Consider the following 56930-nt stretch of genomic DNA (forward strand, 5'->3'; position numbering starts at 1 on the left):
TCAGGTAGGCGAGGCGTTTTGCCCCAAACCGGCTGAGCCGACGGGGATTTACTCCGTGGGATACAGACCGTGCACATTGAGGCTTAGACGCATTTTCGATACACTACACTCCATCCAAACCGATAAATCGGGAGTTCTCTGGAGCGTGCACGTATCGACCGATACGGACGTGCCGGAGTGCCCCCATCACTCAGCGAATCGAGGAATCATGTCTGAAAACCCCAACAACCCCCAGCCCCAGTTCAACCAGGACCCCCAGTTCAGCCAGCAGGCACCCCAGTTCAATCAGCAGGCTCCTTACGGTGTGCCCGTTCAGACCCCTGAGCAGCTGGCTCAGGCGAAGAAGGCAAAGACCCTGTCGATTGTCTCTCTGGTGAGCGGTATTGTGAGCTTCTTTGTCCTCGGTTTCATCCTTGGTGCTGTAGCTATTGTGACCGGCCGCCTGGCTATGAATAACCCCGAGCTGAAGAACCGCGGTATGGCTATTGCCGGTACTGTTCTGGGTGTCGTCAGTATTATTTTGCTGGTCGCTCTGAAGATTTTTGTAAAGCAGTAAGATTGAAGCTATCTGCAGTAGCCTCATGATTTGAGGAAGCCCGCGAGCGCCCCGTGCGCACGTGGGCTTTTGCATGCTTGAGGGGGCATTGCCGGGATAAGCGTGGTGTACGCAGCCGAAGCGTGAATATAGCTGCCGCTTCGGTGATAGGCTAGGAACAACACGGGCCAACGCCGACCAACCACAAAGGTGAGATGCCATGTCTCAGAATCCGCAGGGTTCAAACCCTGAAGACTCCGACCCCGAATACAACCAGCTGAACGAACAGCTCGCTGAGCCGTCTGCGCAAGAGGTCCAGGACTCGTCCGGCCAGCCTGCGATGCTGCCCGAGGATACCGTGCAGAAGATCATCGGGCGGGTTGAGGGTGAGCGGGCCGCTCAGACTTCCCTGGTGCTCGGTCTTGTCAGCCTGGTTTGCCTGGGTTTTATTGCCGGCGTGCCTTCTTTCATCATGGGCTATATCGGTATGTCTAAAGCGAAGGAAGCGGAGCGCCTGGGCGTTTCGGCTGTAGCGGGTCGTCGGATGAGTCAGATAGGCGCCTTTATAGCTTTCCTCATTTTCTTCTGCACGTGTGTCTTCACGCTGATGGGGATTATCGGTTCCCAGAGGGTTGCTAGCTATTCCCCCTATTAAACTTCCGGGTTGGTCGGTATCTTAGCCCCGGGCGGGCACCATGAAGGTGCCTAATCCTCGCCGCCGAAAACAGACCATAGATATCGGGGTGTCCCCCTAAATACCTATCGCGTATATAAATACTGAAAGATCGTGGTTATGATGTCTCAGAATCCCCAGCCTCAAGAGCCGGACCCGTTCGACTACAATCCCGCGTACAACCAGCTCTACGAGGGCCGCGATGCCGGGCAGAGCGCGGGCGGCGGAGCGCGGAATGTTCCGGCTACCTACAAGCCTGCCGGGGCGTACACTCCGCCTCCTGCCTACCCGGAAAGCGTCCCGGGAAATATCGTCACGTCCCCCGGCTTTCTGGAGGAGGGCCAGAAAGCGGCACAGCGTTCGTTGACGTTTGGCATTATCAGCGTGGTGCTCATTCTCCTCATGTATTGGATTCCCTACTCCACCCTCGGATCAATTATTCTGGGCGCCCTGGGAATTTCGGCCGCGCGAGACGCGGAACGCCACGGTGTGCCGGCAAAGGCGGGGCGCATCCTCAGCTGGATTGGCGTGGTCCTGCCCATCGCCCTGACGGTCTTTGCGATTATTGCCCTCCTATCGCTCCTTTTCACCCTGAAGGGATAGCCGAGTTAGCGGTTCGGCTGGCCGAGACTTCTGGAACCGAGCCCACCATCTTTTGTCTGCAACATGTAGAAGCCCCGTTTCTCGAATTGAGGCGCGGGGCTTTACGCATATTCGCGGAATCCCGAACTAACGCTCGAGGTGTCTTGCGCGGGTCAGAATGACGGGTGTAGTTGCCCCCGTTCCGTTGATAGGCTAGGGTGAATATTGTTTAACACACACCTGCCGCACGAAAGTGAAACGCCATGTCTCGGAATCCGTGGGGTTCTGACTCCTACGATTACAACCCGGACTACAACCACCTGAACGAGCAGTACGATCAGAACAGCCAGTATGGCCAGTATGAGCAGGGTTCGTACGGTCGGTACGGGCAGAGCTCTTACGATCAGTATCCCTATGACCCGTACGGCCAAGACCTATATGGTCAGAATCAGTACGACCCGTACGGTTACCAGTATGACCAGCCCATGATGGCCCCAGCCGGCTTTCTGCAGAAGACCCCCGAGCAGTTTTTTGGTGAGAAGGCTGCCCAGACCTCCACTGTGCTCGGCGTTATCGGCTTGATCTGTATCGCGACTCTCAATTGGTGGCTGTTCGGTCTGCCCTCCCTAATTCTGGGTGTTATCGGTATTTTCAAGGCGAACGAGGCGGAACGCTACGGTGCCGTTGCTTCGGCAGGCCGCATCTTGAACTGGATTAACGTAGCTGTTGGTGGCATATTCCTGGTGCTTTTCGGCGGAGCTCTTCTGCTGGCGCTCATGCTGGCTCTTTCGGATTCTGCCGCTAATTCAGAGTTGGTTGATGCCGCGAAGATGCTGGCACTTCTCTAAAAACTTTGCCCTTCTCGAAAAGAAAAAGCCCCGCTCCTCACAGTGAGGAGCGGGGCTCTGCTGTGTATATGCCGTATGTTTGGTGAAATCGGCTCGACATGCTTGTTCCCTCTGATGGGAAGGTCTAGGGTGAAGGTAACACCCGGTATTGAAAGGTTGTGAATGCGATGTCGCAGCTACCCCAAAACAACGAATCCTTCGATTACAACCCCGAGTACGCCAATCTTTACCGGCAAAATGGTAACGGGCAACCCATCGTTGGTTCCGCAGGGGGCCCACTGCAACCCGCGAGTGGGTTCCCGAGTCAGGAAACCGGGAGGAGCGCCGAGAACCTCTCCTTGCTCTTCGGTATCCTCAGCTTAGTGTGCATCCCGGGTATTCGATGGACGCTGTACGCTATCCCCTTCTCACTGATACTGAGTGTTTTAGGTATCTGGCAGGCGCGAGTGGCACGACGGCACGGTGCGCGCGCTACCGCGGGCATGATTCTCAGCGCGGTGGGTATAGTCGTTGTCCTTCTTCTCGTTGCCCTCATCATATTGATTCTGAACGCTTTGTCGGGCATCCACTAATCACAGCGGCTCGATGTCGAGCCTAAATGCTCTCTCAACCCGATAGGCACTTAACACCCGGTATTGAAAGGTCATGGATGCGATGTCGCAGCTACCCCAAAACAACGAAGCCTTCGATTACAACCCCGAGTACGCCAAGCTTTACCAGGAAGATGACAGCGTACAGTCCGACGCTGATGATATGGACGACAGGCTGCTACGTGCAAGCGAGCCCCCTTCCAATGTGCGGAGGGCGCAAGCCGGTGAAAGAGCAGCGAACTTCTCCCTGCTTTTCGGTGCCCTCGGCCTGCTATCTTTCTTCATAGGGTTTTGGTGGTCTGCCTATGGCATTGAAATCGGTATACTCATGGTCATCGTCGCACCATTCCTGAGTATCTTAGGTCTCCGGCAGGCATTCGTGGCACGACGGCACGGTAAGCACGCCATCGGGGGCATGATTCTCAGCGCGATGGGTATAGTCGTTGTCCTTGCTATCCTCGCCCTCATCATAATGATTCTGAGCGCCTTGTCCGGATTAAATGATGCAGGCCCGTCGAGGATCCTGAACGCTCTTATGCTGTACTGGAACTAGCCTCGAGATAAATGCAGAAAAGTCCTGCCCCTCATTGTGAGGAGCAGGACTTTTCTGTGTATATGCCGTATGTTTCGGCAGGTGGAGCCTGACATGCTTGTTCCCTCTGATGGAAAGGTCTAGGGTGAAGGTAACACCCGGTATTGAAAGGTTGTGGATGCGATGTCGCAGCTACCTCAAAACAATGAAGCCTTCGATTACAACCCCGAGTACGCCAAGCTTTACCAGGAAGATGACAGCGAACAGTCTAGCCCGGATGCTTCTGACGAACAGCTACTATCCGCAAACGAGTCCCCGGATGACTCTCCGGATGGTTCTCCGGATGAGCCCGCAGATCAAGCGGTCGGTAAGGGAATGGCGAGCTTCTCCATACTCTTTGGCTTCCTCGGTCCCCTGTCTTTCTTCCTAGGGGGTTGGCTAATTGTCCAAGGTTTTGGAGAAAATGGTACGCAGGCAGTTATCTTTTCACCGTTGCTGAGCATCCTGGGTCTCTGCCTGGGGATCTCGGCAAGACGGCACGGTGCTCGTGCCACCGGTGGTCTGGTTCTTAACGGTCTGGGGATATGCTTTTTCCTCTGTATTGCCTTCCTCATCATGATAATTGCGAACGCGTTGTCGGGTATTAACTAACGGCGCCCCCGGTAACTCGGAACGGCGTATGCAAAGAGCCCCGCTCCTCGAATTGAGGAACGGGGCTTTTACCCTCCGCCCGTGAGGCGGGGGAGATGCATGAACGCGGATGGTAAGGGATTTGAACCCTTGAGACGGGGTTACCGCCTACTGGTTTTCAAGACCAGCTCCTTCGGCCGCTCGGACAACCATCCTTGCGCTCCAGAGACCGGCATTTTATCTCAACGCCGTGCCGCAGGGCACTACGAGATTATCTCATGCGATAAGCTTTCTGTAAATCGAGTGCCGATGAGGGCACATCCGCTCAGGAGGAGGGCTCATGCGAGCAATTATTGAGGAAAACCACGGCGGTCCCGAGGTGCTTCGGGTCAGCGAGATTCCCGCCCCCGTTCCCCGTTCGCGTGAGGTGCTCATCCGCGTTCGCGCCGCCGGCATCAACCGTGCGGATGCCCTGCAGCGCCGCGGATTCTACCCGCCCCCTCCTGGATCAAGCTCCATCTACGGCCTGGAAGTGGCCGGGGAAATCGAGGCCGTTGGCGAGGGGGCATCCGTCGAGAACTGCGGTCGTCCCGTGATGGCTCTGCTCCCCGGAGGTGGGTACGCCGACTACGTGACGGTTCCGGTGGACCTGCTGCTGCCGAAGCCCGAGAACCTGAGCTTTGAAGAGGCCGCGGCGCTACCCGAGGTGGCCGCCACGGTCTACTCCAACCTGGTACTGACCTGCGGCATGAGCATGGATCCCGCCGAGAACCTGCGCGAGGACGGGCAGAGCGCCACGGTGCTGGTGCACGGCGGCACCGGGGGCATCGGGGTGCACGCCATTCAGGTGGCACTGGCCGCGGGAACCCGCGTATTCGCCACGGTTGGGACCGAAGAGAAAGCGGAGTACGTACGCTCGCTGGGTGCTGAACCCATCGTGTATCGGGAACATTCGTTCCGGGATGTCGTTCTGTCGGAGACCGGCGGGCGCGGCGCGGACTACATCCTGGACGTCGTGGGCGGGCGGTACTTTGAGGATAACCTGCACACCCTCGCCGACGGTGGGCACCTGTGCATCATCGGGTTGCAGGGCGGACGAAAGGCCGAGCTGGACCTCGCGTACGCACTCACGCACCGGCTCTCGGTGCACGCCACGAGCCTGCGCAGCCGCCCCGAGGCCCAGAAAGCCGAAATTCTGCGCGGCGTGCGCGAGCAGATCCTCCCGCTGGTCGAGTCGGGTCGCATCGGCGTGGGTCTTGACCGGGTATTCCCCCTGGAGGCCGCGGCCGAGGCGCACGAGTACTTTGATTCCGGTCTGCACCGCGGCAAGGTGGTGCTGCGGGTCGATTAGAAAGGTTTCCGCGGGGTGCGGAGAAAACCTTGTTGCCGTGCTCCGCGAAACGTGACATAAATGCTCATATTTCCCTGACGAACCGTCACCAAAAGAAGATTTAGGGTAACCTAAGTATAGATGGGTTTGTGGCTCGCCGCGGAAGGTGATGCACGCATCCGACGCTCACCGGCCGCGAGCGACTCCCACCCGATAACCGTTCACGGCACACACCTAACGTAGAGGAGGACTCATGGGACTCAAAAGCTACCTGCAATCGCGCCGAGACGACGCCGAGCTCGGCAAGGGCATCTGGCGGCGCTCCCACGACCGCTTTATTCGCGGCATCGACCGATTCCACCAGGTGCTCGAGCGTCTGGCGGGCACCGAGTCCTCCGCCTCCATGATTGAACTCATCGTGCCGGACGCCAACGAGCTTGCCGACCTCATCCCCCGGGTGCGTGCCGTGGCCATGGAGGCCCACCGCCTCGCCCCCAGCGACGGCGATATCCCCGCCTCGCAATTCGGCACCTACTCCGACCTCAACCGCGCCCTCTCCAAGGCCGGCAACGCCGTGGCCCTCTGCGCCGAGGCCCTGGCCATGGCCCGCTGCTTCGGCGAGTGCACCACCGGATGCGACCGCCAGGTGAGCGTGCACCGCCGCGTTGAGACCGTGGTGCAGCACGTGCAAGAGGCCGAACGTCTGATTCGCCGCGCCCAAAAGGAAGCGGCCGGCGAGCTGACCTTCGACGACGGAATCCCCGTGGGACGGACCGAACTCGTCGAGGCCTAGTGGTACGTCAGTTTGATGCTCCACCGGGCACACGATACGCTTAAAAGAGAGGTGCATGACACCCCGCAAGCGGTTCAGTCACAATGGAGGTGACGATGGTACGCAATCGAGAATCGCAGCTCGGTCCAGGCCCTCTACGGCATAACCAATGCATTAACGATTGACGGAAGAAGTCACACACCATGTTTGAATTCCATAGGAACGAGCGCGCGCGCCAGCTGCGCCCCAGCCTCTCCCGCTCCTGGTTGCTCGTTCGCGCCAACGCCAGCGAAGACGTTTTTGAGCAGGCCTTCGAATCCGAGGCCGATTCCATCATTATTGACCTCGAGGACGGTTGCCCGCCCGAAGAGAAGGACGCCGCCCGCGAACAGGTCGTCCGCATGCTGAACTCCGGCGTGGTTGCCTGGGTTCGTATCAACGCCATCACCACCGAGCACTGGTGGAAAGACGTCAAGGCCCTCAAGAGCGTGAAGGGTTTGCGAGGCGTCATGCTCGCCACCGCCGAGCACGCCACCGACATCGACCGTACCTCAGCTGAGCTGCCCGCCGGTACCCCCATCATCGCGCTGATTGAATCGGCCCTGGGTGTGCACCACTCGGTCGAGATTGCTCGCGCCATCGGCACCTTCCGCCTGGCCTTCGGCGCGGGCGACTACCGCCGCGACACCGGTTCCTCCGCAACCCCCATGGCCCTGGCCTACGTGCGTTCGCAGTTGGTCATCGCCTCCACCCTGGGTGGCCTGCCCGGCCCCATCGACGGCCCGACCCTCGGCGCCTACGGCGGGGACCTCTCCAAGGCCTGCGGCTTCGCGAGCGACCACGGCATGACCGGCAAGATCACCCTGGATATCCGCCAGGCAGAGACCATCAACGCGGCCTTCTCGCCCAGCGAGGTTGAGATTGAAGAGGCCCACCAGATGCTCGACGTGCCCATCGACGGCCCCCGCGACGGCTCCTACCTGCCGCGCTACCTGCGCGCCAAGAAGGTCAAGGAACTCGCCAAGGTCTACGGCCTGTGGGGCAAGACCGACAGCGACATCCAGCGCGCATCCAAGTAACGCGCCGGCCCTATAGCGAAGGCCGCGCATCCGACCCCTCGGAGGGATTCGGACGCGCGGCCTTTGGTTTAACGCTCCGGCCACCGACCGGCGGACGGGCTTGGCGACTAGTTACGCGGGGAACGGCCGCCCGTAAGGGCGTGCGCGGCAACGTAGGACGTCGCCAGGGAAATCACGATGGGCACCAGGAACGAGGTGTCGTCCTCATAGACGGCGCGGTAGAAGAACCAAACCGCCAGCGAAATCACGAGCGCCAGCACGTAGACGATGGCGAAGCGCACGGTGGGGGTGAACGGGGCGCGCTGCGAGGAGCCCTTGCGGGCGGAGGTGCGGGACGAAGACATGAGGCCTCCCGGGATAGAGCGAGCTGTCGGACGCCTCGGAACGGGGCCGGGGCCTCGCATGCCGAAGACGATACTAAAAACCGCCGCAACACACCGGAAACCGGCCTTGTTACGGCGGATGTGGAGCCCCCAGTGGGATTCGAACCCACGACCTTTTCTTTACGAGGGAAATGCTCTACCCCTGAGCTATAGAGGCACATACGCTACCTGCCGCGTTAAGACGGGCTTTCCGCGGAACAGTGCATACCCCGCAATAGTACCAAAAAGGCGGGGGAGAGGCGAATCATCGCGTTGCTACGGCGGCTCCGCGCAAGAGCCCCGCGCGGACGCGTCATGCACCCGCCGCGTCGGCGGGATAAGATGAACCTAAGCGTTATCCGTGCGCCCCGGCACCGATTCTTAGGAGGAATACCATGACCTCACCCTTTACCCGCCGCGCCCTGCTCATCGGCGCGCTTCCCGCCGCCGCACTGGGCCTGAGCGCCTGCGGCTCATCCCAGGCCTCCTCTACCGCCTCCGCGAGCGGCTCGGCAGGCGGCTCAGCGAGCGCCACCTCGGAGAGCACCGCCGCGGCATCGGCGAGCGCATCCGCAAGCGCGTCCGCTACTCCCTTGAGCTCGGCTTCGGAGACCGCTTCCGCATCGGCTACCGCGGATGACGGCTACGTCGGCTTCCGCCTCAACCGCGAAGTACCCGGCGCGGGCACCGCAACCCTGTACACCGACTTCCAGTGCCCCTACTGCGCCAAGGCAGAGCCGAAGTTCGAGGAGGCCGCCAAGAAGCTCGACGGCGTGCTGAACGTGACCGCCCGCCACATGCCCCTGAGCATGCACGCCAACGCCGTGCCGGCCGCCCTGGCCGTGCAGGCCGCAGAAGCGCAGGGTAAGCACCTCGAAATGGCCGATAAGCTCTTCGCCACCCAGAACGACTGGAAGAACATCAAAGAACGCGACAAGCTGCGCACCCTCTTCAACGACTACGCCAAGGAACTGGGCCTGAACGTCGAAGAATTCGACAAGGTCCTACTCGCCTCCGACACCGTCAAGCCCATCCAGCGCGACTACGAGCACGCCGTCAAGATTGGCGTGAAGGGAACCCCCACCTTCGCCGTGAACGATAAGGTCATCGAGGGCCTGGATTCTTCCTCCTCGGTGGACGACCTGGTCAGCACCTTCAAGCGTGAAGCTGGCGTGAAGTAGTGGCACACATTCAGCTCTCCGGCGGGCAGCGCGCCGAAATTCACCCCGACGGGTTCAGCGACCACGGCCACGTCCTCGAAATCGGTGGCGCCGAGCAGTCCCACGTGGATACCGCGGATCCCTCCTACGTGTTCTACGAGTACCTGCGCCGCATCGCGAACGCGGTGGATGCGCTCGCCCCTGCTGGCGAGCCCATTACCGCCGCGCACCTGGGCGCCGGTGCGCTCACCCTTGTGCGCTATATTCAGGCGACCCGCCCCGGCTCACGCCAGGTTGCCGTGGATATTGAACCCGAGCTCATGGGCTTCGTGACCGACCGGCTGCCGCTACCCGCCGGTACCGACTGCCGGCTCGTGGTGGGCGATGCCCGCGAGCAGCTGGCCCACCTGCCCGAACTGCTGGGCGTGACCGGCTTCGACGCGATTATCCTCGATATTTTCACCGGCATGGATGCACCCGCACACCTGGCGAACCGCGACTTCTACCGCGAACTCAAGGACGCCCTGAGCGAGCGCGGCATGGTCGCGGTCAATGTGGGTGACGATGCGGGCTTGCCCTTCTTCCGCCTGCAGGCGGTAGACATGCTCGAGGTTTTTGACCACGTGTGGTGCCTGTGCGAAAGTTCGATGCTCAGCGGCGAGAACGAGGGAAACCTCGTACTGATCGGTACCTCCCGCGAGCTGGACGAGGACACCCAGGACCTACTGTACGCAATGGGACCGCATCCGGCGGAGGTGCTTACCACCGACGAGCTGCGCGACCTGCTGGACAGCCTGGAGGCTTAGGCGCGAGATTTAGACCGTTGAGGCGGGTACCGACCGGGTACCCGCCTCAACGGTTTTCTATATGCCGTGCACCGGCGACCCCGGGCCGTCGCCCGCGGGCGGGGCCTATTCGGGCAGCGGCATGGGAACGGGCTCCTCGCCCTCATCCTGCTGCTTGGAAGAGCCGCTCTGCGCGGTGGTCAGCGTAATGCCCACGCTCGCCGTCATGAGCAGGCAGATCGCCACCCAACGAATCGGGCCCGTCTCCTGGTTTAGCAGCGCCCAGCCGGCAATCGCCGCGATGGCGGGCTCCATGCTCATCAACACGCTAAACACCTGCTGCGGCAGGTTGCGCAGGGCCATCAGCTCCGCGCTGTAGGGAATCACCGAGGCGAACATCGCGGTACCGAAAATCATGAGGAGTAGCACCGGGTCCTGAGCCGCATTCCACAGCGGCTGGGATGCCGGAACAACCGCCGCCACCGGGGCAATAAACGCAGCACCAATAAGCATCGCCACCGCCAGGCCGCTCGCACCCGGAACCAGGGCACCCACCTTCGCGCTAGAGCGAATATACAACGCCCAGAACACGCCGGCAATCAACGCGAACGTCAGACCCAGGTAGTCGGTATCCGTGCCGACCGCCGCCTCGTAGCCGAGCACCAGCATGCCCGCCAGGGCGCAGAGGACCCACACCGCGTCGCGCATCCTGCGGGTCAGTAGGGACGCCAGCGCGAGCGGGCCCAAAAACTCCACCGCCACCGCCAGGCCGATGGGGATACGGTCAATCGCGCAGTAGAAGAAGCCGTTCATCATGCCGAACGTTAAACCGAAAATCACCACGGCACGCCACTGCTCCTTCGACCAGGACAGCGGGCCCGGAGGCATCGTATCGCCGCGGCGGGCACGCCAACGAGCAGCCAGCCACACGGTGCTACCCACCACAATGGAAGCAATCGCCAGACGGCTCACGCTCACGGCAAGCGCGCCGAACAGCGGGAAGAGCGTCACCGCGAAGGCCGCGCCGAACTGTAGCGACGAGCAGGACATCAAAACAAACATGATGCCTAGGGCAGGGCGTTGGTGCGCGGTATGCTGCATGGCTCTCCTCGGGGTACCTCGTAAATCGGCGGTGCTTGTGCGGGTTCTCGAATGGGGGGCAGGGTACGAGCTTAAACAGTGCACCCCCGGGCACGAGATACTATCCTACGTGCTACCCGGGGGTGCGAGAAAGAAGAGACATGCTCTCCAGCGCAATATTCAGCTGGGCTCTCTACGGCTACCTAGAGGCCCTTCGCCTCACGGTCGGCCCTAATCTGCTCGGCCGATGGAAGCGTAATGGAACTGGTCGCCATCTGTGCGATGTCCACCGCGTGCGCGTCCACCGCGCCGGGGAGGTAGCGATCCATCTCCTCGCTATCACCGCGTTCCTGGGCCCGTTTTTGGGCGCGGGCGTGCGAAATGGAGATGCCGATACTCGCCAGCACCAGCAGCGAGATGGCCAGCCAGCGAACCGCATCCGTCGGCTCGGCCAGCATAATGACGCCCACCAGCGCGGCAATCGCCGGTTCCAGCGAAAGCACCACGCTGTAGATGTGCGCCGGCAGCAGGCGCAGGGAAGAGACCTCGCCCAGGGCCGGGATGGCCGAAGCCAGCAGGCCCATCAGGCAGCCAATAGCCAGCAGGTTCACATCCTGGGTGACCTTCAGCAGGTTGTTGCCGCTAATAAGGAACGGGAACGGCAGAACCAGCAGGGTAGAGACAACGTTACCCATGACCATGCCGCCCATACCCGGGATGAGCGCGCCCACCTTCTCCGTCGCCAGGATGTAGGCGGCACGCGAAATCGCCGTCAGTACCGCGAAAAACACGCCCACCAGGGCAAAGTCCTCAGGCTTGGCCTGTGATTCGGCCGTCAGAATCGCCATGCCGCTAAAGGACAGGGCAATCCACACCAGGTCCAGCTTGCGGCGGGACATAACGGTCGCCAACACCAGCGGGCCCATAAACTCGATCGCCACGGCAATCGCCAGCGGAACCTGCTCAATCGCCACGTAGAAGAAGGCGTTCGCGCCGGTAAGGGCCACGCCCAGCACGATGACCGCGGTCCACTGCGCGCGCGTCCACGCGAGAATATTCGGGCGGAAGAACACGTACAGCAGGATGGTGGAGGTCAGCAGACGTAGCGCCACCACACCCCAGGGCCCCAAATCACCCATGAGCTGCTTCGCGAGGGCTGAACCGAATTGCGCGGAAATAATCGCGCCGGTCGCGTAGGCGACACCCAGCCCCTGAGTGGCCAGGGGAGAACGCGCAGCCGTGGGCGTGCTGGCGGAAGAAGTCATGGTAATCCTTTACAGCATGAAGCGTAAGCAAGTATCGGCGGTACAGCCCAACCCGAATCGCCGTGAAACGGGTCACGCATTATGCAGACAATGAATAGTGTGTAACCTAGGACAATTTTACGCGGTTTAAAAAAGGGCGCAAATGAATGGGAAGCGATTTCAGAAGCGCCGCCGCACCCGGCCGGACGACCGCGCTCAAGCCCTCGGTGAACTCAAGCCCTCGGTGAACAAGGCTCTTCCAGCCCGCCGGAAGGCCCGCCCGTTCAGGAAATATTCACCCGACCGTGCTTTACTAAAGACATGATTGACCCGAAGAAGTCTCTATTCGATGAGGACGGCAACCCCCGCCCGGCGTTGACCACCACCCTCGATAACGTCCTGCGCCTGCAACGACCGCTCGCGCTGTCCATCGTCAAGAAGCTGCGCGAAGCGCACCCCGACGAAACCCCCGCACAGATTCACAAGCGCCTCGACCGCGCCTACCTGCGCGACATCACCGCCATCGGTGGCGTGACCGGCGCATCCGCATTCGTGCCCGGCGTCGGCACCATTACCTCCATGAGCCTCTCGGCGCTCGCCGTGGGCGGTTACATGGAACGCACCGCCCTCTACGCCCAGGCCGTCGCCGAGCTGCACGGCGTGCACGTGCACGACCCCGAAACCGCCCGCTCCATGGTCATGGCCATCATGCTCGGCGAGGAGGGCTCGCAGCTCATGAACACCGTGCTGCTGCAGACCGGTAAGGCAAGCGGCGTATCCAATAAGTGGGGTATGCTGCTGGGCAATTCCTCCGGCGGCAAGATGTTCAGCGTCGAGCGCACCATCCGCAACCTGTTCATTCGTCGATTCCTCTCGCGTCAGACCGGCGCGCTACTCGGCCGTGCCCTGCCCTTCGGCGTGGGTGCTGTGGTCGGCGGCGGCGCAAACCTGGCTCTCGGCAAGGATGTCGTGCGCAACACTCGTAACGCTTTCGGCGACGCCCCGGCATACTTCCCCACGGAGCTCATGATTACCCCGCGCGCGCCGCGCGTAAAGTCCGAAGAGGATGAGTCCCCGGAGAGCACCCGCGGCGAACGAGGCCAGCTCGTGGATAAGGCCGGTTCGATTCTCAAGGGTGCGGGCAAGGTCGCTAGTAAGGCTGCCGGAAAGGTCTTCACCCGTGGCAAGGGCCACGACACTGAGACCGAAAACCGCCCTATGCTCGAGCGCTAAAACCCTCGCTGGTTAGCAGACATAGCAAAGCCCCAACACGCTGAAGACCCCGGATCCCTGAACTCAGGGACCCGGGGTCTTCAGCGTTAAGACCGGCGCTCAGCCGATGCTACCGACTACGCGTTCTTCGCGTGATCGAGCAGCTGAGCCGCAATGCCGTTGTAGGTGTGCGGGGTCAGGTTCGACAGACGCTCCTCGGCCTCGGGGGAAAGGCCCAGGGTTGCCACGAACTCCTTGAGGCGAGCCGCATCCACGCGGTGACCGCGGGTCAGCTCCTTCAGACGCTCGTAGGGGTTCTCCATGCCGGGAACGCCCGCGATAGCCTCTGCGCGCATCACCATCTGGATTGCCTCGGCCAGAACCTCCCAGTTGGAGTCCAGGTCGGCAGAAATCACGTCGGCCGCGATGTCCAGGCGGTTCAGGCCCTTCACCACGTTCGAGATGGCCAGGACCGAGTGACCGAAGGCCACGCCGATGTTGCGCTGAGCCGAGGAATCGGTCAGGTCGCGCTGCCAGCGGGAGGTCACCAGGGTCGAGCCCAGCGAATCCAGCAGGGCGTTGGAGAGCTCCAGGTTAGCCTCCGCGTTCTCGAAGCGAATCGGGTTCACCTTGTGCGGCATGGTGGACGAACCGGTCGCACCGGCCACCGGAATCTGGCGGAAGAAACCAATCGAAATGTAGCTCCACACATCGGTGCAGAGGTTGTGCAGCACGCGGTTGAAGTGCGCGATATCCGAGTACAGCTCGGCCTGCCAGTCGTGCGACTCAATCTGGGTGGTCAGCGGGTTCCAGGTCAGGCCCAGGTGCTCAACGAAACCGCGAGAAATCTTCTGCCAATCGGCGGTGGGCACCGAGGCGTAGTGCGCGGCATAGGTGCCGGTCGCACCGTTAATCTTGCCGAGGAACTCGGTTGCCTTCACATGCTTGACCTGGCGCTTCAGACGGTAGGCGAGCACGCCCATCTCCTTGCCCAGGGTGGTCGGGGTTGCGGGCTGGCCGTGGGTGCGCGAGAGCATGGGAACCTCTCGGCCCTCCTCAGCCAGGTTCAGCAGAACCTCAATCAGCTCCTCGGCTGCGGGGATCCACACGTTCTGCACGGCATCCTTGATGCCCAGGGCGTAGGAGAGGTTGTTGATGTCTTCGGAGGTGCAGCCGAAGTGAACCAGCGGCACCAGGTGGTCCAGGCCCAGGCCCTTCAGACGGCGACCGATGTAGTACTCGACGGCCTTTACGTCGTGAACGGTCACGGCCTCAATCTCGGCCAGCTCGGCCACGGATTCGGCGTTGAAATCGGTCACGATGGCGCGCAGGCCCTTCTTCTGCTCCTCGCTCAGCGGGGACAGGCCCGGCAGCACCTTGTGCTCGCACAGGTAGATGAACCACTCGACCTCGACGTGGATGCGGTCGCGGTTCAGCGCCGCCTCAGAAAGGTAGTTCGTCAGGGGTGCGGTGACGGAGGCGTAGCGTCCGTCCAGAGGGCCCAGAGCGAGTTCGCCGGTGCCCAAATCGATACGGCCAGAAGGCAGGATGGTGTTATTGGTGTGAGACATAACTCCATTTTCGCATGGATCGCCGGAAAATGCGGGCGGGGTGCGGGGCGGTGGGCGGTTGGAGGGCGCTCTGGATAGTGGTTTGGGCGAAGGCCCAGACTGCGGTCCGGGTGGTGTCGGGGATGGTCCGGGCGGCGCTCGCCGCGGGCGCGCCGACTCCAACGGGTGGGCGCTTTTTCGGTTCCGAAGCGGTTTCGGAGTGGCTTCGAGGCAATCTTTGCGCGGAAATATGACGGCGGCGGAAGCTGTGGATAAAGCATTTTGCGGGTTCTGCAGCTCAAATCCGTGCGGATTTTTCGTTTTGTGGGGTCGCTATCCACAGGCGGCTAAAAGCCGGGGGAGCAACGCCGGCCCGCCCATAGGCTGGAACCAAAGTCCACCCGCTAAGCCGGTATCCGTAACCGGCTCCTCCGAAAGGACGCGCCGTGCCCACCTTCGTCGATTCCACACCGCCATCTGCGCCTCCGGGAACCCCCAACCCGCCCAGCACCGCGGATATTCTGCGTGCCGCCGGCCATATGGGCATCGGCTCCGCGGCCGGACGCGCGTTCGCCGCCTCGCTCCTCGCGGCAGCCGCCTTGGCTCGCACCAAGGGTGCCGAGCTTTCCGCACGCATGCGCGCCGAGGCCCACGAGATACAGGGGGTCTACGCGCGCACCGGCGAGCTCGGAACAGAGCACTGGGCCTCGGAGGCGGGCCGCGCCTTCCGCAGGCAGCTCGAAAGGCACCGCGACAGTATTCGAGACAGGGCACAGATTGCCGAGAACGCGGCGGCCGATATTGCCGCCGCCGCCGAAGAGCTCGCCGCCGAACTGACCGCCAAGGCCCAGGCCGTTACCGCCGCGGCCGGTGCCCTCGACAGCCTTCTCGGGTCCCTCGCGGATACCGCCGCCGATATCCTCGACCCCGGAAAACTGGAGGACCTCGTGGCCCGCCACGCGGGGTCCGCGCAACACGAGCTTGATTCCCTCATGCACGTCAGCCTCCCCGAGGGGCTCAACGCGCTCGTTACCCGCCAAACCGGCTATTAGACCGCCGCTCACCGCTAGTCGCCGCTAGGAGAACCCATGACCAACGCAACGTACGCCCTTCCCGTCGAGGGGAGCGGCTCGGCCCCCACCGGGGCGACCATCACCGTCACCCTGGAAGAGATGCCCGCCATCGCCGATTCTCTCACTTACGCCAGCCAGTGCTGTGCCGAACGCCCGATACCCATTTCGAGCATTGGCGCAGAGACGATGCTCTTTCTCGGGGTCAACGCGCGCGCCCGTCTGGCCAGCGGCCAGTGCACCATGCTGGCCGCCGGAATGGGCCAAAGCGCCGCCGATCTGGTGGCCACGGCGGTGGCCGTGCGCCTCGCCCACAGCGCCTACCTGCAGGTCGAGAACATGGTGGCCGGCTGGTTTGAATCGCTCGGCATCACCCAGGACGGTAAGCTGCCTGACGGTCAGACGGTGCGAACCCACATCCGCGGCGCCCTAGCCGGCGACCCCGACGAGGTCCGGTACCTTATCCGGCTGACGCTGCCCGAGCTCGGGTACTACAGCGCATCAATAGCAATGCCCTATTCACCCCTCGTCGCGGCGGTACTTTTCGGAGCGACGGCCTATCTTGACGCCCGACTCAACCCCGAGATTGCCCGCCGGCGAGTGGCTGGACGGCTGTCCAGGATTACCGGAATTCCCGCGAAAATCATTGAGAAATTCATCGGGAAGGCCAAACTATCGGTGGAGAAGGCGAATACGTGGCGGGACGTGGGCAGCACGGCACACAACGTGCGTACCGCTTCGGCTGATGAGTACGGGGTTGGTGCGCACCGGGGAGAGAAAAATCAGCTTTCCGTAGGCTCCAGCTCGGAACGTTTGCAGGCGGCCGCCAAGGCTCAAGACCAGGAATTCGAGCGTTCTCAGCAGGACCCGACGAAGGGTGAACGCGGTGCCGTGATGGTTACCGTCATGTACGAAGAAGGCCACGAGGGCGATCCCTCCTACGCCCTGTACGTGGTGAGTATTCCGGGCACTAACTTTGACTCCTGGGGTGGTTCTCCCATGGACCCTGCGGGTGCTGTGCGTGAAACGTTAGGTGAAGATACCACGAGGAACCCCGCCTATCGGATGGTTCTGCAGGCTTTGCGTGATGCCGGCGCACCGCAGGGGGCCCGCGTGTACCTGGAAGGGTTCAGCCAGGGAGCCATGATTGCCTACAACATGGCTAATAGTTTCGAGGTCGCCAAAGAAATCAACATCGTCGGTATCTACGCCCAAGGTGCTCCGCTACGAGGTTTGCCCGCCAAACGCCGAGACTTCGCCGTGGATTATGTAGAAGGTGAAGGCGATATCGTCCCGGATAGCGCGGTGAGGCCTGAAGGAGGTTGGCGTCCTGACGACCGTGATACATCAATCACCGTCCAGAACTCTGTACACCATGGCGAGAAATACAGAGAAGCCCTAGACCGCGAAGGGTATAGCAACGCGGTACCCGGGGGCATCCGTGCGGCGATGGATGGTAAGGAATACGTGCTAGGGGAACAGAAGGTTACCTCGGGTTCTGCTATGCCGGATGGATACAGCCTAGCTGAGCGGAGGGACGTAACGATCTCACGTATCGGAATCTACTCGCGTCAGGCCTACAAATCGGGAGTTAGGTTTGACGAGAAGGGTGTAGACGAAGCGATTGAACATGGAACAGGCGGCATGGTTAAGGGCGTTCAGGACGCCAAAGATAAGGGAGAGCGAATCCAAAAAGCAGCCCAAGATACGTGGGAGAGCGCCGAACGGCGTCTCCCTCACCCGGACCCTAAACCGCCGCAGGAGCCTCAGAACCCGAAGCCGACCTGGCCCGAGATGCCTGCACCGCAGACGCCTAAAACACCTCCCCTGCAGGGATACGACCCGCAGAATGTTCCGCCCGCCATCAACTTGCCGGCAGACCTGAGCGGCCCGGAGCCTGCCCCCATCAAATTGCCTGCCCGAGTCGAGCCGGAGGGTCCACCACCCCCGGCAGATTTGCTCCCGCCGGACCTTCTGCCAGAGCCCGCAGGCTCACAGGCAAACATCGGAAAGGTTATTAATCAGCCAACCATCGATGACCTGCCACTCCCTAAAATTGGTTCTGCGTTCGGGGGCACATTCCTCGGGCCCCGACAGGGCGGGGACTACGATGGCGGGGAATCGCTTACCCCCGACCTACCAGAGTTGAAGCCTGTTCCCATGCCCGTGGCGCCGGCCGAGGACATCGACCCGGGGTTCCGCACGCCGATTCCTCCCGAGGAGACCGACCCGGGGTTGATACACCCCGCACCGGAGCCTCGGCGCGCCGTCACCGTTGAGCGGGAGCCGGTATTTGCCTAGTGGGGAGCCCGGCCGGTGAGGTGGCGGAGACCGGCATGGGGATGGCTCGTCCTGTCCCCATGCTGGTCTTCATCCCGGTGGCACTGGCTCCGCGGCGCTCGCGGGCACATACTAAAGCTATGAGCCACTCAGAAGAACCCACCAGCATCCCGGTCCGCCCCGTCTTCGATACCCTGCCCAGCTATGCCGCGGGTAAGCCTCCCGCTCCCGTCGAGGGCCTGACCCGGTACAAGCTTTCCTCTAACGAGAACCCACTGGGCCCCGTGCCCGAGGTGGCGCGAGTGCTGGCCGAATTCGATGCGGTGCACCGCTATCCCGACCCCCTCTCAACCGCCCTGCGCACCGCTCTCGCCGGGCAGCTGGGCGTGGACGCCGAGGACATCGTGACCGGCGCCGGCAGCCTCGGTGCGCTCAACCAGATCCTCAAAACCTTCGCGGGCGTTAACGCCGACGGCGTGCAGGATGAAGTCATCTACGCGTGGCGTTCCTTCGAGGCCTACCCCATTCTGGTTGGCATCATGGGCGCCCGCAGCGTGCAGGTTCCCAACCTGCCCAACGGTGCGCACGACCTGGACGCTATGGCCGCGGCCGTCACCGACCGTACCCGCCTGATCCTCGTGTGCACCCCCAATAACCCGACCGGCCCCGCCGTCACCGAGAGCCAGATTCGCTCCTTCCTCGCGAAGGTGCCGGCTACCGTTCCCGTGGTCATCGACGAAGCCTACTTCGAGTTCTGTGCGGCCTCCTCCATCCCGGAGGGGGAAGAGCCCCCGCTGAACGGCCTGGACATCTATCGTGACTACCCGAACGTCATCATCCTGCGCACCTTCTCCAAGGCGCAGGGCCTGGCAGGTTTGCGCGTGGGCTACTCGATTTCGCACCCGCAGATTACCCGCCACCTGCGGGTTGCCGCGACGCCCTTTGCCGTGTCCGCCCTGGCCGAGCGGGCCGCCGTCGCCTCCATCGAGCACCAGGAGGCCGTCATGGAGCGGGTCAGGCACATCGTGGCCGAGCGTGAGCGCGTCACGGCCCGCCTACGCGAACTGGGCTACGAGTTCCCGAGCACCTACGCAAACTTTGTGTGGCTGCCCCTGGGGGAGCGGACCGGCGAGTTCGTTGACCTCATGAACCGGAATGCTCTCTCGGTGCGTGCCTTCGGGTCCGAGGGCGTGCGCGTGAGCATTGGTGAAGTCGAGGCAAACGACCGTTTCCTGTCCCTGTGCGAGCTCTTCGCGCAGAAGAGCTGATCTCGCTCAACATCGCTGGATAAGCTTGAATCGCATAGCGGTCCTGAGCGTATGAAGATGAAGGAACCCTCCTATATATTCTGATTATCGAATATATAGGAGGGTTCCTTCGGCTATTAGGTGCGGTCGGTAGCGCCGCCAGTTTTTGCCTGCTCATATGCTGAATGACGGGGTGCAATACGCGGTGTTCCAGGCGTGTTCCGAGCGTGCACGTTATTGCCGAGAGCCCGAAATAGTAAACTGGTAGGTATATATGCCCAGTCCTGATGGTGCACCGGCCGTAAATTCAGCCTCTCAACCCTCCACCTTTCGTGGAGAATGAGGCTTGGCCCCGGTAGCCCGCAGGCGAAGCCATCGTCACGTGTGGAGGTTAGATGCACGAGAACGACAAGTACCCGGGAGTGCCCGAGCGCATCCAGCTCATGGATGAGAACGGCACCGTCCACGAACACCCCACCTTCAGTCGATACGTCAAAGACGTCGATGGTGATACCCTGCGCGAGGCCTACCGCCTCATGTACACCACCCGCCGCTTCGACGACGAGGCGACCGCCCTGCAGCGCCAGGGCCAGCTCGCCCTGTGGGTTCCTAGCCGGGGCCAGGAGGCCGCGCAGGTCGGCTCCGCACTGGCCTACGCCCCTAACGACTACATCTTCCCCTCCTATCGTGAGCACGCCGTCGCCCTGGCGCGCGGTGTGGATTTCCGCGATCTGATTACCATCTTCCGCGGCACCACCACCCACGGTTGGGACATGAAGGCCCACAACTTCCACACCTACACCAAGGTGCTGGCCGCCCAGACCCTGCATGCCGTCGGCTACGCCATGGGTCTGAATTTCGATGCCGATATCGAGGCTGAAACCGGCAAGCGCCCCACCGGCCAGGACCAGGCCACCGACCCCGCAACCGACGCGCAGAAGCCCGCCGTCGCGGTCTACTTCGGCGACGGCTCCTCCAGTGAGGGTGACGCTCACGAATCCATGGTCTTCGCGGCCTCCTACGATGCCCCGGTGCTCTTCTTCGTGCAGAACAACCGCTGGGCCATTTCGGTTCCCTTCGAGGTGCAGTCGCGCGTGCCGATTTCGACTCGAGCCGCCGGTTACGGCTTCGAGGGCCTGCGCGTGGACGGCAACGACATCCTGGGCGTGCTCGCGGTGACCCGTTACGCCATGGAGAAGATTCGTGCCGGCGAGGGCCCCGTGCTCATCGAGGCCGAGACCTACCGTCTGGGCCCGCACACCACTGCCGACGACCCCACGAAGTACCGCACCGAGGCCGACCTTGAGGGGCCGCTGCACCGCGACCCCATGATTCGCCTCGAGAAGTACCTGCGTGAGCAGGGCTACGCCGACGATGCCTTCTTCGAGGAGGTTGCCGAGTCTGCCCAGAAGGTCGCCTCCGGCGTGCGCGACGCCGTGCTTTCCGCCGAGGTGGCCGACTTTGAGCACTTCTTCGACCGCGTCTACGCCCAGGAACACCAGCAGGTTGAGGACGACCGCGCATTCTACCGCACCTACAATGCAGGCTTTGAAGAGGAGTAAAGATGAGCGAAAACATTGAGCGTTTGACCCTCGCCAAGGCCATTACTCGCGGCCTGGAGGATGCCCTGGAGGCTGACCGCACCGTGGTTCTGCTCGGTGAGGATATCGGCAAGCTCGGCGGCGTGTACCGCGTGACCGAGGGTTTGCAGTCCCGCTTCGGCAACCGCCGTGTCATGGATAGCCCGCTGGGGGAGTCCGGCATTATCGGCACCTCCATCGGTATGGCGTTGCGCGGGTACCGCCCGGTTCCCGAGATTCAGTTCGACGGCTTCGTCTTCCCCGCCTTCAACCAGATCACGAGCCAGCTTGCGAAGATTCACAACCGCACCGATAAGCAGTACATCGTGCCGGTGACGATTCGTATTCCCTACGGCGGCGTGATTGGCTCGGTGGAGCACCACTCCGAGTCGCCCGAGGCGCTGTTCGCCCACACCGCCGGCCTGCGCATCGTGACCCCCTCGAGCCCGCATGAGGCCTACTGGATGACCCGCAAGGCGATTGAGTGCCCGGATCCGGTCATTATCTTTGAGCCCAAGCGCCGCTACTGGCTCAAGGGAGACGTGGACCTGAACGACACCTCCTTCGATCCGTTTAGCGCCAAGGTCGTGCGCGAGGGTACCGACGCCACGATTGTTGCGTACGGTCCGCTGGTGCCGGTGGCCCTGGCAGCCGCGGAGGCTGCGGTCGAGGACGGCCGCTCGATCGAGGTGATTGACCTGCGCTCGATCTCTCCGCTGGATGTGCCGACCGTGGCCGCCTCGGTGGCGAAGACCGGTCGACTGATTATCGCCCACGAGGCCCCCACCTTCGGTGGCATGGGTGGTGAGCTGGCGTCCGCGATTACGGAGCGTTGCTTCTACAGCCTGCAGTCCCCGGTGATTCGCGTGGGTGGCTACTACATGCCGTACCCGGTTTCCCGCGTGGAGGAGGAGTACGTGCCGGATATTGACCGCATCCTGGAGGCGGTTGATCGCGCTTTTGACTACTAGGCATTCCCTGATCTGACGTATCAGCGTGTTGCGCTATGGCGGGTTGCGAGCCCGCACAGAATATTCCGTATAGGGTATATGCCCTAGTGAGAGGTAAATATGTCCCAGATTTTTTCGCTTCCCGACGTGGGCGAAGGCCTGACCGAGGCTGAAATCCTCAGCTGGAAGGTGGCAGTCGGCACCGAGGTCGCCATCAACGATGTGCTGGTCGAGATTGAGACCGCCAAGAGCGTTGTCGAACTGCCCTCGCCCTATGCCGGCACCGTCGAAGAACTGATGGTCGCCGAGGGTGAGACCGTCGAGGTGGGTACCCCCATCATCCGCATCTCCGGTGGCGACGGCGCAGCCCCGGCCGCTCCCGCGGCACCCCAGCAGGAGACCGAATCCGGCACCGCGCTGGTCGGCTCCGGACCCAAGGCGGACGCCGTTAAGCGCCGCGCACGTAAGCGTCCCGCCTCCGCGGCCCAGCCCGCACCTGCCGCCCCCGCATCACCCGCGGCGCCGACAGTCCAGGCACCGGTGGCGCACACCCCCTCCGACCCGGTAAACCGCAACCAGGGCCTGCTCAGCGAGCTGGCCGAGCGCGCCTCCCGCTTTGTGGAGAACACCCCGCTGAACTCGGTGGTGCAGCGTCTGGCACCCGAGCCCGCAGCGGCTCCCGCGCCGACTTTGGCTCCCGAGCAGGTTCCGCACCGCCCGACCCTGGCGGCTCCTCCGGTGCGTTTGGCCGCTAAGGAACTCGGCGTCGACCTGGCCCACGTGACCGCCACCGGTGCCCGCGGCCAGGTGACCAAGCAGGACCTCATGAACTACGTTGCCCACCTCAAGGACGTGCAGCACAGCGGTGCCCGCCAGCCCTTCTGGCAGGGTGCAACCACCCCGGGCGACCGCATCGAGCGCATCCCGGTGCGCGGCGTGCGCAAAGCCACCGCGAAGGCCATGGTCGCCTCGGCCTTCAGCGCCCCGCACGTGTCGATTTTCGTGGACGTGGATGCATCCCGCACCATGGAGTTCGTCAAGCGCCTGAAGAAGTCCCGCCACTTTGAGGGCGTGAAGGTCACCCCGCTGCTGGTTCTGGCCGCCGCGGTAATTTGGGCCGCCGAGCGCAACCCGCAGGTCAACGCAACCTGGACCGATAGCGAGATTCAGATTAAGCACTACATGAACCTGGGTATTGCGGCCGCCACCCCGCGCGGCCTGATGGTCCCGAACATCAAGGATGCCCAGGAGCTTTCCCTGCGTGAGCTTGCGATTGCCCTGAACAACCTGACCACTCGCGCTCGTGAGGGCAAGACCCAGCCGGCAGAGATGGCGAACGGCACCCTGACCATTACGAATATCGGTTCGCTGGGCATTGATACCGGTACCCCGATTATCAACCCGGGTGAGGTTGCGATTGTGGCCTTCGGTACCATCAAGCAGAAGCCGTGGGTGGTCGACGGCGAAGTGATTCCTCGCTGGGTGACGACCCTGGGCGGCTCGTTCGACCACCGCGTGGTGGACGGCGACCTCTCGGCTCGCTTCATGGCCGATGTGGCGGCCATCCTGGAGGAGCCGGCCCTGCTGCTGGATCACTAGGCAATAACCTAAACGGCCCCGAAGGGTCGCTCAACGCGAAGACCTCCGGCGCACATAGCGTGCGCCGGAGGTCTTCGCGTTTTGTATCGGCATCGGTGCGGTGTCCGGTGCTTCGGAGGCTAGCCGTCCTCGCGCTCCACCCGGGTGCTCGGGTACTTATCCACGCGGCGGTGGTATATCTGCCCGCAGGCGCCGCCTATGAGGGCTCCCAGGAAACTGAGCGCCAGGATGAGCATAATCGCCAGCAGGCCGTTGGAGGTATCCCCGTTCATGAGCCGCTGCATGGAGAACGCGGCGGTGCCGTTCGGGAAAATCTGCGGGACCAGGTAGGTGGCCAGCGAAGCCACAATGAGGCCCATGAGGTGCCACAGCCACACCGCAATACCCTGCTTGGAGCCGGCGAATCGAGCCATGCGTCCGGCGGCGTATCCGCCGACCAGGTAGGCACCAAAGATGAGGACGCTCAGGGCGACCGCCACGGGAACTACGGAGGATTCCCCGGAGAGTAGTCGTCCGATGACGGCGTGGTACTCGAGGGACTGCTCCTGCCCGGTAGAGGTGAGCCAGGCGCCGATGCCCCAGCGGCCGCCGTCCATGAGGGTGATGGCCACGAGCCAGCCGAGCAGGCCCGGGAGTACGTGCATGCGGGAGTATCGTTCCTTCTGCATCTGCAGGGCGGTGGCGGCGGTGAGTACCGGTTCGCCGGGCTGGAGGATGGGCTGAGCGGGTTGGCTCGCTGGGGCGGCGAAGCCCCCGTGCTGGGCGGGCTGTTCCGGCGCGCGCGGTGCGGTGTTCTGCGGGGTAACGCTGGGTGCCGTTCCGCGGTCGTTGGCGGCCTGCGCGCCGCGGTGTTCGGACACGCTCGGGGCAGACGCGGCGCTCGGCTCGGGCGCGGAACCCGCGGATGCGCCGCTACCCGAGCTACCCGAGCCGGGGGTGTTGAGCCAGCCGAAGGCGCTTTCCCCGCCGTCCGAGGTGTCCGCGTCATCCTGCGGGCTGGGAGCCGGGATGGGGCTGGGGAAGGCGCGGGTCGCCTCCCCGTCGGTGGTTCGCGACTCGGCGCGGCGCGAGGCGGCCTGCTGCAGGTCCTCGGCGGTCAGCACGACCGTGGGGTCGTCGGAGGAGAAGGCCGCGTCCCACAGATCCTGCTCGCTGGGCGCGGAATTGTCGTTGCCCTTTGCCTGCTGGCTGGCCGCCGGGCGGGACTCCGGCTGCTGGTTGTGTTGTGTATTCATGGCTTCCGATAACGGGGTTCGGGGATCGTCTGGCGACCCGGTGTGTGCGGTGGCTCGCGTTTCGGGCGGGTCTTAACTTACTCGCTGTGCTCGGACTGGAAGGCCCGGGCCTCTTCGAGGGATTCGGCGGAGTAGGGGTGGGGGTGTGCGGGTCGTTCGTTCTCGTCGAGGGTGCGAACCACGCGTCCGGGGTTGCCGACCACGACGGAGTTTGCGGGTACGTCCTTGGTGACGACGGTACCCGCACCGATAACGGAGTTCTTGCCGATGGTCACGCCGCCCAGGATGATGGCGCCGCCACCAATCCAGACGTTGTCCTCAACGGTGATGGGCTTGCCGCCCTCCCAGTACGCTGCGCGGTCGACGGGGTTGAGCGGGTGGGTGGGGGTGAGGAACTGCACGTTGTTGCCGACGAGCACGGTGGATCCGATGCGAATCGGGCAGACGTCCAGGAATACGCAGTCGAAGTTGAAGAAGGAACCGTCCCCAATGTAGGTGTTCACGCCGTAGTCGAAGCGCGCACCGGGGCGGATGTGGGAGTGCTCGCCCAGGTGGCCGAGGTTTTCGCGGTAGACGTGCATGGCCTGGGCGTGCTCGCCTCGGGCGTAGTGCTCCTCCGCGAGGACGGTGGCGGCGTGGATGCGCTTAGTCTGTGCCGCACATTCGGCGTCGGGCATGTAGGCGGCACCGGAGACCATGCGGTTGAAGATGTCGCCGTTGGGGCGCTGCGGGGTGTGCATTAGTGGGCTCCTCCCAGAAGGTAGACTAGGGCGATGATGGCCAGACCGATGAGAATGACGACTCCTCCGGCGATGGCGAAGCGCTTGGAAATTTCGCGAAGGAGCTGCTTGAACTGCTCGTCGGTTATGTCTTGCTGTCGCTTACTCATGGTTTAAGTATCCCAGAGTTGCGCCGAGCGCACCCGGGGGAGTGTCGTGAAACTGGCCGCGCCGGGCTCCCTTAGCTGGGAGCCTGCCGTGAAGATGGCCTGGAAGGGCGCTGGAAGTTGAGCCGAGGGGCCGTCGGCGGGCACAATCGAAATCATGACTGAGGCTCAGAAGAACACGAACACGGGGGACGCAGCCCCCGCGCGCGCCGCGGTATTCGGCGCACCCACTACCGAATCCGGTGAGAACCCCCTGGCGCATCGCCCCTGGTTGAAGAATTATTCTTCGTGGACTGCCCGCGATATTGAGCTGCCCGAGACCTCGCTGAGCCACCTTATCGATGAGGCGGTGCGTAGCGTCCCGCAGAAGGTCGCCCTGGAGTTCTTTGGCGCGACCACGACCTACGCTGAGCTGGGGGACCAGATTGAGCGTACTGCGGAGGGTCTGCGCGTTGCGGGTGTGCAGGCGGGTGACCGTGTGGCGCTGATTTTGCCGAACTGCCCTCAGCATATTGCGGCGTTCTATGCGATTTTGCGCCTGGGCGCGATTGTGGTGGAGCATAACCCGCTGTACACGGGGGCCGAGCTGCGCCACATGTTTGAGGATCACGGCGCGAAGGTCGCGATTGTGTGGGACAAGATTGCCTCGCACGTGACCGAGATGCCGGCCGATATCCGCCCCACCCACATTTATTCGGTGAACCTGATTTCGGCGATGCCGCGCCTCATGCGCACCGCGCTGAAGCTACCCGTCAAGAGCGCGCGTGCCTCGCGTGAGAAGCTGACGGGCCCGGCCCCGGGCACGGTGCCGTGGTCGCAGCTGCTCAAGAGCGAGCGCATTGATCCCGCGCATCGCCGCCCGACCGCGCATGATATTGCGCTGCTGCAGTACACCTCCGGCACGACGGGTCTGCCCAAGGGCGTGATGCTCACGCACCGCAACCTGGAGTCGAACGGCCGCATGGGTGAGGCGTGGATTAACCCGGGCGATGACGAGGTGATTTACTCGGTCCTGCCGCTCTTCCACGCGTACGGTATGACCCTGGGCGTGACGATTGCGTCGCTGTGCCGTGCCCGCCTGGTGCTGTTCCCGACCGTGGACATGGACCTGATTTTGAAGGCGATGAAGAAGACCCGTCCGACGATTCTTCCTGCGGTTCCGCCGGTGTACCGCCGACTGATGGATGAGGCGAAGAAGCGCGGCGTGTCCCTGGAGGGTATCCGCTACGCGGTGTCGGGCGCGATGAACCTGCCGCCCGAACTGGTGGCCGAGTGGGAGGAAGCCTCCGGCGGTTTCATGGTGGAGGGCTACGGCCTGACCGAGTGTGCCCCGCTGGTCTCCTGTAACCCGCTGAACGACACCCGCCGCGCCGGCTCGATTGGTGTGCCCTTCCCCTCGACCGATATTCGCGTGGTGGATCCGGAGACGGGTGCGGATGTGCCTCTCGGCGAGGAGGGTGAGCTGTGGGTCAGCGGTCCCCAGCGCTTCATGGGTTATTGGAAGCGTGAAGACGAGACCGCGAAGACCATCACCCCCGACGGCTGGTTGCGCACGGGTGATATTGTGCGCCTGGACGAGGACTTCTTCATCCAGATTGTGGACCGCATCAAGGAGGTCATTATCACCGGCGGCTTCAACGTCTCCCCGACCGAGGTGGAGGTCGCCCTCAAGCAGCACGATACGGTTGCGGATGCGGCGGTGGTCGGTATCCCGCTGCCCGGCGGCGGCGAGATGGTCGTGGCCGCAGTGGTTCCCGCCCCCGGCCGGGTGGTGGAGGAGCACACCCTGCGCGAACACTGCTACTCGAAGGTGACTCGCTATAAGGTGCCGCGCCGCATCGTGGTCGTGGACGACCTGCCGCGTTCGATGCTCGGCAAGGTGCTACGCCGTAAGGTGCGGGAGCAGCTGATTGCCTCGGGCGATTTTGAGCAGTAGTGTCGGTTGGTTTGCCGCCCGCCCGTAACGGGCGGGTACGATGAGCGCCGGCTCGGGTTTTAGGCCCGGGCCGGCGCTTTGCGTTGACGCCGACGGACGGCTGGTGGGGGAGTGGAATTGGCGAATAATCATCGTGTGACGAAATATGACGAAATATGACGAGCTTGACATTCTGTGTCTCATGATTGACCCTTAACTTCCACCGCCGCCCCTGTGCGTGCTGTAATTGTCCCATCATCATTCGCATCGGCTTGTCGGCGCTCTATGCCCGTACCCGGTGAAGCACGTCATCATTCAACAGAAAGATTCATAGCCGTGAAGAAGTTTGCCGCTGCTCTTGCAGTCGTCCCCATGATTTTCAGCATGGCCGCTTGCGGTTCCACCTCGAACTCCTCCTCGAAGAAGGTCACCATCGGTGTGGTCGGCTCCGAGAAGTTCAACAAGACCCTGAAGGAAGAAGCCAAGAAGCAGGGCATCGACATCGAGTTCAAGGAGTTCAGCGCATACACCGAGCCGAACCCCGCTCTGGACGCCGGTGACATTGACATGAACCGCTTCCAGCACATCGCCTACCTGTCGAACTACAACGTCAGCGCCAACAAGGACCTGCAGATCGTGGGCCCGACCGTCATCTACCCGATGGCTCTGTTCTCCAAGAAGCACACCAAGCTGGCCGACATCCCCCAGGGTGGCGAGATTGTGATCCCGAACGACACCGTGAACGAGGCACGCGCGCTGAAGCTGCTGAAGACCAACGGTCTGGTCACCTTCAAGAACGCTGACGTAGACGCCCCCACCATCGACGATGTTGACACCGCTAACTCCAAGGTGAAGGTCACCCCCGTCGACGCAACCCAGACCGTGGTTGGCATGGAGTCCGCTGACGGCGCAGTCGTCAACAACGACTTCCTCAAGGACGCAGGCCTGAAGCCCGCGGACGCACTGGCTCAGGACGATCCCAAGACCGACCCCTCGGCCATCAAGTACGTGAACCTCTTCGTCGCCCAGAAGGACAAGGCTGACGACGAGACCTACAAGAAGATCGTTGAAATCTTCCACACCAAGCCCGTCATGGATGCTGTTCAGGAAGAGACCCGCGGCACCGCTGTTGAGGTCAACGTGAGCACCGACGAGCTGCGTCAGTCCCTGGCCAATGAAGAGGCCAAGCTGCGCGCCAAGAAGTAATCTCCTGACAACACGCCTCTCGTAGGCACACGTAAGGCGGTAAGCCCGGGCACCCGATGCGGGTTAGAAGGGCTTACCGTCCTTTGCGTACCGGCGCCGAGTCCCTCGGTGTCCCAACCACGACATTTAACGGATACAAATACTATGAGTGAACAGCTAGAAGAGGTCGTAGAAGGCCTCCCCCAGCCCATGGTGATTCTGGACGGCGTGTCCAAGGTCTTCGGTAACGGCCCCAAGGCTGTCCCCGCCGTGGACAACGTCTCCCTCACCATCAACCGCGGTGAAATCTTCGCGATTATCGGCTACTCCGGTGCCGGTAAGTCCACCCTGGTGCGCCTCATCAACGGCCTAGAAAAGACCACGAGCGGCACGCTGATCGTGGACGATTTTGAAATCTCTGGCAAGCGCGACTCCGAACTGCGTGAGGCCCGTACGAACATCGGCATGATTTTCCAGCAGTTCAACCTCATGAACTCCCGCACCGTGCTCGGTAACGTTGAGTTCCCCCTCAAGGTGGCCGGTTGGCCCAAGGCCAAGCGCCGCGAACGCGCCCTGGAGTTGCTGGAATTCGTGGGTCTGAGCGACCGCGCCGGCCACTACCCGAACCAGCTTTCGGGTGGTCAGAAGCAGCGTGTGGGCATCGCCCGCGCGCTTGCAACCAACCCCTCGCTGTTGCTGGCTGATGAGGCCACCAGCGCCCTGGACCCCGAAACCACCCAGGAGGTGCTCGCCCTTCTCAAGCGCGTGAACCGCGACCTGGGCATCACCGTCGTGGTCATTACCCACGAGATGGATGTCGTGGCCAGCATCGCCGACCGCGTGGCGGTCATGGAGTCCGGCCGCGTGGTGGAAGAAGGAACCGTCTACGACGTCTTCTCTAACCCGCAGACCGATGTGGCGAAGCTCTTCGTGGCGACCACCGTCAAGCTGGCCCCCACCGGCCAGGAGGCGGAGGATCTGCGCGCATCGCACCGTGGCTACCTGGTCAACGTCGAAATCGTGGAGGGCAACCAGGAGCTCGGCAAGGTGCTGTCCTACCTGGGCGCCCGCAACGTCCGTTTCAACATCGTGGGCGGCGGTATCGAGACCCTGCAGGGCAAGGCCTACGGTACCCTCACCCTGGAACTCCTCGGCGAAATCACCAGTATTGATGCCGCCGTTGCCGAACTGAAGACCGTTGCCCGCGTGCAGGAGGTGCGCTAAATGTTTGCTACTACTCTTCCGCTGGCCGCTTCGAAGACCGACTGGGGCGAGTTCCTGCCCGAGAAGCTCATCCCGGCTATCGGCGACACCTTCTACATGGTGTCCATTACCATGCTGTGCGCCGGCCTTGTCGGCCTGATTGTGGGTGCCCTGCTGTACACCACCCGCGCCGGTAATATCTTCCAGAACCGCTTCGTGTACACGGTCCTGAACATTCTGGTGAACATCATTCGCCCGATTCCGTTCATCATTCTGATTGCGGCCCTGGGCCCGCTGACCAGCGCCGTGGTGGGTACCCGCCTGGGTGTGAACGCCGCGGTCTTCGCGATGAGCTTCGGCGCTGCGTTCGCTATCGCCCGTATCGTGGAGCAGAACATGGTCTCCATCGATCCCGGCGTGATTGAGGCGGCCCGCGCTATGGGCGCCTCGAAGCTGACCATCCTGTTCACCGTGATGATTCCCGAGGCGCTCGGCCCGCTGATCCTGGGCTACACCTTCCTCGTCATCGGCGTGGTGGATATGTCTGCAATGGCCGGTTACGTGGGCGCCGGTGGTCTGGGTAAGATCGCGATTGTGGACGGCTACCAGCGCTTCAACGACGAGATTACCTGGGCCGTTGTGGCGATTATTATCATCCTGGTCCAGCTGGTTCAGTTCATCGGTAATGCACTGGCCAAGAAGGTTATGCGCCGATAGGCTCGTGCCGCTATATACACGGCTGATAAGGCATAGAAGACCCCCGGTCTGCTCCTTGATGAGCGGGCCGGGGGTCTTTCTTCATACCGGGGGAGGGGGCGCTAATTACTTAGCCCTGCGTTGCTTCAGACTGCTGTGCCGCCTGAAGCTTGGCAACCCAAGCGCGGGCCGCCTCCCACAGCTGCGGGTCGCGGAAGGAGTCAAAGCGCCCGTAGCCCTCGGGGGCCTTCGCGGGGTCGGTACCGGCGGGAGTGTAAATCATGACCTTCGTGCCGGCGTCGCGTGCCGCCTGAGCACCGGCGGGGGAGTCCTCGAACGCCAGCGCTTCGTGACCTTCAAAGCCGAGGCGGCGCGCCGCCTCCAGGTACATATCGGGTGCCGGCTTGCCCGCGGGAACGTCCTCGCTGCTGACCCAGGTGCGTACCAGGGGAGCGTAGCCGTAGTTCTCCATCTTGACGGTGAGGATACCCGAGGTGGAATTGGAGGCTACGGCCACGGGCATGTGCTCGCTCAAGAAGCCCAGGAACTCCTGCGCACCGTCGATGAGTTCCACTCCGGCGGAGATAATCTGCCGCTCGGTGGTGAGCAGATCCCGGGTGACCTGCGCGTGGTGCTCGGCGTAGGCTGCAGCATCGGCCGCATCGCCCTGTCGGGCCTCGTAGGAGAGGCGGGCGAGCTGCTCGGCAACATCCGCGGCGGAGAGGCCGGTGAGGCGCTCCTCCACCTCCTCGGTGAAGGGAACGCCCCAGCGGGCGAAGAGCTCGCGCTGAACCCGGTTCCACACGGTCTCAGAATCGAGGAGGATGCCGTCGCAGTCGAAGATTGCGCAACGGGGGAACCAATCGGAGGGTACGGTGTGTTCAAACATAATGCCAGTCTCTCACAGGGCCATCGGTGAAGGAAGCGCCAGCCCGGCGCCTGAGAAAATATTCGGGGCCGCGCCTCACCCACGGAACGAAAGACCGGGCGGGGACGGAAGGGCACGCAAAAACCCTCCCGCCGCGTCCGGAGAACGCAACGGGAGGGTAGAGGCCGAGCAGCCTAGAGAGCGGACACCGGCTTATGAGTCACCTGACGCATAAACGGAATGGTCGCCAACAGGCCCACATAGACCAGTACCAGACCCAGCGCAATAGCGCCGAAGGTCAGACCGAACATCTTCGCCAGAACCTCACCGGGAAGACCCTGAGCCGCAATCAAAGCCGTCAGCGGAAGACCCAGCAGCGCAGAAATCACGCTGATGAGCACCAGCGGGCCGAAGACCACGGTCAGGCGCGAAGCCTGCAGCAGCTTCGTGGGGGTACCCATCATATTCAGTGAAGAATACAGCGAACCACGCTCGTAAATGGCGGCGCTCTGGTTCAGCACTGCGGAGAGGGTGACCAGCAGGTACGAGAAGAACAGCATGAGCAGCATGCCCTGGAACATGTCCTGCATGATGGTCATGAAGGGACCGGCGGCGGGACCGGCTTCCTTCGCGTCTTTGCTCATCTCACCCGCCAGAATCAGGATGGGACCGAAGAAGGTCACCAAGAAGGTCGACAGTGCCACGCCCGAAACCTGGCGCCATGCACCGCGCGGGGATTCCAGCACCGCACGGTAACCCAGCAGCACTGACGCCTTCTGGGTCATGCGTACACGAATCTTTGCGTACGCCCACACCAGGAAGGTGCCAATCAGATCGATGGCAACCATCATCACCAGACCAGGCAGAGCAATGAAGATCGCGAGGTTCTTGATGGCGCTATCGGCGCCGCCGTCCTGGAAGGGCGAGAACATTCTGAAGCCCGTGGAGGTAGACGCCAGAATCATCACGGCAATGACCAGAACAACACCGATACCCAGGGCAATGTAACCGGCGGAGCCAGCCTTCGCGCGGGTACGCACACCCAGCGGGCTGATGCTGACCTTCGCCAGACCGAAGAGAGAGCTTAGAGCCGCCAGGACCATGCACCCCAGGAAGCAGTAGAAAATCATGCTCACCGGCAGGAGCATATTCTCAGCACCCAGCGGTACGTTCATGAAGTGCATGGCACCGAACGGGAAAATTAGCACCAGGTAGAGCAACAGGCCAATAATGAAACCCACGAAGGAGTACACCAGCGCGTCTGCAACCGACAGACCCACGATCAGGGTCGTGGAGGCACCAATCAGGCGCAGGGAAGCCAGACGCTCGTCACGGCGGCGGGCACTCAAACGAGCAGCCGAAGCGCCCAGGGTAAAGAGCGGAACAACCAGTACCAGAGCGGCAACCCACGCCAAACCCATGTAGAGCTTCTGAATGCCCATCAGGTTCACCAGTTCGTGGTCAACGTTGGAGGCGTGGTCAAGCCAGGTGCTCAGTGCCTGAACACCACCGGCAACCGTCAAAAACAGCGCCGATGAGGCCGCAAAAGCCAGCACGGGAAGAATCGCCTGCGAACTCCATAGGGTTCGCTTGGCGAGCAGAGCATAGATTTGCATTATGCACCTGCCTGAGACTGAGCGTCAGGGTTCTGGGTGCCGTTCTGCGCGGGTACGCCGCCCTGGCTATTGCGCTGATCGCTCACAATCTGGCCGTCCTGCAGGTACACCACGCGGGAGCACGCGGCAGCCACGTTCGGATCGTGGGTGACCACCAGTAGAGTCTTGCCCTGCTGCGGAATCATGGTCAGCAGCAGCGCCATCACCTCGCGCGCGGTCTTCGAATCCAGCGCGCCGGTCGGCTCATCCGCAAAGGTCACGGGGGCGCCGTTCACCTGCGAACGGGCAATAGCCACGCGCTGGGCCTGACCACCGGACATCTCACCCATGCGGCGGTCCAGCATCTGGCCCAGACCCAGGCGGTTCAGCAGGTCAGCAGAAATGGCGCGCGCCTGCTGGCGGGGAATACCCGCAATCATCGCGGCGAGGGAGACGTTCTCCTCCGCGGTCAGCTCGGGAACCAGCAGACCCTGCTGGAACACGAAACCAAAAGAGCTAGCGCGCAGGGAGGTGCGCTCGCGCTCGCTGAGAGACTCGACCGCCACCTGACCGGTGGGGGAGTTGAACAGCACGGAACCGGCATCGAGCTTAATAATGCCCGAGAGCGCGTGCAACAGGGTGGTCTTACCGGAACCGGAAGGACCCATAATCGCCACGGATTCGCCGGGGTAGATATCGAGGCTCACGTTACGCAGAACCGGGTTATTGCCGTAGGACTTGTGCAGGTTGCGGGCAGAAATAATCGCACCGGGCGCGAAGGGCGCCTGCTGCATCTGCTGGGGCATCTGGGGTGCCTGAGCGGGGTAACCCGGCTGGCCCTGATAATACCCCGCCTGGCTCGGCTGACCCGGCTGGGTGGAGTACTGGCCCGCAGGCTGCGCCGCCTGCGGAGGGGTCATCGAGTACGGGTTCTGGGACGTGGGAGCCTGGAACTGCGGGTTCTGGGGTTGAGGATTCTGCGTCATAGCAACCTTCATCGGATATGAACTAACGGAAGTACCCGTCTATCATCTCAGCTTCTCGGCGGCTCGGCCCTCCATCTGAGGGCTGAAAAATATGGGAATACGCTGAGAAAAAGGGCCGACGCGGCGCGGGAGGGAGCTATTCGCCTCGTCCTCCGGTATGAGGTCGGCACCGCGGGTGGCGTGCAGGCGGTGTGGCTTCGACCCCTTGAACTCGCGGAGACGAGTGGGATACTAGAAGGATGATCGACGCACAGAACACCCCCATCATCACCCCCGTCGCGCCCGAACCGCACGGAACCCGCATCATTCTTATGCGCCACGGGCAGACCGATTGGAACATCGACCACCGTTTCCAGGGCGGCACCGACATTCCCCTCAACGACACCGGCCGCGACCAGGTGCGCACCGCCATCGACGCGCTGAAGCAGGCCCGTGACGAAGGCACCGTCGTCGACCTGGTGCTCTCCTCGCCCCTGAGCCGCGCGGCCGAAAGCGCCGAGATTGTGGCCGAAGGCCTGAACGTGCCCTACCGGGGTGCCGTGGCCGGATTCCAGGAGCGCTCCTTCGGCGAGCTGGAGGGGCAAATCGCCACTCGCGAGCTGGTGCTCGCCTCCCGCGAATCCGGTGAGGAGTACGGCGTGGAACCCACGGAGGAATTCGTCGCCCGCGGCCTGGCGGCCCTGAACCGCGTGCGCCGCGAGTACGACGGCAAGACCGTGCTGGTGGCAACCCACGGCATGTTCATCGCGCTGATGATGAACGCCCTGCTGGGGGAGCGCCCCGACTGCCTCACCGAGGAGGGTTTCTACCCGATTCCCGTCAACGCCTCCCTGACCGAGGTGCCCCTGCAGTACCTGGACAGCACCATCGACCGCCTGCTCGTGCGTCAGAACGAACCCGACCTGGGACCTGAGCCCCTGCCCGCCGGCGCCGAGAACACCTCCCTCACCCTGATTCGTCACGGCCAGACCGACTGGAACAAGGTGAACCTCATGCAGGGCGTCACGGACATTCCGCTCAACGACACCGGTCGCGAGCAGGCACACACCACCGGCAAGAAGCTGGCGGAGATGGGCCTGGACTTTACGGTGCTGGTGTCTTCGCCGCTGTCCCGTGCCCACGAGACCGCGCAGCTGGTCGGCGAGCACTTCGACCTGCAGGTGGACAAGACCTACCCCGAGCTGGTCGAGCGCGCCTACGGTGACGGCGAGGGCCTGGACATTCCCGCCCCCGAACGCCGCGCCCCCGAGCGCTACTACCCGAACGTGGAATCCGAACGCGACGTGTACATTCGCGCGGTACGCGTGCTGCGCCAGATTGTGCGGGACTACGCGGAGCGAGGCGGAGAACAGAAGATTATCGCCGTCAGCCACGGCAGCCTGATTCGCCGCGCCCTCTCCGCCGCCGCGGGTGAGGAGTGGACCGTGACCGTGCCGAACGCCGAGCCGCTGGTGGTGGACGTCCCCGGCCTCTTCGCGTGGGACTCCTCGCGATACACCGACGAGGTGGGTCGCATTGTCTGGTAGCGCGCGCCCCGCGGGCAAAGTCCTTGAGCGTTCGGCGCAGGGGGCATCCGTTGCACCCGAGGGGGCAGCTGAGTCCTCGGCGCGTCCCCTCTCCCGGGGGATGCGCGTGCTCCGCGGCGCCCTCTGGGCCCTTACCGCACTGTACTGCCTGGTCGTGGCGAGCATCGTGTTCGCCCCCGTCCACGTGGACGACAATGAGATGGGTGGCCGCCTCGCAGCCCTGCTGGATGCGGGCCACGCCGCCGGCTGGCTACCCGAGTTTGTGACCTACTCCAGCATCGAGCAGCTCTCAAACGTCATCATGTTTGTGCCCGGAGGCTTCCTCTTCGCCCTGCTTCTGGGACCGTCTGCGCGACGCCACGTGCTGTACGCCGGGTTCGTGGTGAGCGCGTGCATCGAGACGATTCAAAGCTTCATGCCTAACCGCACGGGGGATTTCGTGGATGTGCTCATGAACGGTACGGGTGCCCTGCTGGGAGCGGCCTGCGCTTTCTGGATGCACCGGGTGCTCCGCAAACGCCGGGAGCGCCGGGCGTAGGGACCGGCCCGCCGCCCGACCGGTGGACACTGGCGGTCGATGCGTGTGGGCCGCGTTATGTGTGGGCCGCGTTATGTGTGGTCCGCGGAACAAAACCCAACGCCTCATCGAGTCAAACAGACATAATCACTCACACGGGGTGGTAAAGGGTGTGGTTTCTGTAGGGAACACAGGGTAATATTCCGGTGAATACGGTGGTTTATATTGACCTACCCACAAAAACCCACATAAAATCAAGTATGATAATGGATGTTCTGGGGCGCACTGCGTTTGCTTCCCGCGGGAACGTACCCGCACTGAGAACACGCCATAGATACGCACAGATTTCCTACCCACTACCGAAAGAACACCGAATTTATGTTCGCAGAAGAACGCCGTGCCGAAATTGCAAAGCTCGTTGCCTCCGCACGCCGCGTGAACGGCGCAGACCTTGCGCGCCGATACGATGTGACCATGGAGACCGTGCGCCGTGACCTTGCCGCCCTGGAAGAGGCCGGCAAGCTTCGCCGCGTCCACGGTGGCGCGGTGACCATCGAGCAGTCCACCTCTCTGGAATCGTCTATTTCCTCCCGCCAGGGCATGAACACCCCGGAGAAGCGTCGCATCGCCACCAAGGCGTACCAGATGCTACGCGATTCTGAGTCGGGTTCCATCGTGCTGGACGCGGGTTCCACCATCGAGATTCTCGCCGACCACATCGGCGCCGAGAACTTCAGCCTTAAGACCGGCAACGACCGCATCATCATCACCCACGCACTGCATATTGCAGTTAAGCTCGCCGAGGCCGAGGGCGTAACCCTCGAGCTGGTGGGCGGTCAGTTGCGTAAGATGACCTGGGCCGCCGTCGGTGCCCGCGCGGCCGAGCACTTCGGCACGATGCGCCCCGATATTGCGTTTATCGGTGCCAACGGCATCGAGCCGCACTTTGGCATCTCCACCCCCGGCATGAACGAGGCAATCGTTAAGACTGCAATCTGCAAGTCCGCCCGTCGCGTGGTCCTGCTCTGTGACTCCGCGAAGTTCGGCCAGGAGTCCCTGGTCCGCTTCGCTGGATTTGAGGATATTGACACCCTCATTACCGATCGCGAGCCCGAGGGTGCCCTTCGCCAGGCGCTCGAGGCCGCCAATGTTGAGATTGTGATTGCCTAATGATTATTACTCTGACCGCCAACCCCAGCCTGGACCGCACGATTGAGCTCGGCGCGCCCCTGGCCCACGGCGCCGTGCAGCGTGCCGTCGGTGCCGTGCAGGATCCGGGCGGCAAGGGCGTGAATATTTCTCGCGCGCTGCAGGTTTCCGGTGTTCCGACCGTGGCTATTGTGCCCGGCGAGTCCACCGACCCGGTGCTGACCGCTCTGTCTGCGGTGGATGTCGAGTTTGCGAACCTGCCGACCGGTGAGCCGATTCGCTCGAACATCACCGTGGTGGACCCCGATGGCACCACCACCAAGCTGAACGCTCCCGGCACCCACTTTGATGCGCAGCTGCGCGAGAAGCTGGACGCCCTGGTGATTGAGCGTTCCAAGGGTGCCGAATGGGTGGTCCTGGCCGGCTCTCTTCCGCCGGGTCTGGAGCCCACCTACTATTCCGAGCTGGTGGCGGCCCTACGCGCCTCCGGTTACGAGGGCAAGATTGCGATTGATACCTCCGAAGCGCCGCTGATTGCGACCGTTGCGGGTGCGCACAAGCCCACGCTGATTAAGCCCAACTCCGAGGAGCTGGCCCAGCTGACCGGTGGTGATAATTGGGAGGAGCTTGAGGCCAGCCCCGAGCTGACTGCCCGCACCGCTCAGAAGCTGCTTGGCGACGGCATCGAGTACGTGTTGGCCACCCTGGGTGGCGGCGGCGCGGTGCTCGTGACCGAGGAAGGTATCTGGCACGCCGTGCACGAGCCGATTCAGGTGCGTAGCACGGTGGGTGCCGGTGACTCTTCGCTCTCGGGCTTCTTGATTGCGCACACTCGCGGCGCGGATGCGCCCGGTTGCCTGGTTCAGGCGGTGGCCCACGGTTCTGCCGCGGCGGCCCTGCCCGGTACCCGTATGCCCTCGCTGGATCAGACCACCCCCGAGAAGGTTACTGTCCGTCAGATTCAGCTCTGATGAGGAGCGAAACACCACCGACGTAAATATTCTAATTTGAGAATATTTGTCCGAGGCTCTGCACACACTTAAAACACAGGAGGAGGGCGTTCCCGCCGGAGCATCCCGCCTCCACTCCAATCCGAGGAGAGAACATGTCCGATCTGATCACCGCGGATCTCGTCCTACTGGACGAGAATCTCGGCGACACCCGATTCGACGTCATCGCCAAGCTTGCCGAAGCTGTCGTCAAGGCCGGCCGCGCGACCGACTTCGAGCAGCTCTACGCGGCTGCCGAGGCTCGCGAGTCCAAGACCGACACCGGTATTCCCGGCGGCATTGCCATCCCGCACTGCCGCAGCGCCGCTGTCACCGAGCCGACCCTGGCCATGGCACGCCCCAACCCCGCCGTTTCGTTCGGCGCTAAGGACGGCCCCGCCGACCTGATTTTCTTCATCGCTGCACCCGACGGTGCTGACCAGGCCCACCTGAAGCTACTGTCGACCCTGGCACGCTCCCTCATGAAGAAGAGCTTCACCGCCGCCCTGCGTGAGGCTTCGTCTGCCGATGAGGTCGTGGACCTGGTGAACGGTGCGCTGGGCGTGGGCGAGAAGAAGGCGGAGGCTAAGCCCGCCGAGGCTGCGCACGCCGCCCCCGCCGCTGCCGAGAAGGAAGCCCCGAAGGCTTCTGAAAGCGCGCCGGCCGTGAAGAAGATTGTCGCGGTGACCGCGTGCCCCACCGGTATCGCCCACACCTACATGGCCGCCGACGCCCTCAAGTACGCCGCCGAGGAACTCGGCTACGACCTGAAGGTTGAGACCCAGGGCTCCTCGGGCAACGAAACCCTGAGCCAGTCCGATATTGACGCCGCCGACGCCGTGATTTTTGCCGTGTCGGTGAACGTGCGTGACCGCAACCGCTTCGCCGGTAAGCCCTTCGTGGAGTCCCCCGTCAAGCGCGGTATCGACGAGCCGAAGGAAATGATCGCTGAGGCCTTGGCCGAGGCCGAGAACCCGAACGGTGCCCGCGTGGCCGCCGCCGCATCCACCTCCGATGACAGCGCCGGCGCCTCCGAGGGTGCCTGGGGCTCGCGCATCTACAAGGCCGTGATGACCGGTATCTCCTACATGATTCCGTTCGTCGCCGCCGGCGGTATTCTGGTGGCCCTCGGCTTCGTCTTCGAGGCCATCACCATGCCGAACCTTGGCGACGTGGACACCAAGGCAATTCTGGGTTCGGCAACCCTGTTCAACCTGGGTGACGTGCACTGGACCCTGTACCTGGGTGCCGTGCTGCAGACCATCGGTGGTTTCGGCCTGAGCCTGATGGTTCCGGCCCTAGCCGCGTACATTGCGTACGGTTTGGCTCAGCGTCCCGGTATCGCACCGGGCTTCATCGCCGGTTCCGTGGCTCTGGCCGTGAACGCGGGCTTCCTCGGCGGTATCGTCGGCGGTATCCTCGCCGGTCTGATTGCATACGCCCTGGGCACCCTGAAGCTACCCCGCTGGTTGGGTTCCATGATGCCCGTGGTTATCACTCCGCTCGTGACTTCGCTGGTGACCGGCCTGGCAATGTACCTGCTGCTCGGTGCGCCCCTCGCATGGGTTATGACCACCCTGCAGAATTGGCTGACCTCCATGTCCGGTGGTTCCGCTCTGCTGCTCGGCCTGATCCTGGGTGCCATGATGGCTTCTGACCTGGGTGGCCCCATCAACAAGGCTGCTTACCTCTTCGCAACCGCCGGTCTGTCCTCGGGTGCGACCGTGAACCAGGAAATCATGGCCGCCGTCATCATCTCGGGTATGGTTCCGCCGCTGGCCATGGCCCTGGCCACCACCCTGCGCCCCAAGCTCTTCAGCGAGACCGAGCGCGAGAACGGCAAGGCCGCCTGGCTGCTGGGTGCATCCTTCATCTCCGAGGGTGCTATTCCCTTCGCCTCGGCTGATCCCGCCCGCGTCATCCCCTCGACCATTGTGGGTGGTGCCCTTGCCGGCGCCATCTCGATGAGCGCTCACGTGGCCTCTCCGGCACCGCACGGCGGTATCTGGATTATTGGTCTGGCGCAGAACCCGCTGATGTTCTTCGTGGCCGTGCTGGCCGGTACCGTGCTATCGGCTCTGGTGTACGTTGTGCTGAAGTCCATGGGTGCCCGCTCCAAGGCATCCGCCTAAACCGTAGACCTCATCTTCTGATTGACTCGCAACTACAGAGGACAGCGCGAATAGAACGCGTTACACTGTAGAGAACCCACAGATAGGATATGAATCCCATGACTACCTACAAGGGCGTCGGCGTCTACGCCGGTCGCGTGATTGGCCCGGTTCTTCAGATGCCCAAGCCCATTGAAGAGCCCAAGGACGGCCTGCGTCTGAGCGGTGAGACCGCCGAGGCAGCCGCACAGCGCATCAAGGACGCTTCGGTCCGCGTGAAGGAAGACCTGCTCGCTCGTGCCGAGCACGCCAGCCGCGATGGCAAGGCCGTGCTGAAGTCCACCTCCCAGATGGCTACCGACCGTGCCCTCATCAAGAGCGCTATCAAGCTGGTCGAGACCCAGGAGATGGCCCCCGAGCGCGCAATCTGGGAGGCTGCAACCTCCTTCGCTGACCAGATGGCTGCCCTGGGCGGCTACATGGCTGAGCGCGTGACCGATATCCACGACGTTCGTGCCCGCATCGTCGCCGAGCTGACCGGTCAGCAGGCCCCCGGTATTCCCGTCTCTGACGAGCCGTTCATCCTGGCCGCTATCGACCTGGCGCCGGCTGATACCGCAACCCTGGACCCCGAGAAGGTTATCGCCCTGATTACCTCTGACGGTGGCCCCCAGGCGCACACCGCTATTCTGGCTCGCGGCCTGGGCCTGCCCGCTATCGTGGCGGCCAAGGGCGTGACCGATATTGCCGACGGCACCATCGTCTACGTGGACTCCAACGAGGGCATCGTCGACACCGAACCCACCGACGCTGACCGCGAGGCAGCCATCAAGTACGCAAACCGCAAGCCCGTCGCCGACTTCGACGGCAAGGGCGTGCTGGCTGACGGCACCCGAGTTGAGCTGTACGCAAACGTTGGCGACGGTAAGTCCGCTGAAAAGGCCGCAAGCCTGAAGGCCGAGGGTGTTGGCCTGCTCCGCACCGAGTTCGGCTTCCTGGGCCACGACGCCGAGCCCTCCATCGAGACTCAGGCAAAGACCTACAAGTCTGTGTTCGACGCATTCCCCGGCAAGCACATCGTGGTTCGTACCCTGGACGCCGGCGCTGACAAGCCCCTGCCGTTCCTGAACGTGAACCCCGAGGAGAACCCCGCACTGGGTGTCCGCGGTTTCCGTACCGACTGGACCGTGCCGGGCGTTCTGACCCGCCAGCTGCAGGCTATCAAGGCCGCTTCGGAGGATTCCGACGCCGACATTTGGGTTATGGCCCCGATGATTTCGACCACCTCCGAGGCACGTAACTTCGCGAACATGCTCAAGGAGATTGGCCTGCCCGTTCACGGTGTGATGGTTGAGACCCCCGCAGCCGTGATGAACGCCGAGGCAATCCTGGGCGAGGTGGACTTCGTGTCCATCGGTACCAACGACCTGACCCAGTACACCATGGCGGCTGACCGCCTGCTGGGCGATCTGGCTCACCTGAACAACCCCTGGCAGCCCGCAGTGCTGAAGATGATCAAGATGACCGTTGAGGGTGCTCAGCGTGCATCGGTCACCGCCGGCAAGAAGAAGTACGTGAGCGTCTGTGGCGAGGCCGCAGCCGACCCGGCTCTGGCTGTTGTTCTGATTGGTCTGGGCGTTGATACCCTGTCCATGAACGCCGGCGCTATCCCCGCCGTGGCCGCCGTGCTGAAGTCCGTCACCAAGGAGAAGGCACAGCAGATTGCCGCTATCGCCCTGCAGCAGATTTCCTCTGCCGAGGCGAAGGAGAGCGCACGCAAGGCTCTGCCGATTCTGGACGAGCTGGGCCTCTAATCAAGAGTCGCTAGGGTTCGCGGCTTCCTCACCGTCGGATGGTCGCTGAACCGCTCGGCCCATGAGCCGACACACCTACAATGCCGGGTGCAGAGATTATTTCTGCACCCGGCATTTTTATGTTTGTTAGCGCAGGGCTAACCGGTACAATTTATAGGGTAAGGGCGGGTCCTAACGCGCCCCGTTCATCTAGAATAGGTTCCGAGATTATTTCGGTTCCTGAATCAAAGGAGAAACATAATGGCAGAGCGCGAAGCCACTATCGCAAGCCGTGTCGGCCTGCACGCACGTCCGGCAGCAATTTTCGCTGAGGCAGCTGGCGACCTCCCCGTCGAGGTCACCATCGCAGCTAAGGGCGAGCCCGCCGATGAGGCTATGGATGCAGCATCCATCCTGTCCCTGATGTCCCTGGGCGCAAAGCACGGCGATGTTGTCGTTCTGCGTGCTGAGGGTGAGGGTGCTGAAGAGGCTCTGGACTCGCTGGTTAAGATCCTCGAGACCGACCACGACGCTGAGTAATTAACCTCGGCCCCGGCCGGGTTGCCGTATTCCGTCGCCCACGGGTGCGGAAACGAGCACACAATGCGTAAATATCCCGTCACTGAGGTGGCGGGATATTTTGTTGCCCGCGTTCTTCACCGAGGGGAGGCAGACCGCGAACGGCCAAAGAAAACGGGCCGGGCGGAGGGGTGGAGAATTTGATTTCGGGACCTGCTCACGAGGGTGTACCCCTCGCGTCGCTCCCTTGTTAGACTATAGGGGCACTGTCTAAACGGGAGGGGACATTGGCAGAATCGAGGAATACTCCCGCGCCTTCGGAGGTACGAGCCGGAGCGCGGAACGCGTCGCATGCAGGCGAGGCGCAGGCTCAGCCGGGAGAGCCGGATAACACCCGGAATAGCGCCTCGGAAGAGGCCGTCCCCGCGGTCACAGCGGGTTACGTCGCAGGCAAGGGCGGGTTTCCCCTGGTCTCCCTCGATCAGGTTGCTGACGAGCGCCTGCGCCGCGTCCTGGCGCAGCAGAACACCTCCGAAGAGACGGGGACCGTGCAGGCGCACGCCGTGAGCGATGTTCTGCACGACGTAGCCGCGCAGGTTGGTATTCCTACCGTCCCGGACGAGGTATCCGCCCCGCAGGAGGAGCCTGCCGAGCTCGACCACGGTGCCCGTACCCTCATTGACCCGTCCCTCACCCCCGAGGATGAACTGGACGCATACCGCGACGAAGCGCATCCCGTAACTGCCAGCAACGTGGTGACTGAGGCGGCTCTGACGCGCCCCTCCCAGCCGGTTCCCATGACCGGCATGATTCCTCAGGTTCCGAACTCCCAGGCCGCGCAGCGTTACGGCCTCGATACGGCCTCTGCCGCGGTGCCCAAGACCGGCCCCGTCTCGGCGGCGACGACCGCCGTGCCCCTCGTGGGCCGGAACGTACGAGGAGCGCGAGGCCGCGGTACCGGCGGTCGCTGGGGTACGCGCCACCTACGTTCTTTTGTGCGTACCGAGGAGGCGGCTCCCGGCGCGCCGCGCGGTGCCGCTCGCATCGCCCAGCGGCAGTTCGTGCCGACCATTCGTACTCAGGAGCACGAGCGCCGTGAGGCCTTCCGTCGCGAGAAGGAATACGCCCGCGATACCCTGAACTTCACCCTGCGTTTGGCGGAGGCGATGTTCCACTACGGTGCCGACGCTATGGACGTGGACTCGGCCATCATCGCGGTCTCTTCCGCGTACGGGCTGGATTCGGTGGACGTTGATATTACCAACCAGTCGGTGACCATCAACTACACCTCGGACCCGGATATCTACATGGAGTCCCGCATTGCCAAGCGCAACGCGAACGCGGACGAGCGCTTTACCCACACGCTTGTGCGCGTGGTGCGTTCTTCTACGGAGAACTATGAGGCGCTCTCCGAGGTGTACGGCCTGATTTACAAAATTACGCGAGGCGGCATGACCCTTGAGATTGCCGATCTAAAGCTGAGCCAGATTACGCACCGACCCAAGCCCTTCCCGCCGCTGGTCGTGTGGCTGGCAAACCTGGCCTGCGCCGCGACGCTGACCGCGGCACTGGGTGCGAGCTTCTCCACGGCTCTGAGCGCGGCCATCATCTTTATTCCGGTGTACTTGCTGATTCAGTGGCTAAGCTCAATCGGTATCCCGGCGTTCTTCCGCATGGCAGCCAGCGCGGGCCTGATGACCTTCCTGGCGATTTGGCTGGGTGGCGATGGTTCGATTCTGCAGCGTCCGGGGGAACCGATTTCGGCACCCTTGGTGGTTGCAGCGGGCATGATTATGTTTTTGCCAACCCCCCGCCTGGTGGGTGCCGTGCAGGACGCGATTAACGGTTTCCCGGTGACGGCCGCGGGCCGCTTCGTGTCGACGGGCATGAGCTTCTTGGGCCTGGTGGTGGGCATCGCGACGGCTGTGAGCGCTATTAATATTTTCAATGGCCCGACCCTGGATATTGAGCAGCTGCGCTTCCAACCGACGACCCCGCTCGTTGCGTCGTTTTTCTTCCTGATTGCGACGGCGACCTTCGCGATTACCCTGCAGACGAAGCTGGTGAAGGTTGGGTGGCTGATGCTCATCACCACCTGTGGTCTGGCGGCTTATTACAGCTATGATATTCTGGCCGGCCCGAGCACGGGTCGCGGTCCGACGGCGTGTGCGGCGGTTGTGATTGGTGCGTTGAGTACGTATTTTGCGTACCGACTGCACGTGCCGCAGGCCATCTTTTCGATTCCCGCGATTACGTTCCTGCTGCCGGGTCTGTCGTTCTTCCGCGGCATGTACCTGCTGACGGTTGAGACCGACGTGATTCTGGGTATGCAGAACATGATTACGGCGGCCTCGATTGCGGTGGCGATGGCCTCGGGTGTGGCGCTCGGTAATTACACGATGCAGTATCTGTTGCAGCGTTTCACGAAGCCGCGTAACGTTGAACCTTTGGACGCTGTGGCTCCCGAAGCAGCGGATGCGGAATCCACCCCGGCTTAACATGCCTGACGGGATTATATAGCCAATATAGAATATGCGTGGCGGCCCGTGAACCTCAGTTCACGGGCCGCCACGCTATCTTTGAAAGCTCTAGCGCACGGTCCAGTCCACCGGCTCGGCCCCCTGCTGCACGAGCAGGGAATTCACTGTGGAGAAGGGGCGGGAACCGAAGAAACCCCGTCGCGCCGAAAGGGGCGAGGGATGCGCCGACTCCACGCTCGGGTACGGCTTCAGCATGGGCGCGCACTTGCGTGCATCCGCACCCCAGAGCAGACCCACGAGCGGCTGATTGCGCGCCACCAGGGCACGGATAGCGCACTCGGTAATCTCTTCCCAGCCCTTGCCGCGGTGCGAACCGGCATCGGACTCGCGCACGGAAAGCACCCTGTTCAGGAGCATGACGCCCTCGTCGGCCCAGCAGGACAGGTCGCCGTGCTCGGCGGGAGCGATGCCCAGGTCGTCCTGCAGCTCCTTGTAGATATTGGTGAGCGAGCGGGGCACGGGCATGCCGCGATGCACCGAGAAGGACAGGCCCATGGCATTACCGGGGGTGGGGTAGGGGTCCTGCCCGATGATAAGAACCTTAACCTCGCTCATTGGGCGGCGGAAAGCGTTGAAGATATCGCCGGACGGTGGGAAGGTTCGGTAGCCGGCGGCGTGCTCGGCGCGCAGGAAATCCCCCATGGCGTGAATCTGCTCTTCGACCGGGGCGAGGGCCGCGGCCCAGTCCTCGCTCATGATGGTGTTCAGGGGCTGGTTCAAGCGTACTCCTCGGGCTGGGGCGGCCCGGCTGGTTTCTCGGTGCCGGGCGCGCGACGTTTGCTTCTCCTCTAGACTGAGGCTCTCCTCTAGACTAAGGGAAGACGAATACTCGCGGTGGCAATGTCGGCCGCGATGGTACGCCGCAGACAGAATGAGGAGGGAATATGTCGGAGCAGGAACACACCGAAGCCGTGCAGTCCGAAACCCCGGAGAACAAAACTCCGGGAAAGACCGAAAGTCCGGCTGAAACCTCGGCCGAGACCCCCGTCCGTGCTGAGACTCAATCGGATGAGCTGAACGACGGGCTGAACCCGCTCGAGCGGCGCATCCTGGCCCTGGAAGGCCGAGGATTCAAGCATCAGGGTTCCAAGGAGAAGGCCATTAAAGCCCTCGGATTCACCCCGATTGCCTACTACCAGATGCTGAACGTCATGCTGGACGACGAGCGCGTGCGCGCGGCGGCTCCGCGACTCGTGGATGCGCTGCGTGCCCGTCGTGACGCCGACTAGTCAATCCTGGCGTGACGCTTTGCGGTGCGTGCCCGCGTTGGTTCCGCTTGCCCGAGACGGTACTCTAGGTACAGGGAGCGCCGAGTCATCCGCCGCGCTACCTCGAAGAAGCACCGCGCGGACCACCGCGATAAAGTACCCGTGAATTGAGGAGACCATGAGCTATCCCCGCGACGAGTTTGATGAGGTGGACGAGAAGACCGCGCGCCGCGGAACCTACCGCGCGGTCAACGCCGATCCCGCAAAGAGCCCGAAGGGTGCTATTCCGCTGGTTGCCGCCGGCGTGGTTGGCCTGCTGGTGGGTGCCGCCATGTACATTTATGCCCCGCGCACGGCTTCGCCCGAGTACTCGGCGCAGAAGTCCGCGTCGAGCTCCGCTTCGGCCCGTTCCTCGGCATCCGCTACCTCCGCTTCGGCCTCTGCGTCCGCGACGGCCTCGGCCAGCCCCTCGAAGACGGGCCTGGTGGACAGCATTTCGGTGGGCGTGTTTAACGCGTCTGCCCCGGCCGGTAGCGCCTCGAGCGCGGCGGCTCTGCTGAGCAATTACACCGTCAACGAGACCGCCAACTACACTGGTGCGGCCCCGGCGACCAGCGTGGTGTACTACGCGGAGGGCTACCAGGCGCAGGCGCAGAGCATCGCCGCAGCCCTGGACATTTCCCAGGTGCGCCAGGCGACCTCCGCCGTGCCGATGGGCAACCACGAGGTGATTGTGGTTCTGGCCTCCGATTACACCGGCTAGGCCCCCGCCTCTGCCGCTTTGTCATGACAAACTTTCACCGACCCCACTCGTGCAATTCCAATCAGGTACCGGGTGGGGTTGATGCTTTAACGTCCCCCCTCGAGAGGGCGTTGAGGTCCCCGATGGTGGGTTGGGTGAGCGCAGATTAAGCACTGGGCGATTAACCCTTCAACCTTGGGCTTAAACGTTTGCCCCCTGCCGGTGCGGGTGCCACAATTGATGTAGCATTTGGGCGCCCTGCATGGCGCGCGCGTGAGTTACACGCGCCAGGGTCCGGGCCCCAATTTTAGACGTACCGCATCCCAGCGGGATGCAGGAGAAAATCCTATCGTTCAGGAGGACACTTATGGCAAAGCTCATTGCTTTTGACGAAGAGGCACGCCGCGGCCTGGAGCGCGGTTTGAACACCCTCGCCGATGCAGTGAAGGTGACCCTCGGCCCCCGCGGCCGCAACGTTGTGCTGGAGAAGGCGTGGGGCGCCCCCACCATCACCAACGACGGTGTCTCGATCGCGAAGGAAATCGAGCTGGAGGATCCGTACGAGAAGATTGGTGCGGAGCTCGTCAAGGAAGTTGCCAAGAAGACTGACGACATTGCCGGTGACGGTACCACCACCGCTACCGTTCTGGCTCAGGCGCTGGTCCGCGAGGGCCTGCGCAACGTGGCTGCTGGCGCTGACCCGCTGAGCCTCAAGCGCGGTATCGAGAAGGCTGTTGAGGCTGTGACCGAGGCTCTGCTCTCCTCCGCGAAGGAAGTTGAGACCGAGGAAGAGATTGCCGCAACCGCGTCTATTTCCGCTGGTGACGCTGAGATCGGCAAGCTCATTGCTGAGGCAATGGAGAAGGTCGGCAAGGAAGGCGTCATCACCGTTGAGGACTCCAACACTTTCGGCCTGCACCTGGAGCTGACCGAGGGTATGCGCTTCGACAAGGGCTTCCTGTCCGGTTACTTTGTGACCGACCCGGAGCGTCAGGAAGCAGTCCTGGAGGACCCCTACATCCTGGTTGTGAACCAGAAGATTTCGAACGTTAAGGACCTCGTCCCCGTCCTGGAGAAGGTCATGCAGTCCGGCAAGCCGCTGCTGATTATCGCTGAGGACGTTGAGGGTGAGGCTCTGGCTCTGCTGGTGCTGAACAAGATGCGCGGCTCCATCAAGTCCGTGGCCGTGAAGGCTCCGGGCTTCGGTGACCGCCGTAAGGCTCAGATGGCCGATATCGCCATCCTGACCGGTGGCCAGGTCATTACCGAAGAGGTTGGCCTGTCCCTGGACGCAGCAACCCTGGACATGCTCGGTACCGCCCGCAAGGTCGTTGTGACCAAGGACGAGACCACCATCATCGAGGGTGCAGGCGACGCAGCAGCTATCGAGGGTCGCGTGGCTCAGATTCGCGCAGAGATCGCTAACTCTGACTCCGACTACGACCGTGAGAAGCTGCAGGAGCGCCTGGCTAAGCTCGCCGGTGGTGTTGCTGTGCTGAAGGCTGGTGCCGCAACCGAGGTTGAGCTGAAGGAGCGCAAGCACCGCATCGAGGATGCTGTGCGTAACGCTAAGGCTGCTGTTGAGGAGGGTATCGTCCCCGGTGGTGGCGTTGCTCTGATTCAGGCTGGCGTGAAGGTCTTCGACAAGCTGGAGCTGACCGGTGACGAGGCGACCGGCGCGAACATTGTGCGCGTGGCTATTGACGCACCGCTGAAGCAGATCGCTGCTAACGCTGGCCTGGAGCCGGGCGTTGTGGTTGACCGCGTTCGTTCCCTGCCTGCTGGTACCGGCCTGAACGCTGCGACCGGCGAGTACGAGGACCTGATGGCTGCTGGTATTGCTGACCCGGTGAAGGTGACCCGTTCGGCTCTGCAGAACGCTGCGTCTATTGCTGGCCTGTTCCTGACCACTGAGGCTGTTGTGGCAAACAAGCCGGAGCCCGCCGGCGCGGCTGCTCCCGGTGCGGACGGCATGGCAGGCATGATGTAGTAGAAATTTATCCCTGATGGGGTAAATTTCTACGGAATCCGTGGCACGCGAAGCGTGACACGGTGGTGACCCGGCGCTGGTACCCAAACCGGCGCAGGTCCACGCATCCGTATGAGGCGGGGGCGGCTACCCATGAAGGGTGGCCGCCCCCGCTTTTTCTGTGCCGTTTGGGCGGTAACTCAAAGAGGTGTTTGCGAGGCGAGGAGGGGGTAAGCGATATGCTGAGAACATGAGCTCTAACACCACGTCTTCTTCTCATCTTTCACCAGCCCCGGACCGCGCCAATCGGAGCGTGAAGAGCATCGGATCGCGGGGCTCGATTCTGAGCATCGGATCGGTGAACTCGTTCTGCAGTATTGGCTCCGTGAACTCGGCGTTTTCGATTGGCTCGGTATTCTCGATTGGGTCCATCGGCTCTGTCTTTTCTGCCGGGGCCGTCGCCTCGTGCCTGGGCTTTCTTGGGGTGCTGTCAGTCTTTTCGGGGTTCTCCGTGCTCTCGGTGGGGTCGTATCGGTCGGCGCTGAAAGTAAATTGTCGCCCGGGGACTCGGCCATCGGGTCCTTCGCGTTCCTAAGCGCCCGTGCGTCATGGGCCGGCGGCGTTCCCGGCTCGTGGAGGCGGTAAAATGGTTCCCCTATGGAATGTGCCTATTTTCGTGAAGACCTCTGCTCCTCCTGCCCCAGCATTGAGACCGCCTACACCGCGCAGGTGCAGGCGAAGCAGGAGCATGCCCGCGCCCTGCTTGCCGCGTACCCGCAGCTGCAGTGGCTGGATCCGGTGACCAGCGCGGAGGCGGGCTTCCGCAATAAGGCGAAGCTCGTGGTGGGCGGTTCGGCGAAGAACCCGACCCTGGGCATCGTGGACTACCGTACGGGCGCATCCACGGATTTAAGCGAATGTCCGCTCTATATGGAGCCGATTCAGGCTACTATTCCGGTGCTGCGTGAGCTGATTCAGCGCGCAGACCTGACCCCCTATGACATCCCGAATCGCCGCGGTGAGCTGAAGAATATTCTGGTTACCGCTTCGGCGGCGGGTGAGCTGATGGTGCGTTTCGTGCTGCGTTCGAAGAAGCTTCTGGTGCCGATTCGCCGGCAGCTGGGCTGGCTGCAGGAGCGGCTGCCGAACCTGGCGGTTCTGTCGGTGAACCTGTTGCGTGAGCCGGTGGCGCGCGTTGAGGGCGACGAGGAGATTATTCTCTCGGAGCGTCAGACCCTGCCGATGCAGGTGAACGACCTGACCCTGCATCTGCGCCCGCAGAGCTTCTTCCAGACGAACACGAAGGTCGCCGAGGCGATGTACGCGCAGGGCCGCGAGTGGGTGCGTGAGGTGGCTCCGCGCTCGCTGTGGGACCTGTACTGCGGCGTGGGTGGTTTTGCCCTGCACGCTGCCTCGGTGATGGGCGGCGGCTCGGTGACGGGCATTGAGATTAGTGCGGAGGCGGTCGCTTCGGCGCAGCGCACGGTCGCTGAGTATGGGCTTGAGGGCGTGGACTTTTCGGCTCAGGATGCGCCGGAGTTTGCGGTGTCTTCGGGCACGGTGCCGCAGATGCTGGTGGTGAACCCGCCTCGTCGCGGTATTGGTGAGAGCTTGTGCGCGTGGATTGAAGGTTCGGGTATTGACCGTGTGGTGTATTCGAGCTGTAATGCGGTGACTTTGGCGAAGGACCTAGAGCGCATGCCCGCGTATGCGCCGGTGCAGGGCCGTGTGCTGGATATGTTCCCGCATACGGACCACTACGAGGTCATGGTGCTGCTGCAACGGCAGTAGCAGCCTTTATACGCGTAGGCGGTGGCGTCTCGGACGGTTGTGTCCGAGGCGCCACCGCTTTTTCGTTCCCCTCTAGTGGGCGTGAAATTCTAACCCTGCGCTGTGAAATTCTGTGCGGCGAGAATACCCGCCACGTACGCCACCTGACCCACGTGCTGTGCCGCGTCGTCAATCAGACTGACTAGGCGCACCCCGCGAGTCACCGGCGGAGTCCACGAACGGTCAATAATCTCACTCAAATCAGCCTCGCTCAGCGTCTGCGCGTAGTCGGCGAGCGCCTCGCCGGTCGCCACAAGGTACTCCACCAACAGGGCAGAATCTTCAACCACGATGGAGCGTGCCTGCTCGGCGGTGTGGCCGTAGCCCATGGTGTCGCCCAGCTCGCCCAGGTTGAAACGTTCCCTGAAGCCCTGAGCCTCCCAGACCTGCGGCTGACCGTTCAGGGCGGAGAGCTGCATGTCCATCTGTCGTCCGGCGTGCCAGAGCAGCCAGGCGATAGAGTTCGGGTGCCCGCCCGGGTGGACGTTGAGCGCCTCGGGGGATAGCCCCTTGACGGCTACGGCGGCTTCGATACCGGGGCGGCTGGCGGCGTCACGCAGAATATCGTGGGTGTTCATGGAGTTCTCCTGAATTTGCTGGCTTCCTTTAGGCCGGCTTCTTGTAGGGAGCCGGGTAGTTTCAGTCTACGCCCGAGCGGGCTGAGGGGCGGCTGTGGAAGGAGGGAAGGGCCTTTGTGTTTATGGCGCACATCCTAGAGATAAAACTTGACGATGTAAGTTTTTGCTGTCATAGTTGTACTTGTACCCGATACGGATACAACTAAGGTATGCGGCACACAACCCAGGAGGGGACATGGACACCAAATTCTCGGTAGCACTACACGTCCTAACGATGATTAGCGAAAGCGAAAAAACGCTCAGCTCCGAGGACCTCGCGCGTAGCGTCGGCACCAACGCCAGCTACATCCGCAAAATCATCACCCTCCTCAAAAAAACAGATATCCTCAGCTCCCAGCGCGGCAAACCCGGCTACCAGCTCACCCGCCCGGTAGAGAACATTAGCCTCCTCGACATCTACCTCGCCGTCCAGGAAAGCAGCAGCATCAACCTCTTCCACACGCACCACAACGCGAACGAAGAATGCCCGGTCGGCGCCCACATCCTCCAGGCGGTCAACCCCATCTTCGAAGAAACCCAGCGGCACCTGGCTCAAGACCTCGCACAGCAAAGCCTGCGCAACGTCATCACGAACCTCTACACCGCGGCAGGAAAAACCCCTCCCGCATAACCGGCTCAAATACGACACCAGAACTTACCGAATAACACCACACCCGAAAGGACCCCCATGAAGGCAGCACAGATCGTTTCTTACAACAAGAACAACATCGCCCTCACCGTCACCGACGTACCCGCACCCCGCCCCGCCGCACAGCAGGTACTCGTCAAGATCAGCACCGCAGGCGTCAACCCCCTCGACAACATGATTTCCCGCGGTGAAGTCAAGCTCATCACCCCCTACGCCCTGCCCCAAATCGCAGGCAACGAAATCGTCGGCCGCGTAGAAGCCCTCGGTGAAGGCGTCACCTCCTTCAAAGTCGGCGAGCGCGTCTTCGCCCGCCTGCCGCTGAACAGCATTGGCGCTTTCGCAGAATACGTAGCCGTGGATGCGGCCGCTCTGGCTCGCGTACCCGAATACCTCAGCGACGAAGAAGCGGCGGGCGTTCCCCTGACCGCCCTGACCGTCATGCAGGCATTCGACCTGATGAGCGCCCAGCCCGGCAAGACCATCTTCATCTCCGGCGGTACCGGCGGTGTGGGTGCCATGGCAATTCCCCTGGCAAAGGCAAAGGGCCTGACCGTCATCACTAACGGTAGCGCCTCCGGTAAGGAGCGCGTGCTGGGTCTTGGCGCTGACCGCTTCATCGACTACAAGACCGAAAACTACGCTGAAACCCTCAGCGGTATCGACTACGTGCTCGACACCCTCGGTGGCGACGAGACTGAAAAACAGATGAGCATCATGGCGCCCGGCGGTCAGCTCGTCTCCCTGCGCGGCATGCCCAACAAGGCATTCGCACAGCGCATGGGCATGCCCCTCTGGAAGCAGCTGCTCTTCGGGGCGGCAGGTCGCACCATGGACCGCAAGGCGCAGAAATACGGCGTGACCTACCACTTCATCTTCGTCGAATCTAACGGCGCGCAGCTGCAGCAGGTTGCTGACATCTTCGCTGAGCGTCAGATTAAGCCCTCTATCGACACTGTCTTCCCCTTCGAAGACGTCAACGCCGCCCTGGACAAGGTCGCTAACGGCCGTTCCAACGGCAAGACCGTCATCTCCTTCACCGTATAAGCGCCTCACTCAACGAAAAGAAGAATCGTGTCTTACCTCGAAACTCCCACCCGCCACATCACCGTCAACAACCAGAAGATTGCCTACCGAGAACTCGGCGAAGGCAACTCGGACATTCCGCTGGTCATGCTCGTGCACCTCGCCGCGACCATGGACGACTGGGACCCCAAGCTGCTTGACCTGCTCGCTAAGCGCCAGCACCTGATCGTGATGGACCTGCCCGGTGTAGGCTCCAGCGAAGGCTCTGTTGCGACCACCATCTCCGGTATGGCTCACCAGGCAGCAGAAATTATTCAGGCCCTCGGCTACCAGAAGGTCAACCTGCTGGGCCTGTCCATGGGCGGCATGATTGCCCAGGAAGTTGTGCGCGCCTACCCAGCCCTCATCAACCGCATGGTGCTGGTCGGTACCGGCCCGCGCGGCGGCGCTGGAATCGACGCCGTCACCGGAACCACCTTCGGCTACATGGCGCGTGCAGCCCGCGAGAAGATTAGCCCCAAGCGCTACATCTTCTACACCCACGACGCACAGGGCGGCATTGAGGCGCAGCGCGTGCTGGACCGCATGGATGCCCGCACCGAGGCGCACCGCGGTGCCCCGATGAAGGTTGTCGGCTTCCTGCGTCAGCTGGTGGCTATTCGCCGCTGGGGCAAGCAGCCGCAGGACGATATGGCGTACATTGCCCAGCCCACCCTCATCGTCAACGGTGAAACCGACATGATGGTGCCCAGCGTCAACTCCTACGATATGCACCGCAAGGTTGCCCAGAGTGAGCTGAAGATGTACCACCGTTCCGGTCACGGTGCTCTCTTCCAGTATGCAGATGAGTTCGCTGAGGACCTGCTGAAGTTCCTGGAAAGCTAGAGTCCCGGCCACTGACATGGGCGAATACGGCAAGTAATCCGCCAAAATATCACCCATAAAACCTACTTTGAGGCCCCTGCCGCGCCCCCTGCGGCGGGGGCCTCACCTTATACCCCATCGCCTGAGCCTGCCCCAAAGAAAACCGGCACCCGGAAATAATACGCCCGCACCCTCGTTGAACTCTGCGAAGAAAACATCATCTGAACTTCATAGGAGAATATTATGATCACCCCCGCTTAGCTGCACTTTGATATGGTTGTCATCGGCTTCGGCAAGGGCGCCAAGGCCAACCGGTGCAATGACGCTCACCGTCGCCGCCGTTCTTCCACAACTAACTCTGCGCAACGACCTCCTGGTAGTGCTCGCCCCACGCCCACAGCGCATCGAACAGGGTGCGCATGCTCTGCCCCAGCTCGGTCAGCTTATACTCCACGCGCAGCGGCACCTGCTTGTAGACGGTGCGGGTGAGGATTCCGCGAGCCTCAAGCTGGCGTAGATTTTCGGTGAGCACCTTCTGCGAAATATCGCCAAGCGAGCGCTGAAGCTCCTTATACCGCAGGGGCCCGTTGAGCAGATCACGCACAATCAGAGCGCCCCAGCGCGTTGAAATAACCTCCAGAGTGGTTTCGACGGGGCACTGCGGCAGTTCAGCGTTTTGGTAAAGGTACTGGTCCGTCACAATGGTTTCCTTGGGGTAACTGGGGCACGTTAAAGTGCCGTATTGACGGGTGTTTATCGCGTCGGTAGCGTTGAATACGTCCTAAGAATACAACGTTTATCGCGGAGGAAACATGAAAATCGCAGTCATCGGTGCAAACGGTAAAGCCGGTACTCTCGTCGTGCGTGAAGCCATCGAACGCGGGCATGAAGTTACCGCTATCATGCGGTCCGAACACCCCACCCAGGCGCAGCACGCACTCATTAAGGACGTTTTCGCGCTCACTCGCAACGACCTGTCGGGGTTCGATGCAGTGGTAGACGCCTTCGGCGCGTGGACTCCCGAGAGTCTGCACCTGCACAAGGACCACCTGGTCCATCTTGCAGAGGCGCTCAGCGGCACCCAAACTCGTCTGCTCGTTATCGGCAGCGCCGGTAGCCTCTACCCCGACTCGACCACGGATCAGCGGCTTGTAGACTCGCCCGCTATGCCCGAAGAATTCAAACCGCTGGCTACCGCGATGGCGCAGGCGTATGATGCGCTGCGCATCCGTGAGGATGTTGCCTGGACCTACATGAGCCCGGCCCTGGTGTTTAACCCTGAGGGTGAGCGCACGGGTGAATACCAGCTGGCAGGCGATGTGCTGACGATAAATGCCGCCGGGCAGAGTGAAATTAGCTATGCGGATTTTGCGGTCGCCGTGCTTGACCTTATTGAGTCGGGGGAGCATCAGCGCGAACGCGTAAGCGTGGTGTCGCGCTAGCTTACACCCCTGCTGCTGGGTGTAAAAAGAGCCTTTATGTGAATATAGCGTTGGAAATCCCGCTTTATTCACATAAAGGCTCTTTTTTAGGCTGCCTGGAAAAGGTAGGCACCCCCAGCGCAGCGTCAAGAAAAAATGTGGCGCGCGGGAATAATACTCATTTCTTTCCGTTGAACTCTGTGAAGACATCATCATCTAAAATTCACAGGAGAATATTATGACCACCCCCGCTCAGTTGCACTTTGACATGGTCGTCATTGGCTTCGGCAAGGGCGGCAAGACTCTCGCCGGCGCATACGCCAAGACCGGTAAGAACGTTGCCCTCATCGAGCAGTCCTCAAACATGTACGGCGGCACCTGCATCAACATCGGTTGTGTACCCACCAAGGCGCTCGTACACCGCGCCGACGAGTTCCGCGCCAGCGGCGAGCGCACCATCGAGGAGGCAAACGCCGCCTACGAATCCGCCGTGGTTTTCCGTGACAAGCTGACCGGCATGATGCGCGCCAAGAACCGCGAGATCCTGCTGTCCAACGAGACCGCTAAGCTCATTGACGGTCACGCACGTTTCGTCTCCGACACCGAGGTTGAGGTCACCGCGGGCGAGGACACCCTGCGCGTTACCGCCGACTACTTCATCATCAACACCGGTGCCGTGTCGGTTATCCCGCCGATTGAGGGTATCCGCGAATCTGAGCGTGTGCTCACCTCCACCGAGTTGCAGAAGCTCACCCCGCGCCCCAAGCGCCTGGGCATTATCGGTGGTGGCCCCATCGGTGTTGAGTTTGCCGGTATTTTCTCCTCCTACGGTACCGAGGTGACCATTCTGGATGGCGCACCCGCCCTCTTCGGCCGCTATGACGAGGACGTTGCCCAGGTTGCCCGTGAAATTATTGCCGACCAGGACATTACCGCTCACACCGGCGTGCGCGTGCAGTCCTTCAAGGACGGCGCTGACTCGGTGACCGTGACCTACCTCGACTCCGAGGGCGCTACCCGGGAGCTGGAGGTGGACTACGTGATGGTTGCGACCGGCCGCAAGCCCGCCACCGAGGGTCTGGGCCTGGAGAACACCAGCATCGAAACCAACGACCGCGGCGCAATTGTCGTGGATGAGCACCTGCGCAGCACCGTGCCGAACATTTTCGCGCTCGGTGACGTGAACGGCGGCCCGCAGTTCACC

General features: G+C 62.5%; 52 protein-coding genes and 2 tRNA genes (1 of these 54 running past the window's edge). 39 read left to right on the forward strand and 15 right to left on the reverse strand.

All coding sequences use genetic code 11. The annotated features are described in order from the left end of the window. The first annotated feature begins 208 nt into the window (after positions 1-208). The 6 genes from AC3E6W_RS01020 to AC3E6W_RS01045 all read left to right on the forward strand — a co-directional run bounded on the left by AC3E6W_RS01020 (position 209) and on the right by AC3E6W_RS01045 (position 4411). Positions 209-556 (forward strand): DUF4190 domain-containing protein, encoded by a 348-nt coding sequence (locus AC3E6W_RS01020; RefSeq protein ID WP_049345921.1) that lies wholly within the window; start codon positions 209-211, stop codon positions 554-556. 199 nt (positions 557-755) lie between these two features. Further along, positions 756-1190, forward strand: coding sequence for a DUF4190 domain-containing protein (locus AC3E6W_RS01025; RefSeq protein WP_306539372.1), 435 nt, complete (start codon positions 756-758; stop codon positions 1188-1190). A gap of 138 nt (positions 1191-1328) precedes the next feature. Beyond that, positions 1329-1811: a hypothetical protein gene (locus AC3E6W_RS01030; RefSeq protein ID WP_485110386.1), complete on the forward strand. Its 483-nt coding sequence runs from the start codon at positions 1329-1331 to the stop codon at positions 1809-1811. Between the two features lie 242 nt (positions 1812-2053). Beyond that, entirely contained in the window at positions 2054-2638 is a 585-nt protein-coding gene (locus AC3E6W_RS01035) for a DUF4190 domain-containing protein (protein WP_490652116.1), read from the forward strand. A gap of 654 nt (positions 2639-3292) precedes the next feature. After that, positions 3293-3781: a hypothetical protein gene (locus AC3E6W_RS01040; RefSeq protein WP_490652117.1), complete on the forward strand. Its 489-nt coding sequence runs from the start codon at positions 3293-3295 to the stop codon at positions 3779-3781. 162 nt (positions 3782-3943) lie between these two features. Further along, positions 3944-4411, forward strand: a complete 468-nt coding sequence (locus AC3E6W_RS01045; RefSeq protein ID WP_490652118.1) for a hypothetical protein — start codon at positions 3944-3946, stop codon at positions 4409-4411. 106 nt (positions 4412-4517) lie between these two features. Here the strand turns inward: AC3E6W_RS01045 and AC3E6W_RS01050 are convergent. Further along, positions 4518-4605, reverse strand: a tRNA-Ser gene (locus AC3E6W_RS01050). 125 nt (positions 4606-4730) lie between these two features. Between AC3E6W_RS01050 and AC3E6W_RS01055 the strand changes: the two genes are divergently transcribed. From AC3E6W_RS01055 to AC3E6W_RS01065, 3 genes are all read left to right on the forward strand, one after another. Beyond that, positions 4731-5741 carry an NAD(P)H-quinone oxidoreductase gene (locus AC3E6W_RS01055; protein ID WP_313968396.1) on the forward strand — a complete coding sequence of 337 codons (1011 nt, stop codon included), beginning with the start codon at positions 4731-4733 and terminating at the stop codon, positions 5739-5741. A 232-nt stretch (positions 5742-5973) separates the two neighbouring features. Continuing rightward, a complete protein-coding gene (locus tag AC3E6W_RS01060) occupies positions 5974-6513 on the forward strand; it encodes a hypothetical protein (RefSeq protein ID WP_049331442.1) in 540 nt (179 codons plus the stop codon). Between the two features lie 182 nt (positions 6514-6695). Further along, positions 6696-7571, forward strand: coding sequence for an HpcH/HpaI aldolase/citrate lyase family protein (locus AC3E6W_RS01065; protein ID WP_070649985.1), 876 nt, complete (start codon positions 6696-6698; stop codon positions 7569-7571). 107 nt (positions 7572-7678) lie between these two features. Here AC3E6W_RS01065 and AC3E6W_RS01070 read toward each other — a convergent pair whose 3' ends face one another. Both AC3E6W_RS01070 and AC3E6W_RS01075 read right to left on the reverse strand, forming a co-directional pair. After that, positions 7679-7915, reverse strand: coding sequence for a hypothetical protein (locus AC3E6W_RS01070; protein WP_049331448.1), 237 nt, complete (start codon positions 7913-7915; stop codon positions 7679-7681). A 121-nt stretch (positions 7916-8036) separates the two neighbouring features. Continuing rightward, positions 8037-8111: transfer RNA gene (locus AC3E6W_RS01075), tRNA-Thr, on the reverse strand. Between the two features lie 217 nt (positions 8112-8328). On the opposite strand from AC3E6W_RS01075, the gene AC3E6W_RS01080 reads away from it, so the two are divergent. Together AC3E6W_RS01080 and AC3E6W_RS01085 are read left to right on the forward strand one after the other, a co-directional pair. Further along, on the forward strand, positions 8329-9114 hold the full coding sequence (locus AC3E6W_RS01080; RefSeq protein ID WP_490652119.1) for a DsbA family protein: 786 nt from the start codon (positions 8329-8331) through the stop codon (positions 9112-9114). Next, positions 9114-9899 carry a spermidine synthase gene (locus AC3E6W_RS01085; protein WP_490652120.1) on the forward strand — a complete coding sequence of 262 codons (786 nt, stop codon included), beginning with the start codon at positions 9114-9116 and terminating at the stop codon, positions 9897-9899. The genes AC3E6W_RS01080 and AC3E6W_RS01085 overlap by 1 nt, the downstream gene beginning before the upstream one ends. Before the next feature lie 105 nt (positions 9900-10004). Here AC3E6W_RS01085 and AC3E6W_RS01090 read toward each other — a convergent pair whose 3' ends face one another. Next, positions 10005-10940 (reverse strand): EamA family transporter, encoded by a 936-nt coding sequence (locus AC3E6W_RS01090; RefSeq protein ID WP_490652121.1) that lies wholly within the window; start codon positions 10938-10940, stop codon positions 10005-10007. A gap of 221 nt (positions 10941-11161) precedes the next feature. Then, the gene (locus AC3E6W_RS01095) at positions 11162-12223 is read right to left on the reverse strand and encodes an EamA family transporter (protein ID WP_070681094.1); all 1062 of its coding nucleotides are present in this window, start codon (positions 12221-12223) and stop codon (positions 11162-11164) included. A gap of 300 nt (positions 12224-12523) precedes the next feature. On the opposite strand from AC3E6W_RS01095, the gene AC3E6W_RS01100 reads away from it, so the two are divergent. Continuing rightward, positions 12524-13435 carry a di- and tripeptidase gene (locus tag AC3E6W_RS01100; protein WP_490652122.1) on the forward strand — a complete coding sequence of 304 codons (912 nt, stop codon included), beginning with the start codon at positions 12524-12526 and terminating at the stop codon, positions 13433-13435. A 116-nt stretch (positions 13436-13551) separates the two neighbouring features. Here the strand turns inward: AC3E6W_RS01100 and purB are convergent, their stop codons facing one another. Next, the gene (purB, locus tag AC3E6W_RS01105) at positions 13552-14985 is read right to left on the reverse strand and encodes an adenylosuccinate lyase (protein WP_490652123.1); all 1434 of its coding nucleotides are present in this window, start codon (positions 14983-14985) and stop codon (positions 13552-13554) included. Between the two features lie 425 nt (positions 14986-15410). On the opposite strand from purB, the gene AC3E6W_RS01110 reads away from it, so the two are divergent. From AC3E6W_RS01110 to AC3E6W_RS01135, 6 genes are all read left to right on the forward strand, one after another. Next, complete coding sequence (locus AC3E6W_RS01110; RefSeq protein WP_490652124.1) at positions 15411-16016, forward strand: ABC transporter substrate-binding protein; 606 nt, start codon at positions 15411-15413, stop codon at positions 16014-16016. Positions 16017-16052: 36 nt separating this feature from the next. Then, on the forward strand, positions 16053-18335 hold the full coding sequence (locus tag AC3E6W_RS01115; RefSeq protein ID WP_490652125.1) for an extensin: 2283 nt from the start codon (positions 16053-16055) through the stop codon (positions 18333-18335). Positions 18336-18454: 119 nt separating this feature from the next. Further along, entirely contained in the window at positions 18455-19582 is a 1128-nt protein-coding gene (locus AC3E6W_RS01120) for a histidinol-phosphate transaminase (RefSeq protein ID WP_490652126.1), read from the forward strand. Positions 19583-19956: 374 nt separating this feature from the next. Further along, positions 19957-21123 carry a thiamine pyrophosphate-dependent enzyme gene (locus AC3E6W_RS01125; protein WP_490652127.1) on the forward strand — a complete coding sequence of 389 codons (1167 nt, stop codon included), beginning with the start codon at positions 19957-19959 and terminating at the stop codon, positions 21121-21123. Positions 21124-21125: 2 nt separating this feature from the next. Then, positions 21126-22112: an alpha-ketoacid dehydrogenase subunit beta gene (locus AC3E6W_RS01130; protein WP_490652128.1), complete on the forward strand. Its 987-nt coding sequence runs from the start codon at positions 21126-21128 to the stop codon at positions 22110-22112. 99 nt (positions 22113-22211) lie between these two features. Next, complete coding sequence (locus tag AC3E6W_RS01135; RefSeq protein ID WP_490652129.1) at positions 22212-23690, forward strand: dihydrolipoamide acetyltransferase family protein; 1479 nt, start codon at positions 22212-22214, stop codon at positions 23688-23690. Between the two features lie 119 nt (positions 23691-23809). Here the strand turns inward: AC3E6W_RS01135 and AC3E6W_RS01140 are convergent, their stop codons facing one another. The 3 genes from AC3E6W_RS01140 to AC3E6W_RS01150 form a co-directional block, all read right to left on the reverse strand. Beyond that, positions 23810-24925, reverse strand: a complete 1116-nt coding sequence (locus AC3E6W_RS01140) for a hypothetical protein (protein WP_490652130.1) — start codon at positions 24923-24925, stop codon at positions 23810-23812. Positions 24926-25002: 77 nt separating this feature from the next. Then, complete coding sequence (locus AC3E6W_RS01145) at positions 25003-25665, reverse strand: sugar O-acetyltransferase (RefSeq protein WP_049331483.1); 663 nt, start codon at positions 25663-25665, stop codon at positions 25003-25005. After that, positions 25665-25814, reverse strand: coding sequence for a hypothetical protein (locus AC3E6W_RS01150; protein WP_168162477.1), 150 nt, complete (start codon positions 25812-25814; stop codon positions 25665-25667). The genes AC3E6W_RS01145 and AC3E6W_RS01150 overlap by 1 nt, the downstream gene beginning before the upstream one ends. Positions 25815-25968: 154 nt before the next feature. Here AC3E6W_RS01150 and AC3E6W_RS01155 point away from each other — a divergent pair, with 154 nt between their 5' ends. The 4 genes from AC3E6W_RS01155 (at position 25969) to AC3E6W_RS01170 (ending at position 30831) form a co-directional block, all read left to right on the forward strand. After that, on the forward strand, positions 25969-27747 hold the full coding sequence (locus AC3E6W_RS01155; protein WP_490652132.1) for a long-chain-fatty-acid--CoA ligase: 1779 nt from the start codon (positions 25969-25971) through the stop codon (positions 27745-27747). Between the two features lie 315 nt (positions 27748-28062). After that, complete coding sequence (locus tag AC3E6W_RS01160; RefSeq protein WP_049343138.1) at positions 28063-28932, forward strand: MetQ/NlpA family ABC transporter substrate-binding protein; 870 nt, start codon at positions 28063-28065, stop codon at positions 28930-28932. 144 nt (positions 28933-29076) lie between these two features. After that, entirely contained in the window at positions 29077-30135 is a 1059-nt protein-coding gene (locus AC3E6W_RS01165; protein ID WP_294616260.1) for a methionine ABC transporter ATP-binding protein, read from the forward strand. Next, positions 30136-30831 carry a methionine ABC transporter permease gene (locus AC3E6W_RS01170; protein WP_005504487.1) on the forward strand — a complete coding sequence of 232 codons (696 nt, stop codon included), beginning with the start codon at positions 30136-30138 and terminating at the stop codon, positions 30829-30831. A 109-nt stretch (positions 30832-30940) separates the two neighbouring features. Here the strand turns inward: AC3E6W_RS01170 and AC3E6W_RS01175 are convergent, their stop codons facing one another. From AC3E6W_RS01175 to AC3E6W_RS01185, 3 genes are all read right to left on the reverse strand, one after another. Continuing rightward, positions 30941-31699 carry an HAD family hydrolase gene (locus tag AC3E6W_RS01175; protein ID WP_490652133.1) on the reverse strand — a complete coding sequence of 253 codons (759 nt, stop codon included), beginning with the start codon at positions 31697-31699 and terminating at the stop codon, positions 30941-30943. A 173-nt stretch (positions 31700-31872) separates the two neighbouring features. Then, complete coding sequence (locus AC3E6W_RS01180) at positions 31873-33294, reverse strand: FtsX-like permease family protein (protein ID WP_070681121.1); 1422 nt, start codon at positions 33292-33294, stop codon at positions 31873-31875. Further along, a complete protein-coding gene (locus tag AC3E6W_RS01185; RefSeq protein WP_049331495.1) occupies positions 33294-34259 on the reverse strand; it encodes an ABC transporter ATP-binding protein in 966 nt (321 codons plus the stop codon). Before AC3E6W_RS01185 ends, AC3E6W_RS01180 begins: the two co-directional genes overlap by 1 nt. Positions 34260-34498: 239 nt before the next feature. Between AC3E6W_RS01185 and AC3E6W_RS01190 the strand changes: the two genes are divergently transcribed. From AC3E6W_RS01190 to AC3E6W_RS01225, 8 genes are all read left to right on the forward strand, one after another. Next, positions 34499-35785 (forward strand): histidine phosphatase family protein, encoded by a 1287-nt coding sequence (locus AC3E6W_RS01190; RefSeq protein WP_490652134.1) that lies wholly within the window; start codon positions 34499-34501, stop codon positions 35783-35785. Continuing rightward, the gene (locus AC3E6W_RS01195) at positions 35775-36323 is read left to right on the forward strand and encodes a VanZ family protein (protein ID WP_490652135.1); all 549 of its coding nucleotides are present in this window, start codon (positions 35775-35777) and stop codon (positions 36321-36323) included. The genes AC3E6W_RS01190 and AC3E6W_RS01195 overlap by 11 nt, the downstream gene beginning before the upstream one ends. A 357-nt stretch (positions 36324-36680) precedes the next feature. Beyond that, entirely contained in the window at positions 36681-37472 is a 792-nt protein-coding gene (locus AC3E6W_RS01200; protein WP_049331499.1) for a DeoR/GlpR family DNA-binding transcription regulator, read from the forward strand. Next, positions 37472-38422: a 1-phosphofructokinase family hexose kinase gene (locus AC3E6W_RS01205; RefSeq protein WP_490652136.1), complete on the forward strand. Its 951-nt coding sequence runs from the start codon at positions 37472-37474 to the stop codon at positions 38420-38422. Before AC3E6W_RS01200 ends, AC3E6W_RS01205 begins: the two co-directional genes overlap by 1 nt. 134 nt (positions 38423-38556) lie before the next feature. Further along, positions 38557-40572, forward strand: a complete 2016-nt coding sequence (locus AC3E6W_RS01210; RefSeq protein WP_294647423.1) for a PTS fructose transporter subunit IIABC — start codon at positions 38557-38559, stop codon at positions 40570-40572. Positions 40573-40670: 98 nt separating this feature from the next. Continuing rightward, the gene (gene ptsP, locus AC3E6W_RS01215; protein WP_490652137.1) at positions 40671-42365 is read left to right on the forward strand and encodes a phosphoenolpyruvate--protein phosphotransferase; all 1695 of its coding nucleotides are present in this window, start codon (positions 40671-40673) and stop codon (positions 42363-42365) included. Between the two features lie 240 nt (positions 42366-42605). Continuing rightward, positions 42606-42884: an HPr family phosphocarrier protein gene (locus AC3E6W_RS01220; RefSeq protein WP_005504506.1), complete on the forward strand. Its 279-nt coding sequence runs from the start codon at positions 42606-42608 to the stop codon at positions 42882-42884. Positions 42885-43150: 266 nt separating this feature from the next. Continuing rightward, on the forward strand, positions 43151-45361 hold the full coding sequence (locus AC3E6W_RS01225; protein WP_490652138.1) for a threonine/serine exporter family protein: 2211 nt from the start codon (positions 43151-43153) through the stop codon (positions 45359-45361). Between the two features lie 90 nt (positions 45362-45451). Here the strand turns inward: AC3E6W_RS01225 and AC3E6W_RS01230 are convergent, their stop codons facing one another. After that, entirely contained in the window at positions 45452-46123 is a 672-nt protein-coding gene (locus tag AC3E6W_RS01230) for a uracil-DNA glycosylase (protein ID WP_065423968.1), read from the reverse strand. Between the two features lie 164 nt (positions 46124-46287). Here AC3E6W_RS01230 and AC3E6W_RS01235 point away from each other — a divergent pair, with 164 nt between their 5' ends. From AC3E6W_RS01235 to rlmC, 4 genes are all read left to right on the forward strand, one after another. After that, positions 46288-46632, forward strand: a complete 345-nt coding sequence (locus AC3E6W_RS01235) for a DUF3263 domain-containing protein (RefSeq protein WP_490652139.1) — start codon at positions 46288-46290, stop codon at positions 46630-46632. Between the two features lie 157 nt (positions 46633-46789). Beyond that, on the forward strand, positions 46790-47374 hold the full coding sequence (locus tag AC3E6W_RS01240; protein ID WP_070649962.1) for a LytR C-terminal domain-containing protein: 585 nt from the start codon (positions 46790-46792) through the stop codon (positions 47372-47374). A 346-nt stretch (positions 47375-47720) separates the two neighbouring features. Next, complete coding sequence (gene groL, locus AC3E6W_RS01245) at positions 47721-49343, forward strand: chaperonin GroEL (RefSeq protein WP_049343147.1); 1623 nt, start codon at positions 47721-47723, stop codon at positions 49341-49343. A gap of 636 nt (positions 49344-49979) precedes the next feature. Then, positions 49980-51113, forward strand: a complete 1134-nt coding sequence (gene rlmC / locus AC3E6W_RS01250; RefSeq protein ID WP_490652140.1) for a 23S rRNA (uracil(747)-C(5))-methyltransferase RlmC — start codon at positions 49980-49982, stop codon at positions 51111-51113. An 89-nt stretch (positions 51114-51202) separates the two neighbouring features. Here rlmC and AC3E6W_RS01255 read toward each other — a convergent pair whose 3' ends face one another. Next, positions 51203-51730 (reverse strand): mycothiol transferase, encoded by a 528-nt coding sequence (locus AC3E6W_RS01255; protein WP_490652141.1) that lies wholly within the window; start codon positions 51728-51730, stop codon positions 51203-51205. Between the two features lie 235 nt (positions 51731-51965). Here AC3E6W_RS01255 and AC3E6W_RS01260 point away from each other — a divergent pair, with 235 nt between their 5' ends. The 3 genes from AC3E6W_RS01260 to AC3E6W_RS01270 are packed head-to-tail and all read left to right on the forward strand — an operon-like array spanning position 51966 to position 54326. Then, positions 51966-52400, forward strand: coding sequence for an Rrf2 family transcriptional regulator (locus AC3E6W_RS01260; protein ID WP_490652142.1), 435 nt, complete (start codon positions 51966-51968; stop codon positions 52398-52400). Between the two features lie 57 nt (positions 52401-52457). Beyond that, complete coding sequence (locus tag AC3E6W_RS01265) at positions 52458-53462, forward strand: NADP-dependent oxidoreductase (RefSeq protein WP_070679864.1); 1005 nt, start codon at positions 52458-52460, stop codon at positions 53460-53462. 27 nt (positions 53463-53489) lie between these two features. Next, positions 53490-54326: an alpha/beta fold hydrolase gene (locus tag AC3E6W_RS01270; protein ID WP_490652143.1), complete on the forward strand. Its 837-nt coding sequence runs from the start codon at positions 53490-53492 to the stop codon at positions 54324-54326. Positions 54327-54657: 331 nt separating this feature from the next. Here the strand turns inward: AC3E6W_RS01270 and AC3E6W_RS01275 are convergent, their stop codons facing one another. Further along, positions 54658-55005, reverse strand: a complete 348-nt coding sequence (locus AC3E6W_RS01275; protein ID WP_070679870.1) for a winged helix-turn-helix transcriptional regulator — start codon at positions 55003-55005, stop codon at positions 54658-54660. Positions 55006-55117: 112 nt separating this feature from the next. On the opposite strand from AC3E6W_RS01275, the gene AC3E6W_RS01280 reads away from it, so the two are divergent. Both AC3E6W_RS01280 and AC3E6W_RS01285 read left to right on the forward strand, forming a co-directional pair. Next, the gene (locus AC3E6W_RS01280; RefSeq protein WP_070679873.1) at positions 55118-55747 is read left to right on the forward strand and encodes an NAD(P)-dependent oxidoreductase; all 630 of its coding nucleotides are present in this window, start codon (positions 55118-55120) and stop codon (positions 55745-55747) included. A 217-nt stretch (positions 55748-55964) separates the two neighbouring features. Next, positions 55965-56930: the 5' portion of an FAD-dependent oxidoreductase gene (locus tag AC3E6W_RS01285; RefSeq protein ID WP_070679874.1), read on the forward strand. Its footprint extends 444 nt past the window's final position; 966 of the gene's 1410 nt are visible here — the first part of the coding sequence; it begins with the start codon at positions 55965-55967; its stop codon lies beyond the right edge, outside the window.

It is taken from the genome of Rothia sp. SCPM-O-B-18226 (M350) (assembly GCF_058213595.1).

Coding starts and splice junctions, on each gene's coding strand:
- AC3E6W_RS01020 (WP_049345921.1), top strand. CDS start 209: ATGTCTGAAAACCCCAACAACCCCCAGCCCCAGTTCAACCAGGACCCC.
- AC3E6W_RS01025 (WP_306539372.1), top strand. CDS start 756: ATGTCTCAGAATCCGCAGGGTTCAAACCCTGAAGACTCCGACCCCGAA.
- AC3E6W_RS01030 (WP_485110386.1), top strand. CDS start 1,329: ATGATGTCTCAGAATCCCCAGCCTCAAGAGCCGGACCCGTTCGACTAC.
- AC3E6W_RS01035 (WP_490652116.1), top strand. CDS start 2,054: ATGTCTCGGAATCCGTGGGGTTCTGACTCCTACGATTACAACCCGGAC.
- AC3E6W_RS01040 (WP_490652117.1), top strand. CDS start 3,293: ATGTCGCAGCTACCCCAAAACAACGAAGCCTTCGATTACAACCCCGAG.
- AC3E6W_RS01045 (WP_490652118.1), top strand. CDS start 3,944: ATGTCGCAGCTACCTCAAAACAATGAAGCCTTCGATTACAACCCCGAG.
- AC3E6W_RS01055 (WP_313968396.1), top strand. CDS start 4,731: ATGCGAGCAATTATTGAGGAAAACCACGGCGGTCCCGAGGTGCTTCGG.
- AC3E6W_RS01060 (WP_049331442.1), top strand. CDS start 5,974: ATGGGACTCAAAAGCTACCTGCAATCGCGCCGAGACGACGCCGAGCTC.
- AC3E6W_RS01065 (WP_070649985.1), top strand. CDS start 6,696: ATGTTTGAATTCCATAGGAACGAGCGCGCGCGCCAGCTGCGCCCCAGC.
- AC3E6W_RS01070 (WP_049331448.1), bottom strand. CDS start 7,915: ATGTCTTCGTCCCGCACCTCCGCCCGCAAGGGCTCCTCGCAGCGCGCC.
- AC3E6W_RS01080 (WP_490652119.1), top strand. CDS start 8,329: ATGACCTCACCCTTTACCCGCCGCGCCCTGCTCATCGGCGCGCTTCCC.
- AC3E6W_RS01090 (WP_490652121.1), bottom strand. CDS start 10,940: ATGTTTGTTTTGATGTCCTGCTCGTCGCTACAGTTCGGCGCGGCCTTC.
- AC3E6W_RS01095 (WP_070681094.1), bottom strand. CDS start 12,223: ATGACTTCTTCCGCCAGCACGCCCACGGCTGCGCGTTCTCCCCTGGCC.
- AC3E6W_RS01100 (WP_490652122.1), top strand. CDS start 12,524: ATGATTGACCCGAAGAAGTCTCTATTCGATGAGGACGGCAACCCCCGC.
- purB (WP_490652123.1), bottom strand. CDS start 14,985: ATGTCTCACACCAATAACACCATCCTGCCTTCTGGCCGTATCGATTTG.
- AC3E6W_RS01115 (WP_490652125.1), top strand. CDS start 16,053: ATGACCAACGCAACGTACGCCCTTCCCGTCGAGGGGAGCGGCTCGGCC.
- AC3E6W_RS01120 (WP_490652126.1), top strand. CDS start 18,455: ATGAGCCACTCAGAAGAACCCACCAGCATCCCGGTCCGCCCCGTCTTC.
- AC3E6W_RS01125 (WP_490652127.1), top strand. CDS start 19,957: ATGCACGAGAACGACAAGTACCCGGGAGTGCCCGAGCGCATCCAGCTC.
- AC3E6W_RS01130 (WP_490652128.1), top strand. CDS start 21,126: ATGAGCGAAAACATTGAGCGTTTGACCCTCGCCAAGGCCATTACTCGC.
- AC3E6W_RS01135 (WP_490652129.1), top strand. CDS start 22,212: ATGTCCCAGATTTTTTCGCTTCCCGACGTGGGCGAAGGCCTGACCGAG.
- AC3E6W_RS01140 (WP_490652130.1), bottom strand. CDS start 24,925: ATGAATACACAACACAACCAGCAGCCGGAGTCCCGCCCGGCGGCCAGC.
- AC3E6W_RS01145 (WP_049331483.1), bottom strand. CDS start 25,665: ATGCACACCCCGCAGCGCCCCAACGGCGACATCTTCAACCGCATGGTC.
- AC3E6W_RS01150 (WP_168162477.1), bottom strand. CDS start 25,814: ATGAGTAAGCGACAGCAAGACATAACCGACGAGCAGTTCAAGCAGCTC.
- AC3E6W_RS01155 (WP_490652132.1), top strand. CDS start 25,969: ATGACTGAGGCTCAGAAGAACACGAACACGGGGGACGCAGCCCCCGCG.
- AC3E6W_RS01165 (WP_294616260.1), top strand. CDS start 29,077: ATGAGTGAACAGCTAGAAGAGGTCGTAGAAGGCCTCCCCCAGCCCATG.
- AC3E6W_RS01170 (WP_005504487.1), top strand. CDS start 30,136: ATGTTTGCTACTACTCTTCCGCTGGCCGCTTCGAAGACCGACTGGGGC.
- AC3E6W_RS01175 (WP_490652133.1), bottom strand. CDS start 31,699: ATGTTTGAACACACCGTACCCTCCGATTGGTTCCCCCGTTGCGCAATC.
- AC3E6W_RS01180 (WP_070681121.1), bottom strand. CDS start 33,294: ATGCAAATCTATGCTCTGCTCGCCAAGCGAACCCTATGGAGTTCGCAG.
- AC3E6W_RS01185 (WP_049331495.1), bottom strand. CDS start 34,259: ATGACGCAGAATCCTCAACCCCAGAACCCGCAGTTCCAGGCTCCCACG.
- AC3E6W_RS01190 (WP_490652134.1), top strand. CDS start 34,499: ATGATCGACGCACAGAACACCCCCATCATCACCCCCGTCGCGCCCGAA.
- AC3E6W_RS01200 (WP_049331499.1), top strand. CDS start 36,681: ATGTTCGCAGAAGAACGCCGTGCCGAAATTGCAAAGCTCGTTGCCTCC.
- AC3E6W_RS01205 (WP_490652136.1), top strand. CDS start 37,472: ATGATTATTACTCTGACCGCCAACCCCAGCCTGGACCGCACGATTGAG.
- AC3E6W_RS01210 (WP_294647423.1), top strand. CDS start 38,557: ATGTCCGATCTGATCACCGCGGATCTCGTCCTACTGGACGAGAATCTC.
- ptsP (WP_490652137.1), top strand. CDS start 40,671: ATGACTACCTACAAGGGCGTCGGCGTCTACGCCGGTCGCGTGATTGGC.
- AC3E6W_RS01220 (WP_005504506.1), top strand. CDS start 42,606: ATGGCAGAGCGCGAAGCCACTATCGCAAGCCGTGTCGGCCTGCACGCA.
- AC3E6W_RS01235 (WP_490652139.1), top strand. CDS start 46,288: ATGTCGGAGCAGGAACACACCGAAGCCGTGCAGTCCGAAACCCCGGAG.
- AC3E6W_RS01240 (WP_070649962.1), top strand. CDS start 46,790: ATGAGCTATCCCCGCGACGAGTTTGATGAGGTGGACGAGAAGACCGCG.
- groL (WP_049343147.1), top strand. CDS start 47,721: ATGGCAAAGCTCATTGCTTTTGACGAAGAGGCACGCCGCGGCCTGGAG.
- rlmC (WP_490652140.1), top strand. CDS start 49,980: ATGGAATGTGCCTATTTTCGTGAAGACCTCTGCTCCTCCTGCCCCAGC.
- AC3E6W_RS01255 (WP_490652141.1), bottom strand. CDS start 51,730: ATGAACACCCACGATATTCTGCGTGACGCCGCCAGCCGCCCCGGTATC.
- AC3E6W_RS01260 (WP_490652142.1), top strand. CDS start 51,966: ATGGACACCAAATTCTCGGTAGCACTACACGTCCTAACGATGATTAGC.
- AC3E6W_RS01265 (WP_070679864.1), top strand. CDS start 52,458: ATGAAGGCAGCACAGATCGTTTCTTACAACAAGAACAACATCGCCCTC.
- AC3E6W_RS01280 (WP_070679873.1), top strand. CDS start 55,118: ATGAAAATCGCAGTCATCGGTGCAAACGGTAAAGCCGGTACTCTCGTC.